The following is a 57671-nucleotide window of genomic DNA, read 5'->3' as shown; positions in this document are numbered from 1 at the left end:
CGGGAATTGCTCTTTTGTGGGAGCGGGCTTGCTCGCGGATGCGGTGTGTCAGGTTCATTCTGTTCGACTGACACGACGCCTTCGCGAGCAAGCCCGCTCCCACATGAAGCAGTCCCCAGACATACGGGTCTCAGGGTCGGAAAATTAAAAAAAAGGGCTTGGGGACTGATCCCCAAGCCCTCAAAAGGTGAGAGGTGTCTAGTCCCTCGACCTGGTGAGCGGTGCTACAAGTAACGCGTCGGCTCAGGCTTTGAGCGGAACCAGACGCGGGGCAATCATGTTTTCCGGGCGCAGGATGTCGGCGAGCATCGCTTCGTCGAGCAGGCCTTCTTCGCGCACCAGTTCCAGCACGCCGCGGCCGCTTTCAAGGGCGATACGGGCGATGCGGGTGGCGTTTTTGTAGCCGATGTACGGGTTCAGCGCGGTGACCAGACCGATCGAGTGCTCGACCAGTTCGCGGCAGCGCGCTTCGTTGGCGGTGATGCCGACGATGCAGTGCTCGCGCAGCATGTCCATGGCGCGTTGCAGCAGGCGGATCGAGTCGAGGATCTTGAACGCGATCAGCGGCTCCATCACGTTCAGCTGCAGTTGGCCGCCTTCGGCTGCCATGGTCAGCGCCAGATCGTTACCGATGACCTGGAAGGCCACCTGGTTAACGGCTTCCGGAATCACCGGGTTGACCTTGCCGGGCATGATCGAGCTGCCTGGCTGACGCGCTGGCAGGTTGATCTCGTTGATGCCGGTGCGCGGGCCGCTGGACAGCAGGCGCAGGTCATTGCAGATCTTCGACAGCTTGACCGCGGTGCGCTTGAGCATGCCGGAGAACAGCACGAAGGCGCCCATGTCGGAGGTGGCTTCGATCAGGTCGGCGGCGGGCACCAGCGGCTGACCGCTGATCAGTGCCAGGCGTTGTACGGCCAGAGCCTGATAACGCGGGTCGGCGTTGATGCCGGTGCCGATCGCGGTGCCGCCCAGGTTCACTTCAGTCAGCAGTTCCGGGGCCAGCGTCTTCAGACGGGCCAGGTCTTCGCCCATGGTAGTGGCGAAAGCACGGAACTCTTGACCCAAAGTCATCGGCACGGCGTCTTGCAGCTGGGTACGACCCATCTTCAGGACGTGGTTGAATTCTTCACCCTTGGCCGCGAATGCCTGAATCAGGCTGTCGAGGCTGGCCAGCAGCGCGTCGTGACCCAGCAGCAGACCCAGGCGGATCGCGGTCGGGTAGGCGTCGTTGGTCGACTGCGCCATGTTGACGTCGTCGTTCGGGTGCAGGTACTGGTACTCGCCTTTCTGGTGACCCATTGCTTCGAGTGCAATGTTGGCGATCACTTCGTTGGCGTTCATGTTGGTGGAGGTACCGGCGCCACCTTGAATCATGTCGACCACGAACTCTTCGTGGAAATCACCGCGGATCAATCGGGCACAGGCTTCGCTGATGGCAGCGTGCTTGGCTTCGCTCAGATGACCCAGCTCACGGTTGGCGTCAGCGGCGGCCTGTTTGACCATGGCCAGACCGACAACCAGTTTCGGGTAATGCGAAATCGGAACGCCGGAGAGACGGAAGTTGTTCACCGCTCGCAGGGTCTGGATGCCGTAATACGCTTGAGCCGGTACTTCGAGGGCGCCAAGCAGGTCATTTTCTGTGCGGAAAGATGCAGCGGAGGACATGATAGAAATCATCTCGATATGGACCCGGTCTATGCCGGAACGCTGCGAATGCTAGGCTTCCGGGATTTTTTGGGCCAATGCTGTTAAACACTGGCCTATGCACATTCGGCATAATGCCGGTGTGACGCCGCGTGCGCGGCAGACGTGTGACCTGTTTTGGTGCGTGTCCGGGAGGACGTGATGAATCTGGAAAGCAAATGGCTCGAGGACTTCAGTGCCCTGGCCGCCACCCGCAGTTTCTCGCAGGCGGCCGAACGGCGCTTCGTGACCCAGCCGGCCTTCAGTCGGCGAATCCGCAGCCTCGAGGCCGCTCTGGGGCTGACGCTGGTCAACCGCTCGCGCACGCCGATCGAGCTGACGGCGGCCGGGCAACTGTTTCTGGTGACCGCGCGCACCGTGGTCGAACAGCTCGGCGAAGTGCTGCGTCATCTGCATCATCTGGAAGGCGGGCAGGGCGAGGTGATCCAGGTCGCGGCGGCGCACTCGCTGGCGCTGGGCTTCTTCCCGCGCTGGATCGCGCAATTGCGCAACGAAGGCTTGAACATCGCCACGCGGCTGGTGGCGACCAACGTCGGCGACGCGGTGCACGCGCTGCGCGAGGGTGGCTGCGACCTGATGCTGGCGTTCTACGACCCGGACGCGGCAATGCAGATGGACCCGGAAATCTTCCCGTCGCTGCACCTGGGCCAGACCGAAATGCTGCCGGTGTGTGCAGCGGACGCCGATGGCAAACCGCTGTTCGATCTGGAAGGCGAAGCCAGTGTGCCGCTGCTGGCCTATAGCGCCGGGGCGTTTCTCGGGCGTTCGGTGAATGGTCTGCTGCGCCAGCGTCAGTTGCGCTTTACCACCATTTACGAAACCGCCATGGCCGACAGCCTCAAGAGCATGGCGCTGGAAGGCCTCGGCATCGCCTGGGTGCCGCAGTTGAGCGTGCGCGCCGAACTTGGCCGAGGTGAACTCGTTGTTTGCGGAGGCCCGCAATGGCATGTGCCGCTGGAGATTCGTCTGTATCGCTGCGCACTGGTGCGCAAGGCCAACGTGCGCTTGTTGTGGCGCAAGCTTGAGGGCGGGGCAGCCGGCCCGGCGACTTGAGGGGCCCAGGCGTGAAAGTCTCAATGGGCTTTCACGCTGTTGTTCATGACTTAAAGCGTTTCAAGCATTTTCTTCGAGATACTTGCGGATTCTTTCCCGGTTTTTATCACTGAAGCGTTTGGCATTGCCTCTGAGAGAGGATTCAAGCGATCCGGAGGCCATGATGGTTTCATCCCACCAACCGTTGTAATAAACCTCGAAGTCTTCATGGCGTGCGCCGAACATATGCCCCACTTCATGCGCGGGTGTCTGGTCACCGTTAATGGATGCAATGGCAACAAACCCCGTTTGACTTGCAATCCCTGCAACCGTGCTGCTGAGATTGTCGCGTGTCAGCAGAAGGTACTTGCGCGTGTGGTTGGTATAAGTGTCGGCGGGTTGGGTCTGTTTATGCTGTTCGACTTTTTTAGACCAGGAAAGAAGTGTCTGTTCCGGGCTGTCAATCTTGTAGCTCAGGTCTGTGAGGGCCGGCGCGTCTGAAGGTGACTTGAAAAGGATCGCGAGCGGCCGTCCGGAAAGTGTTTCGAATTCCTTGGCCAACCATTTGAATTGTTTTTCGTAAATATCATCAGCGTCATGATCTGCCAGATCCTTATGAACAAACACTAATAACAACAATGGGTGTGGCATTTAAATGCTCCGATGGTTTCTGGAATCGGCGGTGGGTGCCGAAAATATTGATAATTGAATAAGGGCGAAATATTTTATTAAGTTGAAGTTCGCAAGTTGCCGGAACTTCACGTTGTTTATATAACATTGGTAGCGTGTGACGCGGCTGGTTAGTGTTTTAGCGTTTATTTCCTGATGCTCTTACTTGGCGTTTATCGGGTGCAGTTCAGGGGCGATGTTCTTGATTCTCGAGTCAATAAAACCGCTGTATTGCCTCGGCTGACAGATGGTCGAATCGGGGGCTGTTTATTGCTTTCTTTGCGGTATACTGCGCGGCCTTCGGCCGGCACGTCCGGCCATTTTTCGTACAATCAAGCCACGCAATCCTGCGTGGCTTGTTGTTTTTGACGCGCCTGCGGGCGCCCAGAGAGAAGAGGCGCGACGATGAGTGCACTGGTTGGCGTGATCATGGGCTCCAAGTCCGATTGGTCCACCCTTAGCCACACCGCCGATATGCTGGAAAAGCTCGGCATCCCGTACGAGGTCAAGGTGGTTTCTGCCCACCGCACCCCGGATCTGCTGTTCCAGTACGCCGAAGAGGCTGAGGGCCGCGGCATCGAGGTGATCATCGCCGGTGCCGGTGGCGCAGCCCACCTGCCAGGCATGTGTGCGGCCAAGACCCACCTGCCGGTGCTGGGCGTTCCGGTGCAGTCGTCGATGCTCTCGGGCGTCGATTCGCTGCTGTCGATCGTGCAGATGCCGGCGGGCATTCCGGTTGCCACCCTGGCCATCGGCAAGGCCGGCGCGATCAACGCTGCGCTGCTCTCAGCGAGCATTCTCGGCGCCAAGCATCCACAGTTCCACGCGGTACTGAAAACCTTCCGTGCCGAGCAGACAGACAGCGTCCTGGACAATCCAGACCCACGTATTGCCTGAGGTTGTTGAGATGAAGATCGGTGTAATCGGTGGCGGCCAGTTGGGCCGCATGTTGGCGCTGGCGGGCACTCCGCTGGGCATGAACTTCGCTTTCCTCGACCCTGCGCCGGACGCTTGCGCCGCGGCACTGGGCGAACACCTGCGGGCCGATTACGGCGATCAGGATCACCTGCGCCAGTTGGCCGATGAAGTCGATCTGGTGACCTTCGAGTTCGAAAGCGTCCCGGCCGAAACCGTGGCGTTCCTCTCGCAATTCGTGCCGGTCTACCCGAGCGCCGAAGCCCTGCGCATCGCTCGCGACCGCTGGTTCGAGAAGAGCATGTTCAAGGACCTGGGCATCCCGACCCCGGCCTTCGCCGACATTCAGTCGCAAGCCGACCTGGATGCCGCCGTGGCTGCCATCGGTCTGCCGGCCGTGCTGAAAACCCGCACCCTGGGTTACGACGGCAAGGGCCAGAAAGTCCTGCGCAAGCCGGAAGACGTGGTTGGTACGTTCGCTGAACTGGGCAGCGTTGCCTGCCTGCTGGAAGGCTTCGTGCCGTTCACTGGCGAAGTCTCGCTGATCGCCGTGCGTGCCCGCGACGGTGAAACCAGGTTCTATCCGCTGGTACACAACACCCACGACAGCGGCATCCTCAAGCTGTCGGTGGCCAGCACCGATCACCCGCTACAGGCGCTGGCTGAAGACTATTCCAGCCGCGTGCTCAAGCACCTGGATTACGTCGGCGTGATGGCGTTCGAGTTCTTTGAAGTCGACGGTGGCCTGAAGGCCAACGAAATCGCCCCGCGCGTGCACAACTCCGGGCACTGGACCACCGAAGGCGCCGAGTGCAGCCAGTTCGAAAACCACCTGCGCGCCGTTGCCGGCCTGCCGCTGGGTTCGACGGCCAAAGTCGGCGAGAGCGCGATGCTCAACTTCATCGGCGTGGTTCCGCCGGTGGAGAAAGTCATCGCCATCGAAGATTGCCATCTGCACCACTACGGCAAAGCCTTCAAGGCCGGGCGCAAGGTCGGTCACGCCAACCTGCGCTGCGCCGACATGGCCACGCTGCAGGCGCAGATCGTCAAGGTCGAAGCGCTGATCGCCGAGTAAAAGCAGTTTCATCTGGCCGCGGCGGAACCATTGCGGGGCCGCCGTTCTCTGATGGCAGGATGCGAAAGTCTGACTAGGCTTTCGCATATCTACTATTCAGAGGGAAATGCCATGGGAATTATCGGAACCATCTTTATCGGCTTGATCGTCGGCCTGCTGGCACGCTTCCTGAAACCGGGCGATGACAGCATGGGCTGGATCATGACCATCCTGCTCGGTATCGGCGGTTCGCTGGCAGCCACCTACGGCGGCCAGGCCTTGGGCATCTATCAGGCAGGTCAGGGCGCAGGCTTCATTGGCGCACTGGTCGGCGCGATCATCCTGCTGGTGATCTACGGTCTGATCAAAAAGAACTGATCCAAAGCGACAAAGCCCTCTCTGCCAAACCGGTGGGGAGGGCTAGAATGCGCGGCGACTGTTCGTCCCTTCTTTTTTACCGAGCTCCTCCATGCGCCGCATTTTGTTGACTCTCCTTTTTCTGGGCAGCGGTTTGGCCCACGCCGGCGAACTGCCGGAAACCGACTGGCTGGAATTGATGCCCAAGTCGGACCAGAAAGCCCTCGAGGCCATGCCTGAAATCGATCACAACTCCCCGGAAGCCACCGGCACTTTCACCCAGAAGGGTGGCATGAAGCAGGCCAAGGGTTTGCCGGCGGTGATGTATTCGACCAAAACCGTGGCGGCGATGAACGACAAGCACATTCGTATCGGTGGTTATCCGGTGCCGCTGGAGTCCGATGCCAAGGGCCGCAGCACGGTGTTCTTCCTCGTGCCGTACCCGGGCGCTTGCATCCACGTGCCGCCACCGCCGCCGAACCAACTGGTGCTGGTGCGTTATCCCAAAGGCTTGAAGCTGGATGACATCTACACGCCGCTGTGGGTGACCGGTACGCTGAAGATCGAGAAGGTCAACAACGATCTGGCGGACGCGGCGTACGCGCTGGATGCGGACAAGGTGCGGGTGGTGCAGGAGTCCGATCTCTAAACACCTGGCGCAGAACCCAATGTGGGAGCGGGCTTGCTCGCGAATGCGGTGTATCAGACAGATTAATGTATCTGACACACCGCATTCGCGAGCAAGCCCGCTCCCACAGTTTGTTTTGCACCAGGGTTTAAAGCGGTTTGCTGCCGACGCTGACACCCATCGTATGGCTCACACCCGAGCCCAGCGTGACCACGTCATCCATCACATTCGCCGTCTCGATGCACAGCATGCGCTGCCAGCCATCGTTGTCCATGTCGCTGAACGCCGCTGCGCGGTCGATCCACGGGTTCCAGATCACCGCCGTGCGTGAGCCAGTGGCGGTCAGCACGATGCGCCGTTTCCAGGTCGGATCGACGATGCTCAGTTGCGGCGGAGCGTCGAGGTAGATGCGGTCGGTTTCCCCGGCGAAGCGCAGCTCGCCCTGCTGTTTGTGGGTATTCCAGTTGTCCAGAGTCTCGATGTAGTCCAGGCCGTCCACACCGTCGACGTGCACGTTGCGCACATCGCTGACCGCGAAGTAACTGTGCAGCGCCTGGCTGATGCTGACGCTTTCGGCGCCCCGGTTGTGGCTGGTCAGGCTGATGTGCAACTGATCATTCAGGTGCAGGGTCAGGGTCAGATCGACCTGGTGCGGCCAACCCGGGAAGCCACCTTCGGGGTAGGGCAGCTTGAACTCGACCTTGATGCCATCGTCCTCGGCTTCGATGCCGCCCAGTTGCCAATCCATCGCCCGGACGAAACCGTGGGACGCTGCCGGTTCTTCGCTGACGCGCATGGCTTGCACGCTTTGCGGGTTGCGATCAAACACACCGAACCACGGCCAGCACACCGGCACACCGGCGCGGATGCTCTTGCCGGTCTTGAACAGCGCCTTGTCGTTGAGCCAGATGATCGGCGGCTGACCGTCAACCTGATAACTGAGGATGTGCGCGCCTTGCTGGGCCACCAGCACTTCGGCCTGACCGTGGCGGATGCGCCAGCAGTTCAGTTCATCCAGTTTCACGGCTTCAACGTTGGGCGTGTTCATGGGACAGCTCTCGATCAGACACTTGGGACGACTATCGACCGCAAAACCGCGGCGAGGTTTAACGCGCGCGTGGCGGTACCGAACGGGTACGACCGCTGCCGTCGATGGCGACGAAGACGAACACCGCTTCGGTCACTTTACGCCACTCGCTGGACAGCGGATCGTCGCTCCACACCTCGACCATCATCTGGATCGAGCTGCGGCCGATTTCCAGGGTCTGGGTGTAAAAGGACAATTGCGCGCCCACCGCCACGGGCACCAGGAACGCCATGCGGTCGATGGCCACGGTCGCCACACGGCCACCGGCAACCCGGCTGGCCATCGCAGTGCCGGCCAGATCCATCTGCGCCACCAGCCAGCCGCCGAAAATATCGCCAAAGCCGTTGGTTTCGCGGGGGAGTGCGGTAATTTGCAGGGCCAGGTCGCCTTGCGGGATCGGATCTTCTTGTTCGAGCTCTATCATGCCGGGGGTGCCTCTGACCCGTGACTCTTCTTTGGTATTGCTGGTGGTAGCCGTCTTCGGGAAAAACGATTCAGCACCGAACATACTGCGTTCGTCACGTTTTCCATAAGGCAACTAAAGGGGAAACTCTGCGAAACCGGCTGATCCCGTTCAAAGGCCGGGCCAACGACGTTTTCGCACAGCAACCCCCTACAAACCGGAGCAAGGTTGCGAGTATATCGGTCGGTAGACTCCGCGACGACCATCGGGTTCTGATTTTGACCGTCAAATACGCGCCTCTATGTGCTTTTTCGAACAATTTGCTATGGTGCCGAACCTGCCGAAGCCACAGCCAGCGTTGTTGTGGCGGCGGATCCGACTATAAGAGAAGCCCTTGCCATGACCACAGCGCCTTCGAGCCTCGCGCAGCCCGAGCAACCTGCACGCCCCCTGACCCGCAATGACTACAAGACTCTGTCGCTATCGGCCCTGGGCGGTGCGCTGGAGTTTTACGACTTCATCATCTTCGTGTTCTTCGCCACCGTGGTCGGCAAGCTGTTTTTCCCGGCCGACATGCCCGAGTGGCTGCGCCTGATGCAGACCTTCGGCATTTTCGCCGCCGGTTACCTGGCGCGGCCGCTGGGCGGCATCGTCATGGCGCACTTCGGCGACCTGCTGGGACGCAAGAAGATGTTCACCCTGAGCATTTTCATGATGGCCGTGCCGACCCTGATCATGGGCCTGCTGCCAACCTACGCGCAGATCGGTATGTGGGCGCCGATCCTGCTGCTGTTGATGCGGGTGATCCAGGGCGCGGCGATTGGTGGTGAGGTGCCGGGGGCGTGGGTCTTCGTTTCCGAACACGTGCCGCAAAAGCACATCGGCTACGCCTGCGGCACCCTGACCAGCGGCCTGACGGCGGGCATCCTGCTCGGCTCTCTGGTCGCTACGGCAATCAACAGCATTTATACGCCGGGGGAAGTCGCGGATTACGCCTGGCGCATCCCGTTCCTGCTCGGTGGTGTATTCGGTCTGTTCTCGGTGTATCTGCGTCGCTGGCTGCACGAGACCCCGGTGTTCGCCGAGCTGCAACTGCGCAAGGCGCTGGCCGAAGAAGTGCCGCTGCGCGCGGTGCTGCGTGACCATCGCGGGGCGATTGCGATCTCGATGCTGCTGACCTGGCTGCTGTCCGCCGGGATCGTCGTGGTGATCCTGATGACCCCGACCGTGCTGCAGACGGTCTATCACTTTTCGCCGACGATTGCGTTGCAATCGAACAGCCTGGCGATCGTGTTCCTCAGCGTCGGCTGCATCATCTCCGGTGCCCTGGCGGATCGTTTCGGCGCCGGCCGGGTGTTTGTCTTCGGTTCGCTGGGCTTGCTGATCAGTTCCTGGACCTTCTATCACAGCCTCGCTGATCACCCGAACTGGCTGTTCCCGCTGTATGCGCTGACCGGTCTGCTGGTCGGCACCATCGGTGCGGTGCCATACGTGATGGTCAAGGCGTTCCCGCCGGTAGTGCGCTTCAGTGGGCTGTCGTTCTCGTACAACGTGGCATACGCGATCTTCGGTGGCCTGACGCCAATGGTGGTCAGCCTGCTGCTTAAAGAAAGTGCGATGGGCCCGGCTTACTATGTGGCTGTCCTTTGCACGATGGGGATTCTGGTGGGGGCGTGGCTCTGGAAGAAGGGGCGCTGAAAATCTTCACCTGTGGGAGCGGGCTTGCTCGCGAATGCGTTGTGTCAGTCTGCATATGAATAGGCTGACACGGCCTCTTCGCGAGCAAGCCCGCTCCCACATTAGTTCTGTGTTGTTCTCTGAGATCTTCGAATCATCCTGCAAAACCCCGATACTGGCCTTTCATCCAATTGTCATATTTCAGCCATAGAGTGTTCACACGGCCTGCTGATACTTGGCCCCGACTTAACACCCCCTATCTGCTAGGAGTAAGGCATGAAACTGAAGCGTTTGATGGCGGCAATGACTTTTGTCGCTGCTGGCGTTGCGACTGCCCACGCGGTAGCCGCTGGCGTTGACCCGTCAATTCCGGCTTACACCAAAGTCACCGGTGTCTCGGGCAACCTGTCCAGCGTTGGTTCCGACACTCTGGCCAACCTCATGACCCTGTGGGCTGAGAACTACAAGAAAGAATACCCGAACGTAAACATCCAGATTCAGGCCGCTGGCTCCGCCACCGCGCCACCTGCGCTGACTGAAGGCACCTCCAACCTGGGCCCGATGAGCCGCAAGATGAAGGACACCGAACTGGCGGCCTTCGAGCAGAAATACGGCTACAAGCCAACCGCAATCCCGGTTGCCGTGGACGCCCTGGCGGTGTTCGTGCACAAGGACAACCCGATCCAGCACCTGACCATGGAACAGGTTGACGCGATCTTCTCGTCCACCCGTCTGTGCGGCGCCAAAGCCGACGTGAAAACCTGGGGCGACCTGGGCGTAACCGGCGACCTGGCCAACAAGCCAGTGCAACTGTTCGGCCGTAACTCGGTATCCGGTACCTACGGCTACTTCAAGGAAGAAGCCCTGTGCAAAGGCGACTACAAGCCTAACGTCAACGAACAGCCAGGTTCGGCGTCGGTCGTGCAGTCGATCAGCTCCTCGCTGAACGGCATCGGTTACTCGGGCATCGGCTACAAGACCGCCAGCGTGAAAACCGTTGCTCTGTCGAAGAAAGGCAGCACTGACTTCATCGAAGACACCGAAGAAAACGCCCTGAACGGCAAGTACCCGCTGTCGCGCTTCCTCTACGTTTACGTGAACAAGGCCCCGAACAAGCCTCTGGCCCCGCTGGAAGCCGAGTTCGTGAAACTGGTTCTGTCCAAGCAGGGCCAGGAAGTTGTGGTGAAAGACGGCTACATCCCACTGCCGGCCAAGGTTGCTGCAAAAGCACTGGCTGACCTGGGTCTGCAGGAAGGCGGCGCTGAAGTCGCAAAGAAGTAACAAATTGAGTCAGGGGTGAACCCCGCCTGACTCAAGTGTGGGGCCCGGCCCGCAAGCGGCCGGCTCCCACACCCTCCGAATTTTTCTATCCACTGCCAGTACCCCGCTGGCGGCGGATTTGGTGCGTCACTGCATTGTCATCTTTCTGTCATACAGGATCGCTAGGGTGTGCGCATGAATGATCTGGCCAATTCCCCAATGACTACGACTTCCCCTCCCAAGCGCATTGATTTCAATACGCCTGAGCTGCAACGCAAGCGCCGCATTCGCGCGCTCAAGGATCGCTTCACCCGCTGGTACGTCCTCGTCGGCGGCCTCGCCGTGCTGGCAGCCATCACCCTGATCTTCTTCTTTCTCGCCTACGTCGTTGCACCGTTGTTCCACGGCGCCAGCCTGACCGCGAAGGATGCCATTACCCCGGCCTGGATGCAGGACGCCGGCAAGCCGCTGATGATTTCGCTCGAAGAGCAGAATCAGGTGGCGATGCGCGTTTCCGACAAGGGCCAGGCGCTGTTTTTCGACATCGACAGTGGCGCTGAATTGAAGCGCGTCGATCTGCCGGTTCCTGCCGGCGCCAGCGTAACCTCCATCGGTGAAGACCAGCCAGGTCATCCACTGGTCGCCGTGGGCCTGTCCAACGGTCAGGCGCTGGTGTTCCGTCACACCTATAAAGTCAGCTACCCCGATGGCAAGAAAACCATCACTCCGGCCATCGAATACCCGTATGGCGAAGCGCCGATCGCGGTGAACGAGGGCGGCGGGGCGCTGGAGCACGTCAGCCTCAACGCGACCGATTCGACCCTGATGCTGGTGGGTTCGACCGGTTCGCAGCTCAATGTGCTGGCGCTGACCAGCGAAGAAAACATGATGACCGGCGAAGTCACCAACGAGCAGAAGCGTATCGAGCTGCCGCAGATGACCGAGCCGGTGAAGAACATCTTCGTCGACCCGCGCCAGCAATGGCTGTACGTGGTCAACGGGCGGGCGCAGGCCGACGTGTTCAGCCTGCGCGACAAGAGCCTCAACGGTCGCTACAAACTGCTGGAAAACGCCGACGCCCAAGTCACGGCGTCGACCCAACTGGTGGGCGGTATCTCGCTGATCATCGGTGATTCCACGGGTGGTCTGGCCCAATGGTTCATGGCTCGCGATACCGATGGCGAGTTGCGTCTGAAGCAGATCCGCACCTTCCAGATGGGCACTGCGCCGATCGTTGAAATCACTGCCGAAGAGCGTCGCAAGGGCTTCGTTGCCCTTGATGCCAGCGGCAAGCTCGGCGTGTTCCACAGCACCGCGCACCGCACCCTGCTGGTCGATCCGGTGGTCGAGGGTCAGGGCCTGTTCGGTCTGTCGCCGCGTGCCAACCGGGTGATCGTCGAGGCCGGCGGCAAGCTGCAACCGCTGCTGCTCGACAACCCGCACCCGGAAGTATCGTGGAGCGCGTTGTGGAGCAAGGTCTGGTACGAAAACTACGACGAGCCTAAATACGTCTGGCAATCGACTGCGGCCAATACCGATTTCGAACCGAAACTGAGCCTCTCGCCACTGACCTTCGGCACCCTGAAAGCCGCTTTCTACGCAATGTTGCTGGCCGCACCGCTGGCGGTTGCCGCAGCGATCTACACCGCGTACTTCATGGCCCCGGGCATGCGCCGCAAGGTCAAACCGGTGATCGAGCTGATGGAGGCGATGCCGACGGTGATCCTCGGTTTCTTCGCCGGTCTGTTCCTCGCGCCGTATGTGGAAGGGCATCTGCCGGGCATCTTCAGCCTGCTGATGCTGCTGCCGATCGGCATTCTGGTCGCCGGTTTTACCTTCAGTCGTCTGCCTGAGTCGATCCGCCTGAAAGTCCCGGATGGCTGGGAAAGTGCGCTGCTGATTCCGGTGATCCTGTTTGTCGGTTGGTTGTCGCTGTACATGAGCCCGTACATGGAGAACTGGTTCTTTGGCGGTGACATGCGCATGTGGATCTCCCACGACCTGGGCATCACCTACGACCAGCGCAACGCTCTGGTGGTTGGTCTGGCGATGGGTTTTGCGGTGATCCCGAACATCTACTCGATCGCCGAAGACGCCGTGTTCAGCGTGCCGCGTGGTTTGACCCTCGGCTCCCTGGCACTTGGTGCCACACCGTGGCAGACCATGACCCGCGTGGTGATCCTCACCGCCAGCCCGGGCATTTTCTCGGCACTGATGATCGGCATGGGCCGTGCGGTCGGGGAAACCATGATCGTGCTGATGGCTACGGGTAACACCCCGGTCATGGAAATGAACCTGTTCGAAGGCCTGCGCACCCTGGCCGCCAACGTCGCGGTGGAAATGCCCGAGTCGGAAGTCGGCGGCAGCCACTACCGCGTGCTGTTCCTCTCGGCGCTGGTGCTGCTGTTGTTCACCTTCGTCATGAACACCCTGGCAGAACTGATTCGTCAGCGTCTGCGCAAGAAATACTCGTCGCTTTAAGAAAGGTAGAAGTCTGTGAAACAGAACTCCCTGAATGGATGGTTCAAGAGCGGCGCCCCGGGCGTCTGGATCAGCGGTGGCGCGGTGTCCATCGCGGTCATCATGACCATTGGCCTGCTGGCGGTGATTGCCGTGCGCGGTCTGGGTCACTTCTGGCCGGCGGACCTGATCCATGCCAGCTACGACGTACCGGGCCAGGCCAATCACCTGGTCATCGGCGAAGTGGTACAGAAAGAAGAAGTGCCGCGTGCACGCCTGAAAAGCGCCGGCCTGCCGGTGCCTGATCAGGGCCCGGAATTCATGACCCGCGAGCTGATCAAGGTCGGCAACCGTGACCTGAACGGCAACGACTTCACCTGGGTGGTCGGCGAGTGGCTGACCAACCAGACCACGCCGCCGGAACTGATGGCGATCGAGCGTCGCGAGTGGGGCAACTTCTACGGCTACCTGGTCAACGTCAAACAGGACGGCAAGGTGATCGCCGAAGGCGAAGCGGCCTGGCCTGAGCTGCAAGCGCGGATCGACCGCGTGAACAAGCTCGCCGCGCAGCTCAAGTCGCTGGAAAAGACTGATATCGGGGCGATCAACGCAGGCCTGGAACGCATCCGTCTGCACGGTCGCAAACTGGAACTCGACGGCAAGCTCGACGCCACCGCGCAAGCGGACATGGACGCCGAGCGTGCCGAGCTGAACGCGCGTTATCAGGACATCGAAGCGCGTCTGGCGGATCTGCATGCGCAGTTCAACCGCGACGCTTTGACCGCTCGCGATGCCAACGGCAAAGAGATCGAAATCGGCCTGGGCAAAGTCGTTCACGCCTATCAGCCGAACGCGATGAGCACCTTCACCAAGGTCGGTTTCTACTTCAGCAAGATCTGGGAATTCCTCTCGGATGACCCGCGTGAAGCGAACACCGAAGGCGGCATCTTCCCGGCGATTTTCGGCACCGTGATGATGACCCTGATCATGGCAATGATCGTGACTCCGTTCGGCGTACTGGCGGCGGTGTACCTGCGCGAATACGCCAAGCAGAACACCCTGACCCGGATCATCCGGATCGCGGTGAACAACCTCGCCGGTGTTCCGGCGATTGTCTACGGCGTGTTCGGTCTGGGCTTCTTTGTTTATGTGTTGGGTGGTTCGGTCGACCGTCTGTTCTTCCCGGAAGCACTGCCGGCACCGACCTTCGGTACACCGGGCCTGCTCTGGGCGTCGCTGACTCTGGCGCTGCTGGCGGTGCCGGTGGTGATCGTGGCGACCGAGGAAGGTCTGGCGCGTATTCCGCGTACCGTCCGTGAGGGCTCGCTGGCCCTTGGTGCGACCAAGGCGGAAACCCTGTGGAAGATCGTTATTCCGATGGCCAGCCCGGCGATGATGACCGGCATGATCCTCGCCGTGGCCCGTGCCGCCGGTGAAGTGGCGCCGCTGATGCTGGTGGGTGTGGTGAAACTGGCGCCGTCGCTGCCAGTGGACGGCAACTACCCGTACCTGCACCTGGACCAGAAGATCATGCACCTGGGCTTCCACATCTATGACGTCGGCTTCCAGAGCCCGAACGTCGAAGCGGCACGGCCACTGGTGTACGCCACGGCGCTGCTGCTGGTGCTGGTGATCGCGATCCTCAACCTGTCGGCGGTGTGGATTCGTAACCACCTGCGCGAGAAGTACAAGGCTTTGGACAGTTGATATCCCTGTGGGAGCGGGCTTGCTCGCGAAAGCGGTGGGTCAGGCGACATTGATGTTGAGTGTGCCGGCCTCTTCGCGAGCAAGCCCGCTCCCACCCTAGATTGAGTACAGCCGCACCAAGCGGCTAACCGAACCGAATTTGTTAGCACAGGGAGCCTCCCATGCAGCACGAAACACCTACCCACGGCATCAACATGTCGGCCCTGGGGCGCGACAAGCAGAGCCTGAATCTCGAGCAGGAAACCGTGGCCATCGAAGTACCGGGCCTGAGCCTGTACTACGGCGACAAGCAAGCCCTGTTCGACGTCAGCATGAACATCCCGAAACAGCGCGTGACCGCGTTCATCGGCCCGTCCGGCTGCGGCAAGTCCACGCTGCTGCGCACCTTCAACCGCATGAACGATCTGGTTGACGGCTGCCGTGTCGAAGGCGCGATCAACCTGTACGGCAACAACATCTACCGCAAGGGCGAAGACGTCGCCGAACTGCGTCGTCGCGTCGGCATGGTGTTCCAGAAGCCCAACCCGTTCCCCAAGACCATCTACGAAAACGTGGTCTACGGTCTGCGCATCCAGGGCATCAACAAGAAGCGCATCCTCGACGAAGCGGTCGAGTGGGCGTTGAAAGGCGCGGCGCTGTGGGACGAAGTCAAAGACCGTCTGCACGACTCGGCACTTGGCCTGTCCGGCGGTCAGCAGCAGCGTCTGGTGATTGCCCGCACCATCGCCGTTGAACCGGAAGTGTTGCTGCTCGACGAACCGTGCTCGGCCCTCGACCCGATCTCGACCCTGAAAGTCGAAGAGCTGATCTACGAGCTGAAGTCCAAGTTCACCATCGTCATCGTCACCCACAACATGCAGCAGGCCGCGCGGGTTTCCGACTACACGGCGTTCATGTACATGGGCAAACTGGTGGAATTCGGCGACACCGACACCCTGTTTACCAATCCGGCGAAGAAGCAGACCGAAGACTACATCACCGGTCGTTACGGCTAGCAGACGCTGGTTGTCGCTCACTGAATTGACTGCGGCCCGCCGCACCTTACCGGACGCTCCAAGGACGCCAACATGATTAGTAAAGAAGGCCTTACCCACCACATTTCCGCGCAGTTCAACGCTGAACTGGAAGAAGTGCGCAGCCACCTGCTGGCCATGGGCGGGCTGGTCGAGAAGCAGGTCAACGACGCGGTCACCGCGCTGATCGAGGCCGACTCCGGTCTGGCCCAGCAGGTGCGCGAGATCGACGACCAGATCAATCAGATGGAACGCAACATCGACGAAGAATGCCTGCGCATTCTCGCCCGTCGTCAGCCAGCGGCGTCCGACCTGCGTCTGATCATCAGCATCTCCAAGTCGGTGATCGACCTGGAGCGCATCGGCGACGAAGCGACCAAAATCGCCCGTCGCGCCATTCAGCTGTGCGAAGAAGGCGAAGCGCCGCGCGGTTACGTCGAAGTGCGTCACATCGGCGACCAAGTGCGCAACATGGTCCGTGATGCGCTGGACGCGTTTGCACGTTTCGACGCCGATCTGGCCCTGTCGGTGGCGCAGTACGACAAAGTCATCGACCGCGAATACAAGACCGCGCTGCGTGAACTGGCCACCTACATGATGGAAGACCCGCGCTCTATCTCGCGGGTTCTGAGCATTATCTGGGTCCTGCGTTCGCTGGAGCGGATCGGCGACCACGCGCGCAACATCTCGGAACTGGTGATCTACCTGGTGCGCGGCACCGACGTGCGTCATCTGGGCCTCAAGCGCATGAAGGAAGAAGTTGAGGGCACAAGCGGCGAAACCGCTAATGTTCCGGGCAATGCTGACGATAAGTAAGATTGCCTGAGAAAAGCGCCCGGCCCTTTGGCCGGGCGTTTTTGTTTGGGCGCTTGAATCAGGAAACCGAATTAAAAAGCAGCACCCGCGAACGAAAAGTCCCGGCGTGACTGAAGATTGTTGGCAATGTGCCATCAGCAAAGCGGTATGCTTGCCGGGATTTTTATAGGGGTGTTGGATGAGCAAGATCAGTGTGTTGGTCGTGGACGACGCTTCGTTCATTCGCGACCTGGTGAAAAAGTGCCTGCGTAACTACTTCCCGGGGATTCGTACCGAGGACGCCATCAACGGCAAAAAGGCCCAGGCGATGCTGGCCAGGGAAGCGTTCGACCTGGTGCTGTGCGACTGGGAAATGCCGGAAATGTCCGGCCTGGAACTGCTGACCTGGTGCCGCGAGCAGGACAACCTCAAGACCATGCCGTTCATCATGGTCACCAGCCGTGGCGACAAGGAAAACGTGGTGCAGGCGATTCAGGCTGGCGTTACCGGCTACGTCAGCAAGCCATTCACCAACGAACAGCTGCTGACCAAGGTCAAGCAGGCGCTGAACAAGGTTGGCAAGCTCGATACCCTGATGAACAGCGCGCCGACCAAGATGAACTCGGCGTTCGGCAACGACTCCCTGAGCGCGTTGACCGGCGGCAAGCCTGCCGTGGTCGGTACTGCGCCGGCGGCCGCTGCTGCGGTGAATCCGTTCGCCAAGCCTGCTGTTGTCGCGCCAGCGCCAGCCGCTGCGCCGTCCCGTGGTTTGCTCAACAGCCCGCCGGTGCAGGCACCGGCTGCCTCGAAAGCGCCGGCCGGTGGTCGTGGCCAGGGCCAGTTGCGCCTGCCGAGCGGCACCCAGCAATGTGTGATCAAGGCCCTGAGCATCAAGGAAGCGCTGTTGGTGGTGAAACGCACCGACACCCTGCCACAGATCCTCGACAGCGCCGTGCTCGACCTGGAGCAGGGCGACAACGCCGAAATCGCCCGCCTCAATGGCTACCTGCACGCTGTCGTCGCACACGAGCCGAAGCCGGACAGCGAATGGCTGCAACTGACTTTCCGCTTCGTCGATCAGGACGCGCAGAAGCTCGATTACATCTCCCGCCTGATCGCCCGCGGCACGGCGCAGAAGCACTTCGTTCCGGGCGCTTGATCCTCGTCGCCTGACACACCGCCTTCGCGAGCAAGCCCGCTCCCACTTTGAGATGCATTCCAAGGTGGGAGCGGGCTTGCTCGCGAAGGGGTCATCACTGACGACGTCCATTTTCCAGACGGCCCAATTTGAAACATCTGTCGACTAGCCTGGTCTGTCTCAGCTGCTAGGCTCTTTTCCAGGCCTTACTCGACAGAACCTTTGCCCATGCTCGCGCGCCTGCTGTTTTTCTGTGGTCTTTTCCTGGCCTCCACCTCGACTGTGGCCATGACCATCTACAAATCCACCGATGCCAACGGCGTGGTCTCGTACAGCGACCGGCCGAGCAAAGGCTCGCAGGTGTTCGTGTTTCAGGACCGCATGGTCGAGCACCTCGAGCGGCAGGTGTACCTCGATATCAAGAAGCAGAAGGGCACCGACGTGGTATTCGTGCGCAATGACCTGTATGCGCCGGTCGAGGTGGCGCTGGCGTTCACCGGCATGAGCAATGTGCGTGGTGCCCCGGCGCAAACGATCCGCCGGGTGCTGCCGGCGCGCAGCAATACCCGGTTGGCACTGCTGACGGCGATTAGCGGCAGCCAGCCGCTGGTGTATACGCCGCAGTTCCAGTACTCGCTGGGCGACCCCGCTGGCGCCGCGCAGAGCTATCGCTATCCGTTGCCTTGGCGGGGCGGGCCGTTCCGTCTGAGTCAGGGCGCCAACGGCCAGTACAGCCACTACGGGCCGAAGAACAAGTACGCGATGGACATCGCCATGCCGGTGGGTACACCGATCATTGCCGCGCGGGCCGGGGTGGTGGTGAAAACCGAAAACTCACAGAGCGGACGCGGCAATGATGCGTCCGGCAATTTCGTCCGGGTGCTGCATGACGACGGCACCATGGGCGTGTACCTGCATCTCAAGCAAGGTTCGGTGAGCGTACGTGAGGGGCAGCGAGTGGCGGTCGGCAGCCCGCTGGCGCTGTCCGGCAACACCGGCAACAGCAGCGGCCCGCACCTGCACTTTGTGGTGCAGCGCAATACGGGGCAGGGGCTGGTGTCGATTCCGTATCAGTTCAACCAGCCGCTGGGGGCGCTGCCCAACTTTGCGTTGGGCAAACAGTAAAGGCAGTGGAGCTCAACTGTGGCGAGGGAGCTTGCTCCCGCTGGGCTGAGAAGCGGCCCCAAAACCCTGAAACCGCGTTCGATCAGACACACCTTGCACACGGTTCTGCGACTGCTGCGCAGCCGAGCGGGAGCAAGCTCCCTCGCCACAAAAGCTGTCCTGCAATCGCGATCAATCCAGCATCAACACCTTCGCCAGCACAATCTTCGGCCCTTTCATCTTCTTGATGATGATTCGCAGGCCTTCGACTTCCAGCACTTCTTCCTCTTCCGGCACCCGTTTCAGGGTTTCGTAAACGAGGCCAGCCAGGGTTTCGGCTTCGATGTGGTCCAGGTCGATCCCCAACAGGCGCTCAACCTTGAACAGCGGCGTATCGCCACGCACCAGCAGCTTGCCCGGCTGATACGCGAGGATCCCGCGCTCGGCCTTGCGGTGTTCGTCCTGAATGTCGCCGACCAGCACTTCCAGCACGTCTTCCATGGTCAGGTAGCCGATGATGTTGCCGTCGGCCTCTTCAACCACGGCGAAGTGCGAGCCGCCCTTGCGGAACTGCTCCAGCAGCTGCGACAGCGGCATGTGCCGCGACACGCGCTCCAGCGGACGGGTCAGTTCAGCCAGGTTGAACGACTCCGGAATGTGGTCCAGCGCCGCCAGTTCCAGCAGCAGGTCCTTGATGTGCAGCAGGCCGACGAACTCCTGGCGCTCGCTGTCGTACACCGGGTACCGGCTGAACTTGTGGCGACGGAACATCGCCAGAATTTCTTTCAGCGGCGCGTTGAATTCGAGGGTGATCAGGTCTTCGCGGGAGTTGGCCCAGTCGACCACTTCCAGTTCGCCCATCTCCACCGCCGAGGCCAGCACGCGCATGCCTTGGTCGCTCGGATCCTGACCACGGCTGGAGTGCAGGATCAGTTTCAGTTCTTCGCGGCTGTAATGGTGTTCGTGGTGCGGGCCGGGTTCGCCCTGGCCGGCAATCCGCAGAATCGCGTTGGCGCTGGCATTGAGCAGGTAGATCGCCGGGTACATCGCCCAGTAGAACAGGTACAGCGGCACCGCCGTCCACAGCGACAGCAGCTCGGGTTTGCGGATCGCCCACGACTTGGGCGCCAGCTCACCGACGACGATGTGCAGGTAGGAAATGATGAAGAACGCGGTGAAGAACGAAATGCCCTTGACCACTTCCGGTGACTGCACGCCGACCGCGCTCAGCAGCGGTTCGAGAATGTGCGCGAACGCCGGCTCACCGACCCAGCCGAGGCCGAGGGAGGCGAGGGTGATACCGAGCTGACACGCCGAGAGGTACGCATCGAGCTGACTGTGCACGGTGCGCAGGATGTGCCCGCGCCAGCCGTTCTTGTCAGCGATGGCCTCGACCCGGGTCGAGCGCAGTTTGACCATGGCAAATTCCGCCGCAACGAAAAAGCCGTTGAGCAAAACCAGGATCAGAGCGAAAAGAATCATGCCGAAATCGGCGAAAATCGTAGCGAGGGACAAGCCAGGGGAAGGGTCCATGATGGAGTTTTGCAGGTTCCGTGTGATTCGTAAGAGAGAAGAAATCGCGCCTGAAAGGCAGACGCAAGTCAGCCAATGTAGCGGCTGACATGGCGATTGCCTAGTGGCGCGTGCTGGCCGGTATCACTCGGCGGCGCTGATGGCCCGTGCCTGGGCCACCTGGGCCGGGGCGAAATGGCAGGTGAACGTGCTGCCATGACCGGGCACGCTGCTGATCTCCATTCGCGCGCGGTGGCGCAGCAACACGTGTTTGACGATCGCCAGGCCCAGCCCGGTGCCGCCAGTGTTGGAGTTGCGGCTGGAATCGACGCGGTAGAAGCGTTCGGTCAGGCGCGGCAGGTGTTTGCTGTCGATACCGATCCCGGAATCCTGCACGCTCAGGTGCGCGCCTTGCTCGTCGCCCCACCAGCGAATGCGGATGTTGCCCTCGGCCGGGGTGTACTTCACCGCGTTGAACACCAGGTTGGAGAAGGCGCTGCGCAGTTCCGCCTCGCTGCCCTTGAGCAGGATGCGCGCATCGGCTTCGAGGGTGATTTTCTGGTTCTTCTGCCCGGACAACTGCTGGGCGTCGCTCTTGATTGACTGCAGCAGGGCGTCGATCTGCACTGGCTGGTTGTCCGACGGGTAATCGGTGGCTTCCAGTTTCGCCAACAGCAGCAGGTCGTTGAGCAGCGTCTGCATGCGTCCGCCCTGTTGCTGCATCTGCTGCAGGGCGCGGCTCCAGCGCGGGTTCACTTCCTCGACGTTGTCGAGCAGGGTTTCCAGGTAGCCGCAGATCACTGTCAGCGGTGTGCGCAGTTCGTGGGAGACGTTGGCGATGAAGTCTTTGCGCATCTGTTCCAACTGATGGATGCGCGTAACGTCGCGCACCAGCATCAAGTGTTCGTTGTTGCCGTAGCGCGTCAGGTACAGCTGAATGCGCACGCGATCATTGGTCGGCGAAGGGATTTCCAGCGGCTCGGCGTAGCTTTCCTGCTCGAAGTATTCCTTGAAACGCGGATGCCGTACCAGGTTGGTCACCGGTTGGCCGCTGTCCTGCGGGGTCTTGAGGCCGAGCAGGGTTTCCGCGGCGCGGTTCCACCATTCCAGGTTGCCGTCGCTGTCGAGCATGATCACTGCGTCTTTGAGCGCGGCGGTGGACTCCTGCACCCGGTCGATCACCGCTTGCAGGCGCCCGCGTACCCGTTGATCGCGGCGTTGCAGGTGGTAGATGCTGTCGAACACCTCGCCCCACAGGCCATAGCCGTCGGGCGGTGCTTCGTCGGGTTGGTGCAGGCGCAACCATTCGTGCAGACGCAGCAGTTGCTTGAGCGTCCAGGCCAGGTAAATCCCCAGGCCTGCTGCGAGGCTCCAGCCGTAGTAGCCGGTGATCAGGCCGATCACCAGACACGCTGTGACCAGCAACAGCATGTGGCGAATCAGGGTGCCATGCCAGTTTTGATTCACGGAAAATACGGTCCTTGTCAGCGAGTCTGGCGGTCGGATCAGGCCTTGGTGGAAAACCGGTAGCCGGTGCCGCGCACGGTTTGTACCAGATTTTCGTAGGCGTCGCCGAGGGCCTTGCGCAGGCGGCGGATGTGCACGTCGACGGTGCGCTCTTCAACATAGACGTTGCCGCCCCAGACCTGATCCAGCAACTGTCCGCGCGTGTAGGCGCGTTCCTGGTGGGTCATGAAGAATTGCAGCAGACGGTATTCGGTCGGGCCCATCTCGGCCGGACGGCCGTCGATGGTCACGCGGTGGCTGATCGGGTCGAGCAGCAGGCCGCCGACTTCGATCGGCGCTTCGCCATCGGTCGGACCGGCGCGGCGCAGTACAGCCTTGAGGCGGGCGACCAGTTCGCGTGGGGAAAACGGTTTGGTGATGTAGTCGTCGGCGCCGACTTCAAGACCCTGGATCTTGTTGTCCTCTTCGCCCTTGGCGGTGAGCATGATGATCGGGATGTCCCCGGTCAGCTCGTCACGCTTGAGGCGGCGGGCCAGTTCGATGCCGGAGGTGCCTGGCAGCATCCAGTCGAGCAGGATCAGGTCCGGTTTGCGGTCAACGATGATGGCGTGTGCCTGCTGCGAGTTCTCCGCCTCGAGGCAGTCATAGCCGGCCATTTCCAACGCAACGGCGATCATTTCGCGAATGGGCGCTTCGTCGTCGACGATCAGAATGCTCCTGCCAACCATGCCTTAATCCTCTTGTCATTTAACTGTCTTGCGCCGCATTAGATAACGGAATTATTGCAGTCGTGTGACAGTATTTTAGTCGCCCGGCGGTTGGCGCGATCCTGGACTAAGCTCTAAGTCCGAATCCTGACAACCACAAAAGAAGGTTTCCATGACACAAATGACTGCTTCTTTCAAAGCTCTGCTGCTGGCTGCTGCCGTTGCTTTACCGACCATGGCGTTTGCTGCTGAGCCAGCGATGGAGAAGGACGGCATGTTTACCGATCACAAGGGCATGACCCTGTACACGTTCGCCAAAGACTCGGCGGGCAAGTCCATGTGCAACGACAAGTGCGCAGCGAACTGGCCACCGCTGATGGCTACGTCCGGCGACAAGTCCATGGGCGACTGGACCGTGATCAAGCGTGACGACGGCAAGATGCAATGGGCCTACGAGGGCAAACCGCTGTACACCTTCGTGATGGACAAGAAGGCCGGTGACATGACCGGTGAGGGCAAAATGGACGGCGCCTGGCACGTCGCCAAAGCCAAGTAAACGCAGACCCCTTGTAGGAGTGAGCCTGCTCGCGATGACGGTGTATCAGTTAACAGCAATGTGGCTGATACACCGTCATCGCGAGCAGGCTCACTCCTACAGGTTGTGTTTAGCGCAATGCATAATCCAGCACGATCCCGACAAAAATCGCCAACCCGGCCCAGTGGTTGTGCAAAAACGCCTTGAAGCAACGCATGCGGTCGCGATCACGGGTGTACCAGAACTCCCACGCATAGCATCCAGCGGCCACCAACAGGCCGAGATGGAACCAGATGCCCAGCTCGAACTTCGACCCGGCCAGCAACAGGCAACCCAGCGACAGCGCCTGCAACGTCAGGATGATCACCCGATCCGCATCGCCGAACAGAATCGCCGTGGATTTCACGCCGATCTTCAGGTCGTCGTCACGATCAGTCATCGCGTAATACGTGTCATAACCCACCGTCCACAGCAGGTTCGCTATCCACAGCAGCCACGCGGCGGCGGGCACCGCGCCGGTCTCGGCGGTGAACGCCATCGGCATGCCCCAGGAAAACGCCGCGCCCAGCACCACTTGCGGGTAATAGGTGTAGCGCTTCATGAATGGGTAGGTGAACGCCAGTGCCAGACCGCCCAGCGACAGCCAGATCGTCGGCGCGTTGGTGCACAGCACCAGCAGGAAGCTCACGCCCATCAGCAGCGCGAAGAACACCAGCGCCTCTTTCGAACTGATCTTGCCGCTGGCCAGAGGGCGTTGCGCGGTACGTTTGACGTGGCCATCGACCTTGCGGTCGGCCCAGTCGTTGATCACGCAGCCACCAGCACGGGTCAGCACCACGCCGAGGACAAAAATCGCGATGTTGGCCAGCGATGGCGAACCCTTGCCGGCAATCCACAGTGCCCACAGCGTCGGCCACAGCAGCAGGTAAATGCCGATCGGCTTGTCCATGCGCGTCAGTTGAATGAAATCCCAGGCGCGCGGGTTCAAGCGGTTCAAGGACTTGAGCAGGCTCTGGTACATCAGCAGTTCTCCGGATGGGCGCGGGCGGCGTTCCACAGGGTCGGCAGGAAAATCTCCGCCACCAGTACGCTCAAGGCGCCACGGTCGAAACGCGAGCGCCGGCCCCACAGCTCGGGGGCGCGGCAGGCTGGCGGCAACCAGTCCTGCGGGTAGTGACAGACCTCAATGGCGCGGCGCTGGAAGGCGTGGTCGCAAAACAGCAGTTCGCCCAGCGAGCGGCTGCCGAGTTCGTCCATGTGCAAGCCGTCGCCTTGCAGGGCGGCGCGTGAAGCCACGCTGCGGGCGAACACCCAGGCTTCGCCGTGACCGCGCAAATACACCTCGCGCACCCAGCCTTCGCTGCCTTCGGCCAGATCCAGTGCTGCGCATTCGTCGCTGCGCAGGGTGTCCCAGCCTTCGAACAACGGCGTGACGCTGAAGCCGTCATTCGACAGCCGCGTCAGACGGCGGGTCAGTGAGCCTTCGTCGAACAACCAGTCCAGGGTCAACGAATCGGGAAGGGGCGTCAGTCGGCTTTGAGTCAGCCAGAGCGGGGCCGGGCAGGCATTTGAATGTTGCACAATGAGTCATTATTGGCCGCAAATGAGGCGGCGAGCTTAACATGGCGTGCTGCGAATTTGATGGATCCGGGTCGCCGTTGCGCCGAACAGGCTTGCATCTGCCCGGCACCCTCAGTACAAAACGCCCTGAGCCGGATGGCAGCGCTCCCACCATCGACCGTCCGCGCCGACAAAAGCCTGAATCCTGAGGAAGTACCTGAATGAAAAAGTGGCAATGCATCGTCTGCGGCCTGATCTACAACGAAGCTGACGGTTGGCCGGATGACGGCATCGCGCCGGGCACCCTGTGGCAGGACGTGCCGGAAGACTGGCTGTGCCCGGACTGCGGCGTGGGCAAGTCGGACTTCGAAATGATCGAAATCAACTGAGAAAAACCAAGGAGTAAGGCATGAACGCACCTGTCGTAATCGTCGGCACCGGGCTTGCGGGTTATAACCTGGCCCGGGAGTTTCGCAAACTCGATGGCGAAACTCCGCTGCTGCTGATTACCGCCGATGACGGGCGCTCTTACTCCAAGCCGATGCTTTCCACCGGTTTCGGCAAGAACAAGGACGCCGATGGCCTGAGCATGGCCGAACCCGGCGCCATAGCCGAGCAGTTGAAGGCCGAAGTGCGCACCCACACGCGCATCAGCGGCATCGACGCCGGCCACAAGCGCCTGTGGATCGGAGAAGAAGCGGTGTACTACCGCGACCTGATCCTCGCCTGGGGCGCAGAAACCGTGCGTGTGCCGATCGAGGGTGATGGCTCCGAGCTGGTATTCCCGATCAACGATCTCGAAGACTATGCGCGCTTTCGTGCCGCCGCTGCGGGCAAACGCCGCGTATTGCTGCTGGGGGCGGGCCTGATCGGCTGCGAATTCGCCAATGACCTGATCCTCGGTGGTTACGAGGTGCAACTGGTGGCGCCGTGCGAGCAAGTGATGCCGATGCTGCTGCACCCGGCTGCTGCGGCCGCCGTGCAGGCCGGGCTGGTAAGCCTGGGCGCGCGTTTTCACCTCGGCCCGGTGCTGACCCGCCTGCAAAAAGTCGCAGACGGGCTGGAAGCGCATCTGTCCGACGGGCAGGTGATTGCCTGCGATGTGGTGGTGTCGGCCATTGGCCTGCGCCCGCGCATCGATCTGGCCGCGGCGGCCGGAGTGCAGGTAAATCGCGGTGTCGTAGTCGACCGCTACCTGAAGACTTCCCACGCCAATATCTACGCCTTGGGCGACTGCGCCGAGGTCGATGGGCTGAATCTGTTGTACGTGATGCCCCTCATGAGCTGTGCGCGTGCGCTGGCACAAACCCTGGCGGGCAATCCGACGGCCGTGAGTTACGGCCCGATGCCGATCACGGTGAAAACTCCGGTGTGCCCGTTGGTCGTTTCGCCACCGCCACGGGGCAGCGAAGGCGTCTGGACCGTCGAAGGGCAGGGGGCCGACATCAAGGCCCTGTGCCACAGTGCCAATGGTCAGTTGCTCGGTTACGCGCTGACCGGCGCGGCAGTGATGGAAAAACTTGCTCTGAACAAACAGCTTCCGGCCCTGCTGGCGTAAATACCGGTCGTTCTGTCGGAATCACCCCGCTTTTGCCCCTACAAAGGTCGCGGGGAGACTGGCGCCGCCGGTATCCGCGTGCCATTCTCACTCCCGTCTGCCGCAGAGTAGAGCCTGCGGCGCCTTGGGCGCTGTTCCAACGAGAACAGCACGGACATAACAACAAAAAACCGTCAAAGGGGCTTCACTAATGCGTAAACCAGAACTCGCCGCTGCAATCGCTGAAAAAGCGGATCTGACCAAAGAACAGGCCAACCGCGTTCTCAACGCCGTCCTCGAAGAAATCACCGGCGCTCTGCACCGCAAGGACAGCGTCACGCTGGTGGGCTTCGGCACCTTCCTGCAACGCCACCGCGGCGCCCGCACCGGCAAGAACCCGCAAACCGGTGAGCCGGTGAAGATCAAGGCCAGCAACACCGTGGCATTCAAGCCAGGCAAGTCGTTGAAAGACAGCGTCAATCCTTAAATTGCGGCGAACTCCCTGAGTAGCGGGGAGAACTGCAATAAAAAATGGGCACACCGATTGCGGTCGGGTGCCCATTTTTTGTGGCCGTAAATCGGCTTATTGACGCCGGAAGCAGGCCTTGCCGTTGCCGAAATCCACGGCCAGACAGTTCGGTTCGATCGCCAGTTGCAGATCCTGAAACAGGCCGGACAAATCGCTGTCCGACGCCTGTTTGGTATCGCTCTTCAGCGTCACGGTGTTGTTTTGCATCTGCCAGGTGCCTTTGGCAAAGCCGTCTGCGCTGCCATACGACACGCCGGCGTGAAACGTGCCGTCCTTGCGCAGCAGCAATTCGGCGCCCATTTCCATTGCACCGGTCAGATAGTAATGACCGTCCAGTGGCGGGGTGTCTGCAGAGGCTTGAGTGACGGGAAGCCATAGCAGTGCTGCGAACAACAGGGGGTTCAATTCCATGAGGTAAAGCTCCTTGGCGGCTCCGGGTTCAGGAGCCGAATGAGATGCAGGCTCCGGACCGTGGCTCAACAGTCGGCCGGCCTGGTTGACATTGCCGGGCGAAAAGAATTTACCAAGGCAAGCTGGCAACGTGGGAAATAAAACGATGTAAGAATTATCCCTGACATTTGTCAGAGTATTTTCGGCGTGGAAGTGTTGCGTAAGTGGTGGAAAATGACTGTTGGACCGCACTTCGATAATTATTGAGTTGGCACTGAAGTACAGCATTCACGAGATGAATAAAGTTTCAGAAAAATGAATTGCCATCAAATTGATGGCACTTTTTTTGTTGAGCGTTGTCGCCGCTGAATTGTTTGTAATTCCAGCGGGTTTTCGGAAAAATCCTACTTCTATTTTTTTCGAGAGTTGTCATGCTGGCCCCCGTGTAATAGGACGGATGTTCGACGCGATTCGCGCAGGCTGGACCGGGCCGCTCTGGATCAAGGGTTCTGAGGGCGCAGGGCAAATGTTCTCAATATAATTCGCCATCAGGGAATCCCCTGCCACATATAGGGCGATCTCCTACACGGCCCAATGAACACTTCGTCTTGTTGTTTAACCAGATGCTTGCTAGTGGCCATCATAGTGATTACGATGCGCCCACTTGAAAGAGCACATCTCAATTGGATGAGTCGCTTCACCGCTCTTCGATACTGTCCCGCGCCGTGGCAACTCCAATAGGCGCATGACTGTAATCCTAATTAAAGGCCATGGATGTCCTACTCAAGCAAACTTTCCGCCCATTACCTCGAACTCGCAAAAGTCTCTGTTTCCAAAGAGAATTTCGCGGGCGAAGACGTTCGTTTTTCGAGCGAATTCGAGGCGCTGGAAAGCGAGCTGGCCAAGGCTTCGTCGATGCACGAAAGCGGGCAGATCGACTGGCTGAAAATCCGTGAAAACAGCGAAAATCTGCTGCGTACCCAATCCAAGGATTTGCGCGTCGGCGCCTGGCTGACCTGGTCGTTGTACCAGCGTGAATCCTTCCCCGGGCTGCTGGCCGGCCTCGGTCTGCTGCACCATCTGTCGGAAAATCACTGGGCCGACGTTCACCCGCTCAAACCACGCACCCGTGCCGCCGCCATCGGCTGGCTGGTGCCGCGTCTGGAGCAGGTGCTCACCGAAAACATCGCGATCAAGGAACAGCTGCCGATGTTCCGGCAGTTGTCCGAGCATCTAGCCGGCCTCGATGCCGCGTGCACCGAGCACTTGGGCGATGACGCGCCGCTGTTGCTGCCGCTCTCGCGTCGCTTGAAAACCATGATCCAGCGCGCCGCCGACAACCAGCCGGCCCCCGGTGTGGTGGGCGCAGCGGTGGCGCAGGTCAAGCAGGCCGCGAGCCAGTTGCTGACCCCCGGCGCACCGATCGACAACGAAAAAGACGCTTACAAGGCCCTGCGCGCCCAGCAGGAAAGCGCGCGTCCGTTGTGTGCCTGGTGGCTCAAGCAGAAGGCCACCGACCTGCGCGCCCTGCGTCTGAACCGCACTTTGCTCTGGCTGCCGATCGACGCGGTGCCTGAGCGCAATGCCGAGCAGATCACCGTGCTGCGCGGTCTGCCTGTCGACAAGCTCAAGCAGTATCAGGATCGCTTCGATCAGGGCAAATACGCCGACCTGCTGGTGGAACTGGAGGCGAGCCTGGCGAAGGCGCCGTTCTGGTTCGATGGTCAGAGGATGGTCTGGGAATGTCTCCAGAACCTCAACGCCGAGATGGCAATGCGCGAAGTGGAAATCCACTTCGCGCTTTTGGTTCAGCGCCTGCCCGGCATCATCGAATGTCGTTTCCATGACGGCGCGCCGTTTGCCGATCCGTCCACCCGGGCGTGGATCGCCGGCAATGTCATGCCGCACCTGCAAAGCGCCAGTGCGCCGCGCAAGGTCGAAACCGACGCCGTCGAAACCCAGCCGGCCTGGGAAAAGGCCCTGCAGGAAGTGCTGCCGCTGCTGCGCAAGGAAGGCTTGAAGCCTGCCGTGCAAATCCTCAAGCAGGGGCTGCAATCGGCCCACGGTGGCCGCGAGCGGTTTTTCTGGCAGTTCGCCCTCGCGCGACTGTGCTTCATGGCCAAGAAGTACGAACTGGCCAAGAACCAGCTGGAAACCCTCGATCAGACATTACAGGACTCAGGCCTGCACGCCTGGGAGCCCGATCTTGCATTGGAAGTGCTGCACCTGCTGCACAGTTGCTGCGAGTTGTTGCCGCAGAACCATGCAGTGCGTGAACGCAAGGAAGAGATTTATCGCAGGCTGTGCCACCTCGATCTTGAAGTGGTACTCGAATAGGCCCCAGGGCCACAACCGCAAGGAGAAAAGCCATGGCCAAAGAAGGCTCGGTAGCCCCCAAGGAACGCATCAACGTCACCTTCAAACCCGCCACCGGCGGTGCTCAGGAAGAGATTGAACTGCCGCTGAAGCTGCTGGCAATCGGTGACTACACCCACCGCAAGGACGATCGCAAAATCGAAGATCGCAAGCCGATCAGCATCGACAAGATGACCTTCGACGAAGTGTTGGCCAAGCAAGAACTGGGTCTGACGCTGAGCGTGCCGAACCGTCTGCAGGAAGATGGCGAGGCCGACGAGCTGGCTGTGCAACTGCGCGTCAATTCGATGAAGGACTTCAACCCGGCCAGCCTGGTCGAGCAAGTGCCTGAGCTGAAAAAACTGATGGAACTGCGCGATGCGCTGGTGGCCCTCAAAGGCCCGCTGGGTAACGCACCTGCGTTCCGTAAAGCGATCGAAGGCGTGCTCGCCGACGACGAATCCCGCGGTCGCGTACTCGGTGAGCTGGGCCTGAACGCCGCAGCCCCGGACGCCTGAGACTCCAGCCAAGGAAGCCAACACAATGAGCACTAGCGCAGCACAAGAGAAGAGCGCCGAAAGCGGCGAGTACAGCATTCTCGACAGCATCATCGCCGAAACCCGTCTGACTCCGGACGACGAAGCCTACGACATCGCCAAGCGTGGCGTGTCGGCGTTCATCGAAGAACTGCTCAAGCCGCAGAACAACGGTGAGCCGGTCAAGAAGGCCATGGTTGACCGCATGATCGCCGAGATCGATGCCAAGCTCAGCCGTCAGATGGACGAGATCCTGCACCACCCGGACTTCCAGGCTCTGGAATCGTCGTGGCGTGGCCTGCAGTTGCTGGTCGACCGCACCAACTTCCGCGAAAACATCAAGATCGAAATCCTCAACGTCTCCAAAGAAGACCTGCTGGACGATTTCGAAGACTCGCCGGAAGTCATGCAGTCGGGCCTGTACAAGCACATCTACACCGCTGAATACGGCCAGTTCGGTGGTCAGCCGGTGGGCGCGATCATCGCCAACTACTTCATGTCCCCAAGCTCGCCGGACGTGAAACTGATGCAGTACGTGGCCAGCGTTTCGTGCATGTCCCACGCGCCGTTCATCGCTGCGGCCGGCCCGAAATTCTTCGGTCTGGAAAGCTTCACCGGCCTGCCGGATCTGAAAGATCTGAAAGACCACTTCGAAGGCCCGCAATTCGCCAAATGGCAGAGCTTCCGTACTTCGGAAGACTCCCGTTACGTCGGTCTGACCGTGCCGCGTTTCCTGCTGCGTAACCCGTACGATCCGGAAGAAAACCCGGTGAAATCGTTCGTGTACAAGGAAACCGTCGCCAACAGCCACGAGCACTACCTGTGGGGCAACACCGCGTTCGCGTTCGGCACCAAGCTGACCGACAGCTTCGCCAAATTCCGCTGGTGCCCGAACATCATCGGCCCACAGAGCGGTGGCGCAGTTGAAGACCTGCCGTTGCACCACTTCGAAAGCATGGGCGAAATCGAAACCAAGATCCCTACCGAGGTTCTGGTCTCCGACCGTCGTGAATACGAACTGGCCGAGGAAGGCTTCATCTCCCTGACCATGCGCAAAGGCTCCGACAACGCGGCGTTCTTCTCCGCCAGCTCGGTGCAGAAGCCGAAGTTCTTCGGCATCAGCGCAGAAGGCAAGGCGGCAGAGCTGAACTACAAGCTCGGCACCCAACTGCCGTACATGATGATCGTCAACCGCCTGGCTCACTACTTGAAAGTGCTGCAGCGCGAGCAACTCGGTTCGTGGAAAGAACGTACCGACCTCGAGCTGGAACTGAACAAGTGGATCCGCCAGTACGTGGCCGACCAGGAAAACCCGAGCGCCGAAGTGCGTGGCCGTCGTCCGCTGCGCGCTGCGCAAGTGATCGTCAGCGACGTTGAAGGCGAGCCGGGCTGGTACCGCGTCAGCTTGAACGTGCGTCCGCACTTCAAGTACATGGGTGCCGATTTCACCCTGTCGCTGGTTGGCAAGCTGGATAAAGAGTAAGAGCAGCTCATGGACGGATACGGCAGCCTTTTCGAACGCCTCAACGGCGATGCGGAACTACGCAAGGGCAGGAGCCTCGAGGCTTCTGCCATGGCGTCGGTGGCTGCCCACCTGGCCAAAATGCTCAGCACCCGGGCGGGCAGCGTGCAAACGCTGTCCGACTACGGGTTGCCCGATCTCAATGACATGCGCCTGAGCCTGCACGACTCCCTGAGTCAGGCCCGCCTGGCCATCGAAAGCTTCATCGAAGCCTACGAACCGCGCCTGAGCAACGTGCGTGTCATTTCCCTGCCGCGTGACCACGACCAGCTGCGGCTGGCCTTCAGCATCGAAGGCCTGCTGGAAGTCGAGGGTTTCAAGCGTCAGGTCAGTTTTTCCGCGCGCCTGGATGGCAGCGGTCAAGTGAAGGTCACCTAAGGAGATTCCCGATGTCTGGCAAACCCGCAGCACGCGTATCCGACCCCACCGCTTGCCCACTTCCAGGCCACGGTACCAACCCGATCGCCGCCGGTTCCGGCGACGTGTTCTTCGACGGCCTCGCGGCCGCCCGCCAAGGCGATGCCTCGGCGTGTGGTGGTGCGTTGGTTGGCGATCTGGCGACCACGGTTTTGATCAATGGCAAGCCGGCTGCGACCGTAGGTTCGGTTGGTACTCACGGCAATAAAGTCACGGCAGGTTCCGGCACGGTGATTATCGGTAATTCGCATTCGCCGGCGCCGTTTGTGCCACCAATTCCGTTGAACATATTTGGCTTTGATGTACGTGTTCAGTTAATGGACCCAGTATCGGGAGCCCCACTTAAAAATATTGCATACACCGCTACGCTTGAGGATGGTTCGGAAATTCGAGGCGTAACAGACGATACCGGACTATCCAAGTCGCTGGGCTCAAAAGCTCAAATCCAAAATATACAAATTTCGGCTATACCAAATTGGTTGGTTAGGGGAGAGTGAAATGCCTCAAGCCGTAAAAGTCGCAACTGTAGCGACCACTCCTGCTAAGGATAAGACCCCAGTACAAATTTACTTGGTAAGTGATCATGATTTTGTGATTCCTGTTGTGTTTCCGGACTACAAAATTCATGTGGAGGCTTTGGGTATTAGTCATAAGTTCTCTGACCTAGGTCACGCAGGTGTACTAATTGTCAACGGTAAAACGGGGCTGACGAAGTACGGAGAGTACGGGCGCTATGAAGGAGCAGGTCCACCGGGAATTGTGAGGTTACGCCCCGTTCCTAATGTGACGATCAAAGGCGGAGCGATTACTGAGTCATCACTCAAAAAAACGTTGAGAAGTATGTCTTTAGCTTATGGTCAGTCGAGCAATGTGTCTGGGGTTGTGCTCAGGGGGGCCGCTTTTTCTCAGGCCGAAGCGTGGCTTAAAAATAAAGAAAAAGACAACGACAACATGAATAGAGAACCGTACAGCATAAGAAGCCACAACTGCATGACGTTTGTGGCTGATTTAGTTGATAGTCTGGATCTCGGTGCGCCTAAAAGATCCTATTTTGCAGTGATACCAAAAGATTATATGGAGGATTTCCAAGAAACAAAGCCAGATCTGGATTACACATTCAGCAGCGATACGTTGGAGATAAAAGATTGATCTGGTTGAAGCGTTTTCTGATGGCCGTTGGTGCACTGTCTCTGTTGATAGCATTCGGGGTAATGTTTTTTATGGATTTTTCAGAAGATAAGCCGCATGTACTCAGCGAATATCCAAATGCTCATTGGAGAGGTGGTGCTGATGGAGGTCAATACATTGAAGTGACTAAGTCAGAACCTCCATATTATTTCGTTCAAGTCAGGCATGAAAGTGGTGAGTTGTGGGATGAAGGATGGCTCAAGTTTGGAGACGAGAATAGCGAGCCACTCACATCTAACAGTGTAATTGCCTTTTCAGGAGAAGGTGTTATTTATCTTCAGCAACGCAAAGTCCTAAGTTCTGAAAAAGCTAAAGCGAAATAGCTATGAGCAAATATTGAAAGGCATTCTTGGGTATACGTTGGAAGCTGATGAAAATATCTGAAGCAGGTGAAATTCAAGGCTACCTCGCCTTTGTTGCCGACAGCGACCTGTTCGGCTGGCTGGCCCTGTTGAGCTTTTTTTTACTCGCGGCAGCAATTTTTCCCGCTGCTCGGAAATCGCGCCTGCATCGTGTGATGACGTTTTCGGTTCTGGTAGCCATTGTTGCTATCCATGGCTTTGGTTCGTGGTATGGGAATTTGAGGCTTGCATGAGTAGCTACGTTCGTCTCGCCCTATGCCTATTAATCCACGCCCTCGGATGCGTGGCTTATGCATTTTTGAATGACGCGGTTGTGCATGCTTACAGGCTTTTTAACGGCGGATTTACCTCCCATGGTGTCGCCATCGGCATTGCGAGTTACGCACTGTTTTACATTTTTCTGGGCGTCAACCTGATCGTTGCGCTGATTCCAGGTCTGGTCGCCAAGCTGGCCATCCTTTTTCTGATGGTGGGCTTCATCCTGCTCTGGATGCTACCCGACAATCCGTTAAGAGCCCTGTTTTACGGCGTGGCCCAAGGCTGCGTCACGTTGCTGGCGATCCTCACCACTCAAGTCATCGAGTTGCGTTGGGCTTTGCGAAACATCGCAGGTCGCATTCAGCCAAGTCAGCCTGCAGGTGCAATCCAATGACCAGGTCGGACATCCAGCGTAATCCGCAGGACAGTTATTCCATGAGTTCCACTACCAGGCAGGTAACCCGTGTCCTTTAACCACTACTACCAAAGCGAACTCACCGCACTGCGCCAACTGGGCCGCCGTTTCGCCGAGCGTAGTCCGGCGTTGGCGCCGTTCCTGGGCCAGGCCGGGCGGGATCCGGATGTGGAGCGGTTGCTGGAAGGCTTTGCGTTCCTCACCGGGCGGCTGCGGCAGAAGCTCGATGACGAGCTGCCGGAGCTCAGCCATTCGCTGATGCAGTTGTTGTGGCCGAACTACATGCGCCCGCTGCCGGCGTTCAGCATTTTGCAGTTCGATCCGTTGAAGCGTTCCGGGCCGGCGCTGTTGGTCGAGCGCGATACGCCGATTGAAAGCAAACCGATCGAAGACGTGCGTTGCCGCTTCCGCACCTGCTACCCGACTGAAGTCCTGCCGCTGGATCTGGCCGCGCTGAACTACTCGGTGAAGGGCGACGGTTCGCTGCTCAGCCTGCGTCTGGAGATGAGCGCCGACGGTCACCTCGGTGAGCTGGAGTTGAGCAAACTGCGCCTGCACTTTGCCGGCGAACGCTACATCAGCCAGATGCTCTACCTGAGCCTGCTGCGCAACCTGGAAGGCATTGAGCTGATCCCGCTCGACGGCGCTGGCAAGCCAATCGATGGCGTGGCCGGCAAGCCGATGGCGTTCAAGATTCCGGGTGACCGGGTCAAGCCAGTGGGCTTTGCCGAAGAAGAAGCGTTGATCCCGTATCCGCTGAACACTTTCCGTGGCTATCGCTACCTGCAGGAATACTTCGCCTTCCAGGACAAGTTCCTGTTCGTCGACGTCAACGGTCTGGACATCCTCAAGGCGCTGCCGGAAGACACTCTCAAGCAGATGCGCGGCCTGGAGTTGCGCTTCGATATCCGCAAGAGCGGGATCATGCGCATGCGTCCGACGCTGGATAACGTGAAGCTGTTCTGCACGCCAATTGCCAACCTGTTCGCGCACGACGCCTTGCCGATCCGCCTCGACGGCAAGCAGGATGAATACCTGCTGCTGCCGGCGGAATACGATCTGGAAAACTGCGGTGTGTTCTCGGTGGAAACCGTCACCGGCTGGAAGCCCGGCGGCCTCGGTTATCAGGAGTACGTACCGTTCGAATCCTTCGAGCATGACCCGAGTTTCGACGTACCCAACAGCCGTCCGCATTACAGCATCCGCCAGCGTTCGTCGTTGCTGCATGACGGCCTCGACACCTACCTGAGCTTCGGCATCCGCCACACCGAAGCCCACGAAACCCTGTCGATCGAGCTGATGTGCACCAACCAGAACCTGCCGCGCAAGCTCAAGCTCGGCGACATCTGCATGGCCTGCGAAGAGACCCCGGAGTTCTTGAGTTTCCGCAACATCACCCCGGCCACTTCGAGTTTCGCGCCGCCGCTGAACCGTGACTTCCTGTGGAAGCTGATCAGCAACATGTCGCTCAACTATCTGTCGCTGGCCGACGTCAACGCGTTGAAGGTGATTCTCGAAACCTACGACCTGCCGCGCTACTACGACCAGCACGCGGAGAAGGTCAGCAAACGCCTGCTCGGCGGCCTCAAGCACATCAAGCACCACCACGTCGACCGGCTGCACCGTGGCTTGCCGGTACGTGGTCTGCGCACCGAACTGACCATCGACCCGGAAGGGTATATCGGCGAAGGCGACCTGTTCGTTTTCGCTTCGGTTCTTAACGAGTTTTTCGCGCTTTACGCCAGTCTCAATTCGTACCACGAGCTGCGGGTAAAAAGCACACAGGGAGAGGTGTACCAATGGACACCACGTATGGGCCTGCAGCCCCTGCTTTAAGCGGGCTGACCAAGGTAATACGCGAGTACTCGCTGTTTCAGGCCGTGCTGCTGGTGATCGACCGGCTGCGCGAGGCGCACCCGTACCTCAGCGAAGACGATTTGTACGATCAGGTGGAGTTCCAGGCCAACCCGAGCCTGGGCTTTCCGCGCAGCGACGTCGATCGCGTGGAGTTTTTCGAAGAGCACGGGCAGATGCGCGCGCGCATGCGTTTCAACCTGATCGGGCTGGTCGGCTCCGGTTCGCCGCTGCCGGCGTTCTACGGCGAACAGGCCTTGGGCGACAGCGAGGACGGCAACCCGACGCGCAACTTCCTCGACCTGTTCCACCATCGCCTGCAACGACTGATGCTGCCGATCTGGCGCAAGTACCGCTATCGCGCCAGCTTCCAGAGTGGCGCGATCGACCCGTTCTCCTCGCAGCTGTTCGCGCTGATCGGTCTGGGTGGCGACGAGATCCGCAAGGCCAAGGAACTGAACTGGAAACGCCTGCTGCCGTACCTCGGTTTGCTCAGCTTGCGCGCGCACTCCGCGGCGCTGATCGAAGCCGTGCTGCGTTACTACTTCAAGCACGAAGACCTGGTCATCGAGCAGTGCATCGAGCGTCGCGTGGAGATCCTCGACGAGCAGCGCAACCGCCTCGGTCGCGCCAACAGCCTGCTCGGTGAAGACCTGGTGCTGGGCGAGCAGGTGCGCGACCGCAGCGGCAAATTCCGCATTCACATCACCGAACTCGACTGGGAGCGATTCCACGAATTCCTGCCGATCGGTTTCGGTTACCAGCCGCTGTGTGCGCTGGTGCGGTTCACCTTGCGTGACCCGCTCGATTACGACATTCGCCTGGTGCTGCGCCCGGAAGAAATCCGCGAACTGCGCATTGGTGAGAAGAACGACTGTCGCCTGGGGTGGACCAGTTGGCTGGGCTGCGAAAAGGCAGACGGCGTGGTCACCCTGGGCAGCAAAATTCATTAAGGACGTGAGCCATGATCAACGTAGACCTGCAACAACTCATCCAGGCGCTGGACGCCGAAACCCGTCGCGATCTGGAGCGTTCCGCTGAACGTTGCGTGGCCCGTGGCGGCAGCAAGATCCTCGTCGAAGACCTGCTGCTGGGTCTGCTGGAACGTCAGAATGGCTTGCTGTCCCGCGCTTTGCAGGATGCCGATGTCGACGCCGGTGAACTGAGCGCCGCGCTGCAATCTCGCGTTGAACACAGCGCCTCGCGCAACCCGGTGTTTGCCCCGGAACTGGTGCAGTGGCTGCAAGACGCGCTGCTGGTGGCCAACCTCGAACTGGGCCAGACCCAGGTCGAAGACGCCGCGTTGATCCTCGCGCTGCTGCGCAACCCGATGCGTTACGCTGGCAGCCGTTACCAGCCGCTGCTCGCCAAGCTAAACATCGATCGCCTGAAGGAATTTGCCCTGTCGCAACAGGAGCAACCGGCCGCCAACGGCAAGCCGGCGGCGCAGGGCGAATCGCTGCTGCAGCGCTTCACGCACAACCTTACCCAACAGGCCCGCGACGGCAAACTCGACCCGGTGCTGTGCCGCGATGGCGCAATCCGGCAGATGGTCGACATCCTCGCCCGTCGCCGCAAGAACAACCCAATCGTGGTCGGTGAGGCCGGTGTCGGTAAAACCGCCATCGTCGAAGGCCTGGCCTCGCGCATCGCTGCCGGTGAAGTGCCGCAGGTGCTCAAGGGCGTTGAACTGCTGTCGCTGGACATGGGCCTGCTGCAGGCCGGCGCCAGCGTCAAAGGTGAGTTCGAGCGGCGTCTCAAAGGCGTGATCGACGAGGTCAAAGCCTCGCCGAAACCGATCGTCCTGTTCATCGACGAAGCCCACACCCTGATCGGCGCTGGCGGCAATGCCGGCGGTTCCGACGCGGCCAACCTGCTGAAGCCGGCACTGGCCCGTGGCGAACTGCGCACCATCGCCGCCACCACCTGGGCCGAGTACAAGAAATACTTCGAGAAGGACCCGGCGCTGGCCCGTCGTTTCCAGCCGGTGCAGTTGCATGAGCCGACCGTCAGCGAAGCGGTGACCATTCTCCGTGGTCTGGCGCAGGTCTACGAGAAGAGCCACGGCATCTACCTGCGGGATGACGCGGTGGTCTCCGCTGCCGAGTTGTCCGCCCGCTATCTGGCCGGTCGCCAACTGCCGGACAAAGCCGTCGACGTCCTCGACACCGCGTGTGCCCGCGTGCGCATCAGCCTCGCCGCCGCTCCGGAAAGCCTCGAACGCCTGCGTGGCGAACTGGCCGAAGGTGGCCGTCAACGTCAGGCTCTGCGCCGCGATGCCGAGGCCGGTTTGCTGATTGACCACGAAGCGCTGGATGCGCTGGAAGCGCGACTGGACGAAGCCGAAAGCGAAATGGTCGCGCTGGAAAGCCTGTGGACCGAACAGAAGCAGCTGGCCGAGCGCCTGCTGGAACTGCGTCAGCAACTGGCCAAGGCTCGTGAAGCTGCTGCCGTCGAGCCGACCGTCAGCGTTGAAGAAGACGCCGAAGGCACGGTGATCGAAACCCTCGCCGCCGAGGTCGAGGAAGGCCAGAGCGTCGAAGCGCTGGAAGCCGAGCTGCACCAGACCCACAGCGCCCTGACCGCTGCGCAGGTCAAGGAGCGTCTGGTCAGCTTCGAAGTCTGCCCGCGTCTGGTGGCCGAAGTGATCAGCGCCTGGACCGGCGTGCCCCTGGCGCAACTGGCCCGCGAACACAACGCCAAGGTCGCGAGTTTCGCCACCGACCTGCGCACGCGTATCCGTGGTCAGGAACAAGCCGTGCACGCTCTGGATCGCTCGATGCGCGCCACCGCCGCGGGCCTGAACAAACCGGATGCGCCGGTCGGCGTGTTCCTGCTGGTCGGCCCGAGCGGCGTCGGCAAGACCGAAACCGCGCTGGCCCTCGCTGACCTGCTGTACGGCGGTGACCGTTTCATCACCACCATCAACATGTCCGAGTTCCAGGAGAAGCACACCGTCTCGCGTCTGATCGGTGCGCCACCGGGCTACGTCGGTTACGGCGAGGGCGGCATGCTCACCGAAGCGGTGCGGCAGAAGCCGTATTCGGTGGTGCTGCTCGATGAGGTCGAGAAGGCCGATCCGGACGTGCTCAACCTGTTCTACCAAATCTTCGACAAGGGCGTGGCTAACGACGGCGAAGGTCGCGAAATCGATTTCCGCAACACCTTGATCCTGATGACCTCGAACCTGGGCAGCGACAAGATCAGCGACCTCTGCGAAGACGGCGCCCGCCCGACCGCCGAGCTGCTGGAAGAGACCATTCGCCCGGTGCTGAGCAAACACTTCAAACCGGCGCTGCTGGCGCGGATGAAAGTGGTGCCGTACTACCCGGTCGGCGGCCCGGTGCTGCGCGAGCTGATCGAGATCAAGCTCGGTCGTCTCGGCGAGCGCCTCAACCGTCGTCAGCTGGATTTCAGCTGGTGCCAGAACCTCGTCGATCACCTGTCCGAGCGCTGCACGCAAAGCGAAAGCGGCGCGCGCCTGATCGACCATCTGCTCGACCAGCACGTGCTGCCGCTGGTAGCCGATCGTTTGCTCGATGCGATGGCCACCGGTGAAAGTCTCAAGCGTGTGCATGCCACGCTCGACGGCAACGCCAGCGTGACGTGCGAGTTCGCCTGAGGTGGGTGTGATGTTCACTCAAGTGCCGCAGCCACTGGTCTATGCCGAAGCCTTGCTGGCGCAGTTCGCCAGCCTGTCGCGCGCGGCGGACGGTGCTGCGCTGCTGGGTGACTTCGTGCGTGGTCTGGCCGAGCTGAGCGGTTGCGAATTGACCCAGCTGTACCTGCTCGACGCCACCCACACCTGCCTGGGGATGAACGCCGAATGCCTCGACGGCGCGCTGCAACCGCGCGCCGCCACCAGCCTGCCGGCGGACTACAACGGTGAGCAACTGCTGCAGTTCGCTCTGTGCCAGAACCGCGTGGTGTGCCTGGATGATCTGGGTGCCAGCCTGCACGAAACCAGTTTCCTGCCGGCCACCGCCGGAGCTTGGCAATCGCTGCTGTGCGTGCCGCTGGTCAATCAGCAGAAGGCAGTAGAAGGCCTGTTGCTGTGCGCCAGTCGCCGTCACGTCGATCTGCAGGGTTTTGCCGATTCCCTCGGCCAGCTCGGCTCGTTCGTCCTTGGTCAGTTGCACTTGCTGCAACGCCTGCGTCAGCCGGTCGGGGTCGAGACGCCAGTGAGTCGTAGCATGCCGAGTCTCAACGGCTATGGCCTGATCGGCAAGAGCGCGGCGATGCGCCAGACCCACTCGCTGATCAGCAAAGTCCTGCACAGCCCGTACACCGTGCTGTTGCGCGGCGAGACCGGTACCGGCAAGGAAGTGGTGGCGCGGGCAATTCACGATTGCGGTCCCCGTCGCTCCCAGGCGTTCATCGTGCAGAACTGCGCGGCGTTCCCGGAAAACCTGCTGGAAAGCGAGCTGTTCGGCTACCGCAAGGGCGCCTTCACTGGCGCTGATCGCGACCGTACCGGACTGTTCGATGCGGCCAACGGCGGCACCTTGTTGCTCGATGAAATCGGTGACATGCCGCTGTCGCTGCAGGCGAAGATTCTGCGGGTGTTGCAGGAAGGCGAGATCCGCCCGCTGGGTTCCAACGACACGCACAAGATCGACGTGCGCATCATCGCCGCGACGCACCGCGACCTGGCGGTGCTGGTCAGCGAAGGCAAATTCCGCGAGGACTTGTACTACCGCCTGGCACAGTTCCCGATCGAACTGCCGGCCCTGCGTCAGCGCGAAGGCGACATCCTCGATCTGGCCCGGCACTTCGCCGACAAGGCCTGCGCTTACCTGCAGCGCGACCCGGTGCGTTGGTCCGACGCGGCGCTTGAACACCTGTCCGGTTACACCTTCCCCGGCAACGTGCGGGAACTCAAGGCACTGGTCGAGCGCGCGGTGCTGTTGTGCGAGGGCGGCGAATTGCTGGCCGAGCATTTCTCCCTGCGCATGGAGCCGATGCCCGAAGACCATAGCGGCCTGAACCTGCGCGAACGCCTGGAGAAAGTCGAACGGACTTTGTTGCTCGACTGCCTGCGCAAGAACGACGGCAACCAGACCCTCGCTGCCCGCGAACTGGGCCTGCCGCGCCGCACGCTGCTCTACCGCCTCGGGCGCCTGAATATCAACCTGGGTGACTTCGATGGTTGATCTGAAATTGATCGCTGCGTCGAGCCGTATTCCTGTGGCCAATGATTTGCTTGGGGCTTGCAGATTACCTGTGGCGAGGGAGCTTGCTCCCGCTCGGCTGCGCAGCAGTCGCAACCCGATGAACTCGGTTTCCCTGAGGCACCGCAGTGTCTGGTTTTGGGGCTGCTGCGCACCCCGGCGGGAGCAAGCTCCCTCGCCACAAATTGCTCATTTGCCACAAGAGGTACTTGTACCTCGCTGGTCTGGCTCAAGGCCCCGATGTAGAGCCTTCGAGACCACCCAAAGAATTAATTTCAGCGCCGCCCGCAAGGGTCGGCGCTTTGTGCTTTGTCTACCCCTGGAGACCCTCTGATGTCTGTTCGTCACTGGCACGCTGTCCTGCTGACCCTCGTCGTTCTATGCGGCCTTGGCGGCTGTAGCGGCAATTACAAATTCAACGACAACGACTATCGCCCGTTGGGTGATCCGCAAGCGGTCAATCGCGGCAAGTGACCGCAAGGAGCATCAAACATGGAATTGGTTTTCGAAATGCTGAACACCAAGCAGTTCGTGCCCACCGAGTTGTGCCAGAAGACCTTCAAACAGGCTGGTGGCGTGATCGGGCGGGGCGAGGACTGCGACTGGATCATTCCTGACCGCAAGCGTCATCTGTCCAATCACCACGCGATTGTCAGCTACCGCGAGGGCACGTTTTTCCTCACCGACACCAGCAGCAACGGCGTCCAGGACGGCGGCAGCGGCGCACGCCTGCACAAGGGCGAACCGGTGCGCATCGAGCACGGCAGCACCTACGTGCTGGGTGACTTCGAGATTCGTGCGCGGCTGGTGCGTGACCCGGCGACCTTCGATGGTGAAGTCGGCCGTCCGCGTGCCGCTGGCAGCATCATTCCGGACGACGCCTTCCTCGACCTTGATCCGCTGAACGCGATTGAACAGCAAGAGCGTGTCTATTCGGAAATCGACGAACTGTTGGCCCCGACCGCCAAGCCCGAGGACTCCCGTCAGCGCGCCGACTATGCACGCATCGACATGGAAAGCCTGATGGTGCCGGAGCTGATCGCCCCGGTTGAGCCCGAGCCAGCTCCGGCCCCGAAGGTCGTCGAGCGGCAGAGCGAGGGTTTCTGGGAGCATTTCGGCGCGGCGCTGGGCGTTGACGTCAAAGGCCTGGATCACGACGCCCGCGAAGCGCTGGCACTCAACGCCGCACGTCTGCTGCGGCAGAGCATCGGCGGTTTGCAGCAGAGCCTGCGCACCCGTTCGGAGCTGAAAAACGAACTGCGTCTGGCCCAGACCACCGTGCAAGGCACCAACAAGAACCCGCTGAAATTCGCCGTCGATCCGAGCGAAGCGCTGGAGATTCTGTTGCAGCCGCACAAGCCTGGTCATCTCCCTGCCGAGCAGGCGATTTCCCGTGCGTTCCGCGATCTGCAAGCGCATCAGGTCGCGCTGCTTACCGCCAGCCGCGCCGCCGTGCGCGGCACCCTGGAGCACTTCTCGCCGGAGCAACTGACCCTGCGTTTCGAGCGCGACAACAAGCCGTTGATCGCCACGTCGGGCGGGCGCTGGAGAGCGTTCGGCCGTTACCACCAGGCACTGCGTCAGGACGATGACTGGAGCGAGCGCCTGCTGGCCCGCGATTTCGCCCAGGCCTACGAAGAACAGATCCGCCTGATCTCCACCCTCCACACCGACCACCAAGGATGATGCGCATGTCTCGCCGCTCGACCGCTTTTTTCAAGACGCTGACTGCGCTCACCGTACTGGTGCTGCTCGCCGGTTGCTCGTCGCTGTCGCCGTACTCGAAAGTGACCAAAGTCAATCTGAAGCTGACCGGCAGCGATCAGCTCAACCCGGACCTCAACGGTCGTCCGTCGCCGATCGTCGTGCGCCTGTTCGAACTCAAGCACCCGGTGACTTTCGAGAACGCTGATTTCTTCAGCCTCTACGAGCGCGCCAAGGAATCCCTCAACCCGGATCTGGTGGCCAGCGAAGAACTCGAACTGCGCCCGGGTGAGACCGTGGAAATGAAGCTCAGCGTGGAGGAGGGCAGCCGCTACGTCGGCGTTCTTGCCGCCTACCGCGATCTGCCGGAAACCAAGTGGCGCTACACCGTGCAGGTCACGCCGCTGGAACTGACCGATGCCGATCTGACCCTGGATCAGGCCGGTATCCGCAACACCCATGAAGCGCTCGCCAAGGCGGATGACTGATCATGAATACCCATAAAGTCATTTGGCAGGAAGGCATGCTGCTGCGGCCGCAGCACTTCCAGCACAACGATCGCTACTACGATCACCAGATGAAAACCCGCACCCAGTTGCTGGGTGGCTACACCTGGGGTTTCCTCAATCTGGAGATCGACCTGCAGTTCCTCAACATGGGCAAACTGGTGATCAGTGCCGCGTCGGGAATCCTGCCGGACGGCAGCCTGTTCGAACTCGGCGGCAACACCGAGCCGCTGGCGCTGGACGTGCCGCCGAACACCGGCAACACGCCGATTTACCTGGCGCTGCCGTTGGTCACCGGTAACCACATCGAAGCGCGCCGTCCGGAGCAATCCGACGTGCTGGCGCGGTACACCGCGTATGACGCCGAAGTGGCTGACTCCAACGCCGGCGACGATTCCGCCAGCCAGGTCAGCTGTGGCCGCCCGGACTTCAAACTGTTGCTCGGCGAGCAGCAGAGCGATCAGGCCTATGTGAAGCTGAAGATCTGCGACGTGCTCGACACTACGCCGGACGGCGTGATCAGCCTCGATCCGGATTTCGTACCGACTTACATCCAGGCCCACGCTTCCAGTTATCTGCTGTCGTGCCTGAAAGAAGTCATCAGCATGCTCAACCACCGTGGCGACACGATTGCCGAGCGGATTCGCTCCAACGGCAAGGTCGGTGGCGCGGAAGTCGGCGACTTCATGATGCTGCAACTGATCAACCGTACCGAACTGCTGCTGCGCCACTACCTCGGTCTGGAGCAGGTGCACCCGGAAGAGTTGTACCGCACGCTGCTGACCATGCTCGGTGATCTGGCGACCTTCTCCAGCGACAGCAAGCGCCCGCGTCTGGACAGCCGCTATTCCCACGCCGATCAGGGCGCGAGCTTCCGCAAACTGATGGAAGCGATTCGTCAGGTGCTGTCGATGGTGCTGGAACAGCACGCTATCGAACTGATCCTGCAGGCGCGTCAGTACGGGATCATCGTTTCGCCGTTGCACGACCACAAACTGCTCGGCTCGGCGTCGTTCGTGCTGGCGGCAAGTGCCAACTGCGACTCCGAAGAACTGCGCCACCGCTTGCCGGCGCACCTCAAGGTCGGCCCGGTGGAGCGCATCCGCCAACTGGTCAACCTGCACCTGCCGGGGATCAAGGTCAAACCGTTGCCGGTGGCCCCGCGGCAGATCGCGTTCCACTCGAACAAAACCTACTTCATCCTCGAACTCAGTTCCGAAGACCTGGCGCAACTCGAGCGCTCCGGCGGCTTCGCGTTCCACGTGTCCGGCGAATTCGCCGAGCTTGAACTGAAATTCTGGGCCATCAGGAACTGACCGACATGATCAAGGAAACGGATTACAACCAGGACGACAAAACCGTCCTGCTCGATCGTCAGGGCCACGGACCGGCAGCCAGTCCGCTGACCGACTTCGCCGCGCCGCCGCGCTTCGAGCAACTGGAAGAACGGATGATCTACGCCGCGCGCCTGCGCCCGGCTGAGGCGTTCAACATCAGCCTCAATTCGCTGGTGGCGGCGTCGTCCGAACTGCTCTCGGAAGTGGTGCGCCTCAAGCACAGCGAAACCCGCGAAGACCTCTACGCGCTCAACGAGCGCCTGACCGCCGGGCTCAAGCTGTTTGAAGTGCGCGCGTTGCACAACGGCGCCGAAAGCAGCCAGGTAATGGCCGCCCGTTACGTGCTCTGCACCGTGGTCGACGAAGCTGTCGTGACCACGCCGTGGGGCAACGAAAGCGAGTGGTCGCAGATGAGCCTGCTCAGCAGCTTCCATAACGAGACGTTCGGTGGCGAGAAGTTCTTTCAGCTGCTTGATCGGCTGTCGAAGAACCCGGTCAAACACCTGCCGATGCTTGAGCTGATGTACCTGTGCCTGTCCCTCGGTTTCGAGGGCAAGTACCGCGTGCAGGCGCGTGGCATGCTCGAACTTGAAGGCATCCGCGACGCCCTGTACCGGCAGATCCGCCAGTTGCGTGGCGACGTGCCGCGCGAGTTGTCGCCGCACTGGGAAGGCCTCAACGATCAGCGCCGCAACCTGGTGCGCATCGTGCCAGCGTGGATGGTGGTGCTGTTCACTGTCGTCTGCCTGGTGGTGATGTATTCGGGCTTCGCCTGGGTTCTGGGCGAGCAGCGCGACACCGTTCTGCAACCCTATCAGCCGATCGATCCGGCCGCGGTTCAACCGCAGTCGCAGCCGTAACAGGGACGTGTGATGAAAAAGTTTTTCAAGAAAGTCGGCGCCTTCCTGCGCAAGACCTGGGTCTGGACCTTGCTGCTGGTGCTGTTCGTGGCATTGCTGGTGTGGTTCGTCGGCCCGTTGTTGGCGGTGGATGACTACAAGTTCTGGGAGAGCGCGACCTCGCGCCTGCTGACCATCAGCGTGCTGTTCCTGATCTGGGGCCTGACCATGGTCTTCGTCAGCTGGCGCGCGGGCATCCGCAAGAAAGCCGTCGAAGAAACCGAAGACGGTCAGGATCGCATTCGTCGTGACGAGCTGATCGAAGAAGAGCAGAAAGAGTTGAAGGCGCGCTTCAAGGACGCGCTGAAAACCCTGAAGACCTCGAGCCTGTATCGTGGCCGCAGCGAACGCTGGCGCAACGACTTGCCGTGGTACCTGCTGATCGGTCCGCAGGCCTCCGGCAAGACCAGCCTGCTGGACTTCTCCGGCCTGGAATTCCCGATCAACAAGATCGACCGCAAGCTGACCCGCGACACCCTCGGCACCCGTCATTGCGACTGGTACTTCGCCGACCACGGTGTGCTGATCGACACTGCCGGGCGCTATACCACGCAGCCGGACGCGGAAGTCGACGGCAGTGCCTGGACCACCTTGCTCGAGTTGCTGCGCAAGCGTCGTCGCGGGCGTCCGTTGAACGGTGTGCTGGTGACCATTCCGGTGGAATCCCTCACCGGTGGCAGCGAGCAGGACATCGACACCCTGGCGCGCCAGGTGCGCGGTCGTCTGCAAGACGTCTATCAGAAACTGCACGTCGATGTGCCGGTGTATCTGGTGCTGAGCAAGGCGGACAAGCTGCTCGGTTTCGACGAGTTCTTCGATCAACTGACCCGCGAAGAAAGCGATCAGGTGCTGGGGACCAGTTTCCGCAAGGATCAGGTCGGCACCGACGTCGCGGTACTGCGCGGCGAGTTTGAAGAGCTGCTGCGGCGCCTGAACAATCAGGTGATCATGCGCATGCACTCCGAGCGCGATACCCAGCGCCGTGGCCGCATCCTCGACTTCCCGCATCAACTGGGGCAGATCGGCGAGCGCCTGTGCCTGTTCGTCGACCTGGCGTTCACCGGCAACCGTTACCAGCGTGCGACGCTGTTGCGTGGTTTCTACCTGACCAGCGCTCCGCATCTGACGCAGGAAATGGACGCGACCACTGCCGGCATCGGCGCCAACCTGGGCATGAATGCCGGTGTGCTGCCGACCCTGCGCAGCGGCCGTTCGCGCTTCATCCATCATCTGCTCAGCCGGGTGATCTTCCCCGAGTCGGATCTGGCCGGTCTGGACAAGCGCGAGCGCAGCCGCATTCATTGGGGCCAGCGTGCGTTGTACGTCGGTGCACTGGCAGCACTGGCCCTGTTCGGCATGCTCTGGGCCGGTGGTTTCTCGGCCAACTATGAGCGTCTGGAAAACCTGCGCACCTTGGCGCAGAACTGGACTCAGCAGCGTTCAGCGCTGACCCCGCGTGATGATGCGATGGGCGTGCTGAAAACCCTCGACACCAGCTACGCCGCGACTCAGGTGTTCCCGAAGAAAGGCGACGTCTCGTACCACGAGCGTGGCGGTCTGTATCAGGGCGAAGACGTCAATCCGGTGGTCAGGCAAGCCTACGAGCATGAGCTCGAAGCGCAATTGCTGCCACGGGTCGCGACCCTGCTTGAAGGGCAGATCCGCGCCAACATGAAGGACCGCGACAAGCTGCTCAACAGCCTGCGTGCGTACCTGATGCTGAACATGAAAGACCGTCGTGACGCGGCGTGGCTCAAGGACTGGGTCGCCACTGACTGGTCGCAGCGCTACACCGGCAACACCGCGGTGCAGAACGGCTTGAACACCCACCTCGAACGCCTGCTGAAGCAGCCGTTCATCTACCCGCTGAACGATCAACTGGTGACTCAGGCACGTCAGGTACTGCGCGCCGAATCGCTGGCCACCGTGGTCTACCGCATGCTCCGCGAGCAGGCGCGCAACCTGCCGGAATACCGTTTCAGCCAACACCTCGGCCCGCAGGGCTCGCTGTTCATCGGCACCGAATACGTGATCCCGGGGTTCTACACCCAGCAGGGTTATCAGCAGTATTTCTCGGTGCAGGGCTCGGCGCTGGTCACCGACATCCTGCGTGACAACTGGGTGCTGGGCGAAGGCGCGGGCATCAGCGACATGGACTTGCGTCGCCTGATGGTCGAACTGGAGCAACTGTACTTCCGCGACTACGCCAACTACTGGAGCGAAGCCGTTGGCCAGGTGGCCTTGCCGCCGATCAGCGACGCCGGTGAAGGCGCCGAGCAACTGGCGGGCCTGACGTCGGCCAACTCGCCGGTGCTGGCATTGCTCACTGAAGTGCGCGAGAACACGCGCTTCCCGGCTGCTGCCGATCCGGTGGATGAAGCCGGTGATGCTGCCGATGCACTGGCAGGGCAGAAAGGCAAACTGGGCAAGGTCGGCAAACTGGCCCCGGCTGTCGCCGACAAGGCTTCGGCGCTGAACGTGGCGAAAAGCCTGCCGGACACCGCGAAGAAATCCCTGCAACGTCGCTTCGAGCCGCTGCATCGTTTGCTCGATGACAACAACGGCCCGGCCGCTGACCTGACCCCGGCCCTCACCGCGCTCAACGACCTGCAACTGCAACTGTCCGGTCTGGCCCGTTCCAGCACGCCGGAACAAGCCGCGTTCGAAATGGCGAAAACCCGCATGAGCGGCCAGCGTGATGCGCTGACCAACCTGCGTGCGGCCTCGGGTCGCCTGCCGCGTCCGCTGAGCGTGTGGTTCAACGTGCTGGCCGAGGACTCGTGGCGCCTGGTGCTCAACGATGCCTACCAATACCTGAACGGCCGTTATCAGAACGAGCTGTACAGCGTGTATGGCAAAACCATCAGCAAGCGTTATCCGTTCAGCGCCAGCAGCACCAGCGACGTGGCGATCAGCGACTTCCGCGAGTTCTTCCGCGCTCAAGGCACCGTCGACCGCTTCTTCGACAGCTACATGCGTCCGTTCGTCAGCGGTGATCCGGGCAACTACCGGATGCGCAGCGTCGACGGTCACAGCCTGCCGGTGTCGAAGATGTATCTCGACCAGATGGCGGCGGCGCTGACGATTCGCCAGAGCTTCTTCTCGATCAACCCGGCCGAGCCGACCGTGCAGTTCAAACTGGAACCGTACACCCTCGACCCGGCGGTGAGCCGTTCCGAGTTCAAGTTCGGCGACAAGACCATCGAATACCGTCACGGTCCGATTGTGCCGGTGTCGTTCAAGTGGCCGACCGATGCTGAAGACGGTCGCACCAGTCTGGTGATGGACAAGATGGCGGGGCGTCCGATCGGTATCGAGAAGAACTCCGGCCCATGGTCGCTGTTCCGTCTGTTCGACCTGATGCAGACCGAGTACCTGACCGGTCGCGACGTGCTGGTGCTGAAAGCCGACGTGGGTGGCCTGCGCGCCAACTACCTGCTGACCAGCCAGCGCACGCCGAACCCGTTCGACATGGGCGTGCTGCGCACCTTCCGTATGCCGGTGCAGCTCTGATGCTGGTGGCCAGTCCCTGGCGCAGCGCGGCGCGTACCGACCCGGGCAAGGTGCGGGCGCGCAACGAAGATGCCTTCCTCGATAATCCACAGCAGGGGCTGTGGGTGGTCGCGGACGGCATGGGCGGTCATCAGGGTGGCGACATCGCCAGCCAGCTGATCGTCGCCAGCCTGGCTGAACTGCCGCAGCACGAGAACTTCGACGAACGCCTCAAGGCCATCCGCCAGTGCCTGCACTGGTTGAACCGGCGCTTGGGGCAGGAGTTGACGGTCACCGCCGGACGCCACGACAGCATCATGGGCAGCACCGTCGTGGCGCTGCTGGTGGAAGGCAATCGCGCGGCCTGCATCTGGGCCGGCGACAGCCGTTGCTACATGTGGCGCGGGCAGCGGCTGTATCAGCTGTCCAAAGACCATTCGCTGCAGCAGCAACTGATCGACGAGCAACAGATGAGCGTCGAACAGGCGGCGGCGCACCCGGCGGCTCAGGCCTTGACCCGAGCCGTCGGCGCCGCCGAACAGCTGACCCTGGATGTCCTCGAACTCGAGGTCTATCCGGGCGATGCGTTTTTGCTGTGCAGCGATGGTTTGTATCAGGGCCTGAGCAGCGATGCCCTCGGCAACGCCCTCAGCCTCAGCGCGCCGCACGTGGCGCTGGAACGTCTGTTCGACGGCGCCCTGCGTGGCGCCGCCCGGGACAACCTGACTGCCGTGGTGATCCGCCAATGACTGAAATCGAATCCTCAGTCGATGACTTGCTGATGAGCGAAGAGCAGGCCAGCAACCTGACCTACTTCGCCTTCGCCAAGGCAAACAACGCCGAGCCGCTGCTGGCGCCGACCAAGGCCAGCATCGGTGCATTGCCGGACGTACTCGCCGGCCGCTACCACCTCGAGCGTCTGCTCGGGGCGGGCGGCATGGGTGCGGTTTACAGGGCGCGAGATCTGCTGCACGAGCAGTTCGGCGATCCCGACCCTTACATTGCGCTGAAAATCCTCAGCGAAGAATTTGCCGAATCGCCGGACGCCAGTGCCTTGCTCTACAGCGAGTTCGCCCTGACCCGACGCCTGCGCCACGACAACGTCGTGCGTGCACATACTTTTGAAGTCGATACCGACTGCCAGCGGGCCTTCATCACCATGGAATACATGCGTGGCCTGACCCTGGACAAATTGCTCTGCGAGCGGCCTCTGGGCCTGCCGTGGAAAGAACTGCGCGACATCGCGTTGCCGCTGCTCGATACGCTGGCCTACGCCCACCGTCGCGGCGTGCTGCACGGTGACATGAAACCGAGCAATGTCATGCTCAGCGAAGACGGCCTGCGCCTGTTCGACTTCGGTCTCGGCCAGGCAGACGAAGGCGTGTTGCCCGGCCTGCCGCACCTGAGCCGCGAGCGTTTCAACGCCTGGACCCCGGGCTACGCCGCCCCCGAACTGCTTGAGGGCCAACCGTTGTCGGCCAGCGCGGACGTGTATGGCGTGGCCTGCGTGATCTATGAACTGGCGAGCGGCAAACACCCGTTCCGCCGCTTGCCCTCGACCCAGGCCCGCGACGAGCACCTGGAGCGCGAGCTGCAAGCCCCGGCGAACTTACCGAAACACGGCTGGCCAGCGCTGCGAACCGCGCTGAGCTTCAATGCGGCAGAACGCACCATCACTGCCCAACAATTGCGTGACGCCTTGGGCGCCACTTCGTCCTGGCTGCAACGGTTGCGACTTCGGGCGTAACGGACGACATTCGAACAGGGAGCGCTTTATGTTCAACCCAGCTAACGAAACCCACTTCAGCCTCAAGGTCGAAGACTACGTGGGCGACCTGCAAGTGCTGTCGTTCACCGGCACCGAAGGCATCAGCCAGCCGTTTCGTTTCGACCTCGAACTGGTCAGCGAAAACCCCGATCTGGACCTGGAAAAACTCCTGCACAAGCAGGCGTTTCTCGCATTCGATCCACAGGGCTCGGGCATTCACGGGCAGATATACCGTGTCGCCCAGGGCGATGCCGGCAAGCGCCTGACCCGCTACAAGGTCTCGCTGGTACCGCAACTGCAATACCTGCATCACCGCACCAACCAGCGCATCTACCAGCAGATGTCGGCGCCGAAAATCATCGCGCTGATCCTCGACGAACACGGGATCAAGGGCAACGCCTACAGCTTCCAGCTGAGCCAGCCGTGCCCGGATCGCGACTACTGCGTGCAGTATGACGAAACCGACCTGCACTTCGTCCAGCGCCTGTGCGAAGAGGAGGGTATTCACTACCACTTCCAGCACAGCGAAAAAGCTCACCTGCTGGTGTTCGGCGACGACCAGACGGTGTTCCCCGACCTCGGCCAGCCGACTGCCTACATACAGGGCAGCGGCATGGTCGCCGAAGAACCGGTGATCAAAGGCTTCAAGCTGCGCCTGGAAACCCGCACCAGCCGCACCACGCGTCGCGACTACGACTTCGAAAAACCGCGCCTGCAGATGGAAGCGGCTTACAAGCCGGATGGCGAGAGCACTGAACCGGATCTGGAAGACTACGACTACCCGGGCCGCTTCATCGACCGTGCGCGCGGCAAGTTCCTCAGCCAGCGCGCCCTCGAACGCCACCGCGCCGACTACCGCCAGGCCGAAGGTCGCGGCGACCAGACCAAACTGGTCAGCGGCCACTTCATGGCCCTGTCCGACCACCCGCGCAGCGAGTGGAACGACCTGTGGCTGCTCACCGAAATCTTCCACGAAGGCAAACAGCCGCAAGTCCTCGAAGAAGGCGTGACCAGCGACACCACCGACAACAAGGACGACTTCCACCAGGGCTACCGCAACACCTTCCTCGCCACCCCCTGGGACGTGTTCTACCGCCCGGCCCTCGAACACCCGAAACCACGCGTCCTCGGCAGCCAGACCGCCATGGTCACCGGCCCCAAAGGCGAAGAAATCCACTGCGACCAATACGGTCGCATCAAAGTGCAATTCCACTGGGACCGCGAAGGCCTGGCCGACGACAAAACCAGCTGCTGGCTGCGCGTCTCCAGCTCCTGGGCCGGCGACCGCTACGGCGCCATCTCCATCCCGCGCGTCGGCATGGAAGTCCTCGTCACCTTCCTCGAAGGCGACCCCGACCAACCCCTCGTCACCGGCTGCCTGTACCACAAGGAAAACCCGGTGCCGTACGCCCTGCCGGCAAACAAAACCCGCAGCGTCTTCAAAACCCTCAGCTCCCCGGGTGGCGGCGGTTACAACGAGCTGCGCATCGAAGACAAGAAAGGCGCCGAACAAATCTACATCCACGCCCAGCGTGATTGGGATGAAAACATCGAGCACGACCAGAAGATTCGTGTCGGCAACGAACGCCACGACACCGTGGTGAAGAACACTTACACCGAGCTCAAGGCCGAAGAGCACCGCACCACCATCAGCGACCGCAAGGTTGAAGCGAAGCTGGATGATCATCTGACGGTTGGGCAGAACCAGCATGTGAAGCTGGGTACGGCGCAGCTCACCAGCGTGGGGAAAGAGATTCACCTCAAGGCTGGGGACAAGATTGTTATTGAGGCGGGGACGGAGCTGACGATTCTTGGGGGTGGGAGCTTTATCAAGCTCGATGGTGGTGGTGTGACCGTGGTTGGGCCGGTGGTGAAAATTAATGCGGGTGGCTCAGCTGGCTCCGGCACCGGGATCGGGATTAAACCGCCGGTGCTGCCGGGGGCGGCGGATAAGGATAAGGCGGGGAGTTTGATGGATCAGGCGTTGTTGAATGCGCCGCCTGAGAAGGTTAAGCCGAAGGCTTTTTTTGTGTTTTCTGAGTGATCGACATGAATGGTTTTTTGAAGAAGAGCAATGGCGTCGCGATGGCGGTTTTCACCGCGTCGCTGTTGAGCCTGTTTCATGGCAGAGCTTATGCGGATGAGTGTCCGTCTGAGGACTTTTCCCAGTTCCTGCCGGCGTTCTCTGCGAATGCTGAAATTCAGCAGCGGTTGACTGCGATGACGGTGAAATCGCTGGTTTTGAAACCTGCTGGGGAGAGCGGAAATTTTGAGCCGCAAACGACGGGAGTCAAAAGCTCGACATTGGCCTTTCCACTGATGGCGCCCGTAGCCACAGGTAAGACAGAAGGTGTCGAAGTCGAAGCGGTTGACGACAGTCACTTCAACGTTGTTGATAAGCGTGCAGGTAACAGCAACATCAAGATCTTTAACTTTTCTCGCCAGGCGTGTTGGGTTTTGGAGGGTGTTGAGGATTGGTCGATTAGTGAGAAAAATCTCGTAGTGGCGAGTACGCCGACCATGAACACCTCCGAGAATTTTTGTTATCAGCGCGCGCAAGCCTTCGCTGGGTTAGGTGGGTTAGAGCAATATCGGCTAACCGGTGAACTGTTTGTGGCTGCGCTGGAAAACTATGTGTGCGCTGCTGCTTCTGGAGACCCACAAGCAAGTTTGAGTGCTGCGGGTCTGAGTCTTTCTGGAATGGCACCACAGCTGGAAACGGAAAAAGTCGAGGCGCTTTTCAAGGCTGCCGCGACAACGCTTGCCGACGGTGCAGCCTCTCTTTCGACCTTCTATTGCTACGGGAACAACCCTGTACCCGAAGGGCCTTGCCGACATCCAGAGCAAGCCGAAAAAGAGCTTATTCGCGCTGCATCAATGGGTTCGGCAGATGCCCTAAATTACCTAGGTTATTCTTTTGAAGACGGGGTACTTGTAACCAAGGACATGACCAGAGCAGTCGCCTGCTATCGTCTCGCCGCCGACAAGGGGAATGAAATCGCGGCAAGAAACTTAAAACGATTGGATGCGCAAAAAACTGACGCCGCTAAATCCAGTTATTGCTATTAATTTGCGGGAAGCCAAAATGCCTGAGCCACTTGATTTAAGACATTCTTACATTAATAGCGGTTACGTTTACTTGATGGGCGGTGATGGTCAGAAAACCAACGCAGACGGAAAGAAAGAGATTGACTGTTCTCATATGGTGAATCTTTTGCTTACTGGCGCGGGGTACAAAATTCCATATGAAGAAACTAGAGTGATGGAGAACTCTAAGTATTACACCGAAGTGTTACCCGAAGATGTAAAGGAGGGTGATATTGCCCTTTGGATTAACAAAATGCCACTCAAGGGAACCAAGCCGCTGTTTCATACCGGTATAGTCATGGAGTTTAACTCCAAGTCCGGGGCTGGTAAGATTTTTGGTGCGCAAACTACAAATGGACCTTCTGAAGCGTATTTTGGTACTAAGCCACCAGCGTACTACTGGCCCGTACCGACAAAATTTTTAAGGGCGAAAGAAGAGTTTAGGACAGGCACAGCTGCGGCCCCAGCACCAGCCGCGACACCAAAGCCGAATATCCCTGCACCAATAATGACGTTTCAATACCCCATTAGAAAGGCGGATGGAAGTCAGTATGAAAATTCGGATGAGATCTATCCGGAACTTGCTAAAGAGGTGTCAGGGAACTATTTACTGGGCGGTCATAAGTTCTGGCATGGTGGCATTCATATAAGTGAGCTGAGTGCGCCTCAATGTATCGAAGCTCAGCCCGTTCGGTGTATAGCTGATGGAGTTGTCGTAGCCTATCGTCTGAATGAAGATTACGTAAAATCAGTATTTGAGCTGGGTGGCAATAATACGGAATTGAGATATTCAAGTTCGTTTTGTTTAGTTAGGCATGACTATAAAGTTCCTGGAAAGCGTGGAGAGAGTGGCAGTGCAGCATCAGAAGAAGTAATGACTTTTTTCAGTCTTTATATGCACCTTTTGCCTTTTTCTCAATATCCCACAGAAGCTAAAGTTGAGCGATTGAGGCCCGTATATTGGCAGGGTAAAGTTCGAGCTACAGTTACTGCGAAAGGCCTACAGCTGCGTAATCCGCCAGAGTCACAAGTCAACGGTGCAAAAGCAGGTAGTCCAATAAGTTCAGAAATGGTTTTGTGCACATCTAGTGTTGTTGAGTTTGATAGCGAAAAGGTCCTAAACCTAGATGTAAAAGGTAAACTGCTGAAGATGGCTGAGTGCACTTTTGTACCTAGTAGCTCAGGTGCTCCTACTGGTTTGAAAAAAGGTGGTGCTGTTCCACCTACATTTTGGGTTTGTGTGGAAAATGATAAGTCCAACCATCTTGTTGACTGGGCTCCGGTAGTACCGGTTAATTTCGACAGCGTGGTTCTTACGAATATTGCAGTCAAAGCCGGAGATCCGATTGGCTATCTAGGTCTGAATGAGGTGCTAGCAGGGCCGGCTGGGGGTAAATCAAGCAAGCGTCAGGTCCATATTGAGGTTTTCAGTAGTGATGATATCGCCAGTCTTATAAAGAATACCAAAGGGTTGACAAGCGGGAATCAATATCTTGTTCTTGAGAGTGGGACGGATCTATATAAAAAAAACGAGGCTGAAGGAAAAGTCTCATTTTCTCCAAAGCAAACACCTCTTGCAGAAAAAATAATTGTCCCTGTGAGTAAGGCGAAGATTACAAAAGACTCAAGCGGAAAAGAGTGGTTTGGGCTTTCAATTAATAATGAGTCTGCTTCGCTGGAAGGTTTCTTGCCAAAAGACAGTGCTACGATAATTAGCCAGCATGATTGGGAAAAGCTAGGCTTCAGTATTGTCAAGGAAAACAATGAAAGCGCTGATGGTTTTCTAGATGTTGATGCAATGCCGGATTTTTTTAAGAAAATCTACTCCGAAATTGACGGCAAGGGTGTGGCGGACGGTAATGTTACTGTTGAAGAGTTGCAGACAGCACTCCGAGATGCAGAGTTACGTAGTCGCTGGACCAAGCTCATTGCCTATCACCCAACAGAGTGGCAAGCAAAATCATCTGAGCCGAAGTGGGCACGATTGAAGGAAATCCTTTTAGAAACTCCAGAGGTACTTAAGCTTGAGCAAGAAAGAATCGATAAACTTGTTTTCTGGGACGAACTGGCGGGAGCGATGCAAATCGCTTTACCAAAGTCTATCTATCACTTCCATCCAATAGCATTTATCGACAATTTGAAAAAGATTCACGTCATGACCATTGAGGAGGCTCGGATTCGTGCGTTCCTGAGAATGCTCAAAATTGGTGAGGGAACGATCGGCCTTGAAGGGTATGAGCATCTGTTTGGCGGAGAGTCCTTTATTAAGGACTACGGAAAAACATTTGCAGACCATCCACGTCTTCTTATGGAAAAGACGGTCAAAAAAACCGGTAAGGTTATTTCTTCGACCGCTGCCGGTGCCTATCAGGTTATGAGATATGTTTGGGATGACCCTGGTATCATTAAACTACGAGAAGAGCACGGTATTACTGATTTTACACCTGCAATGCAGGATCGATACTGTGTGGTAATTTTGAAGTATCGTAGAGATGCACTTCCCGAGATTATGCGGGGGGATATAAAGTCAGCTATTAAAAAGTGTAATAAAGAGTGGGCAAGTCTTCCTGGATCCCCATATGGCCAGCCCACAGTGAAGCTGGAAGATGTTATTGCAGAGTACAATGCTATGGTAAGTCAAGAGTTGGCTGGTGAAAGTGATCTGCCGATGAAGGTCGGCTTTATTGCAGACTTGATGGAGTAATGTGGTGAATTTCAATAAAAAATATCTTGTTGGTGTAGCAGCATTTTTTTGTGCCTCGGCAATGGCTGCCTCTGCTCAAAACTCCAGCTTGCCTGAAAAAATAGATATCTTGGAATGTGATGGATCGAAGGTGGAGCTTGTATCTATTTGTCAGAATGACACCGTCGCAAAGTCGGAGGATCACAGTGGCCTCCCTGTATGTACAGATCAAATAATCAAGATAAATGGACAAGAGAACCGTCGGAAGATTGATAAAATATCACAGCTGACCAGCAGCGGATCGACCGTGAAAATACTTTCTAATGTGGTCGTTTCGATGGCTTGTATTAAGGGGAGCCAGGGAAGTTTAATTTCCATCGGCGGTTACGGCGGCTGTGGTGCGTGCCCTGAGTGGCATGGTTATTATTCGTTAGATGGAAAGTTGGTAAATTACGTTTATAGTAATTCGTTTCGCTCTTTTGGGTCGTTAGGTTCGCGTGATGATTTAATTAATAAGTATGGTGTTAGTAAGAGAGATTTGGTAGATGAAAGTTCTTTTGCCAAAAAAATAACATATCCCGGTCTTTGAAGCCTTGGGGCCGCAGGGCGAGTACTACTGAAAGGTGTCTCTCCCTTGGTGACGTTATATTAGATTTGCAGATGAAACATCATCCCCACGAAATGGAGGCGGATTATAGTTTGGTTTAAATCGTCAATTGCTCACTTTTATAGTTGGGGGCGGATGATTTTTGCGCGCAGCCGCTTTGGCCTTAGTTGTGGTAAGCGGGACGGATTTATTTGTTACGCTCGACCGATTTGAATTTGGTTGAGAACTTAAATAGATCTGGCCCGTTTGTCGGTTCTGACTCTATCT

General features: G+C 59.7%; 52 protein-coding genes. 42 read left to right on the top strand and 10 right to left on the bottom strand.

Annotated elements, in window-relative coordinates; genetic code table 11:
• Window positions 1–243: 243 nt before the first annotated feature.
• A complete protein-coding gene (gene aspA, locus AC27VU_RS02245; RefSeq protein ID WP_003229645.1) occupies window positions 244–1668 on the bottom strand; it encodes an aspartate ammonia-lyase in 1425 nt (474 codons plus the stop codon).
• A gap of 180 nt (window positions 1669–1848) precedes the next feature.
• Between aspA and AC27VU_RS02240 the strand changes: the two genes are divergently transcribed.
• Window positions 1849–2760, top strand: coding sequence for a LysR substrate-binding domain-containing protein (locus AC27VU_RS02240; protein WP_201136219.1), 912 nt, complete (start codon window positions 1849–1851; stop codon window positions 2758–2760).
• A 60-nt stretch (window positions 2761–2820) separates the two neighbouring features.
• Here AC27VU_RS02240 and AC27VU_RS02235 read toward each other — a convergent pair whose 3' ends face one another.
• Window positions 2821–3390 (bottom strand): zinc metalloprotease, encoded by a 570-nt coding sequence (locus tag AC27VU_RS02235; protein WP_003229643.1) that lies wholly within the window; start codon window positions 3388–3390, stop codon window positions 2821–2823.
• A 423-nt stretch (window positions 3391–3813) separates the two neighbouring features.
• Between AC27VU_RS02235 and purE the strand changes: the two genes are divergently transcribed.
• From purE to AC27VU_RS02215, 4 genes are all read left to right on the top strand, one after another.
• Entirely contained in the window at window positions 3814–4305 is a 492-nt protein-coding gene (gene purE, locus AC27VU_RS02230; RefSeq protein WP_003229641.1) for a 5-(carboxyamino)imidazole ribonucleotide mutase, read from the top strand.
• A gap of 10 nt (window positions 4306–4315) precedes the next feature.
• Window positions 4316–5398 (top strand): 5-(carboxyamino)imidazole ribonucleotide synthase, encoded by a 1083-nt coding sequence (locus AC27VU_RS02225; RefSeq protein WP_003229637.1) that lies wholly within the window; start codon window positions 4316–4318, stop codon window positions 5396–5398.
• A 111-nt stretch (window positions 5399–5509) separates the two neighbouring features.
• Window positions 5510–5755 carry a GlsB/YeaQ/YmgE family stress response membrane protein gene (locus AC27VU_RS02220; protein WP_085696742.1) on the top strand — a complete coding sequence of 82 codons (246 nt, stop codon included), beginning with the start codon at window positions 5510–5512 and terminating at the stop codon, window positions 5753–5755.
• A 91-nt stretch (window positions 5756–5846) separates the two neighbouring features.
• A complete protein-coding gene (locus AC27VU_RS02215) occupies window positions 5847–6383 on the top strand; it encodes a DUF3299 domain-containing protein (protein ID WP_103484631.1) in 537 nt (178 codons plus the stop codon).
• 127 nt (window positions 6384–6510) lie between these two features.
• Here AC27VU_RS02215 and AC27VU_RS02210 read toward each other — a convergent pair whose 3' ends face one another.
• Together AC27VU_RS02210 and AC27VU_RS02205 are read right to left on the bottom strand one after the other, a co-directional pair.
• Entirely contained in the window at window positions 6511–7410 is a 900-nt protein-coding gene (locus tag AC27VU_RS02210; protein ID WP_003229630.1) for a D-hexose-6-phosphate mutarotase, read from the bottom strand.
• A gap of 58 nt (window positions 7411–7468) precedes the next feature.
• Entirely contained in the window at window positions 7469–7873 is a 405-nt protein-coding gene (locus AC27VU_RS02205; protein WP_003229628.1) for an acyl-CoA thioesterase, read from the bottom strand.
• A 378-nt stretch (window positions 7874–8251) separates the two neighbouring features.
• Between AC27VU_RS02205 and AC27VU_RS02200 the strand changes: the two genes are divergently transcribed.
• From AC27VU_RS02200 to AC27VU_RS02165, 8 genes are all read left to right on the top strand, one after another.
• A complete protein-coding gene (locus AC27VU_RS02200; RefSeq protein WP_262141226.1) occupies window positions 8252–9550 on the top strand; it encodes an MFS transporter in 1299 nt (432 codons plus the stop codon).
• Between the two features lie 255 nt (window positions 9551–9805).
• A complete protein-coding gene (locus tag AC27VU_RS02195) occupies window positions 9806–10810 on the top strand; it encodes a phosphate ABC transporter substrate-binding protein PstS (protein ID WP_003229623.1) in 1005 nt (334 codons plus the stop codon).
• Between the two features lie 426 nt (window positions 10811–11236).
• Complete coding sequence (locus AC27VU_RS02190; protein ID WP_488723369.1) at window positions 11237–13270, top strand: ABC transporter permease subunit; 2034 nt, start codon at window positions 11237–11239, stop codon at window positions 13268–13270.
• Window positions 13271–13285: 15 nt separating this feature from the next.
• Complete coding sequence (pstA, locus tag AC27VU_RS02185) at window positions 13286–14956, top strand: phosphate ABC transporter permease PstA (protein WP_003229620.1); 1671 nt, start codon at window positions 13286–13288, stop codon at window positions 14954–14956.
• Between the two features lie 161 nt (window positions 14957–15117).
• Complete coding sequence (gene pstB, locus AC27VU_RS02180; protein ID WP_103484627.1) at window positions 15118–15951, top strand: phosphate ABC transporter ATP-binding protein PstB; 834 nt, start codon at window positions 15118–15120, stop codon at window positions 15949–15951.
• A 72-nt stretch (window positions 15952–16023) separates the two neighbouring features.
• On the top strand, window positions 16024–16785 hold the full coding sequence (gene phoU, locus AC27VU_RS02175; protein WP_003229617.1) for a phosphate signaling complex protein PhoU: 762 nt from the start codon (window positions 16024–16026) through the stop codon (window positions 16783–16785).
• A 178-nt stretch (window positions 16786–16963) separates the two neighbouring features.
• The gene (locus tag AC27VU_RS02170; protein WP_400499165.1) at window positions 16964–17923 is read left to right on the top strand and encodes a response regulator; all 960 of its coding nucleotides are present in this window, start codon (window positions 16964–16966) and stop codon (window positions 17921–17923) included.
• Between the two features lie 207 nt (window positions 17924–18130).
• Complete coding sequence (locus AC27VU_RS02165) at window positions 18131–19027, top strand: peptidoglycan DD-metalloendopeptidase family protein (protein ID WP_488723312.1); 897 nt, start codon at window positions 18131–18133, stop codon at window positions 19025–19027.
• A gap of 171 nt (window positions 19028–19198) precedes the next feature.
• Here the strand turns inward: AC27VU_RS02165 and AC27VU_RS02160 are convergent, their stop codons facing one another.
• The 3 genes from AC27VU_RS02160 to phoB all read right to left on the bottom strand — a co-directional run bounded on the left by AC27VU_RS02160 (window position 19199) and on the right by phoB (window position 22713).
• A complete protein-coding gene (locus AC27VU_RS02160) occupies window positions 19199–20539 on the bottom strand; it encodes a hemolysin family protein (RefSeq protein ID WP_003229612.1) in 1341 nt (446 codons plus the stop codon).
• A gap of 123 nt (window positions 20540–20662) precedes the next feature.
• Window positions 20663–21949 (bottom strand): phosphate regulon sensor histidine kinase PhoR, encoded by a 1287-nt coding sequence (gene phoR, locus AC27VU_RS02155; protein ID WP_207199136.1) that lies wholly within the window; start codon window positions 21947–21949, stop codon window positions 20663–20665.
• Window positions 21950–22023: 74 nt separating this feature from the next.
• The gene (gene phoB, locus AC27VU_RS02150) at window positions 22024–22713 is read right to left on the bottom strand and encodes a phosphate regulon transcriptional regulator PhoB (RefSeq protein WP_003229608.1); all 690 of its coding nucleotides are present in this window, start codon (window positions 22711–22713) and stop codon (window positions 22024–22026) included.
• Window positions 22714–22864: 151 nt separating this feature from the next.
• Here phoB and AC27VU_RS02145 point away from each other — a divergent pair, with 151 nt between their 5' ends.
• Window positions 22865–23248 (top strand): COG4315 family predicted lipoprotein, encoded by a 384-nt coding sequence (locus AC27VU_RS02145; protein WP_201136221.1) that lies wholly within the window; start codon window positions 22865–22867, stop codon window positions 23246–23248.
• Window positions 23249–23357: 109 nt separating this feature from the next.
• On the opposite strand, the gene ubiA is transcribed toward AC27VU_RS02145, so the two are convergent.
• Window positions 23358–24248 carry a 4-hydroxybenzoate octaprenyltransferase gene (gene ubiA / locus AC27VU_RS02140; protein WP_103483754.1) on the bottom strand — a complete coding sequence of 297 codons (891 nt, stop codon included), beginning with the start codon at window positions 24246–24248 and terminating at the stop codon, window positions 23358–23360.
• Entirely contained in the window at window positions 24248–24808 is a 561-nt protein-coding gene (locus tag AC27VU_RS02135) for a chorismate--pyruvate lyase family protein (RefSeq protein ID WP_488723311.1), read from the bottom strand. The genes ubiA and AC27VU_RS02135 overlap by 1 nt, the downstream gene beginning before the upstream one ends.
• A 200-nt stretch (window positions 24809–25008) precedes the next feature.
• Between AC27VU_RS02135 and AC27VU_RS02130 the strand changes: the two genes are divergently transcribed.
• The 3 genes from AC27VU_RS02130 to AC27VU_RS02120 all read left to right on the top strand — a co-directional run bounded on the left by AC27VU_RS02130 (window position 25009) and on the right by AC27VU_RS02120 (window position 26811).
• Window positions 25009–25176, top strand: coding sequence for a rubredoxin (locus AC27VU_RS02130; RefSeq protein WP_003229600.1), 168 nt, complete (start codon window positions 25009–25011; stop codon window positions 25174–25176).
• Window positions 25177–25196: 20 nt separating this feature from the next.
• Window positions 25197–26345, top strand: coding sequence for an NAD(P)/FAD-dependent oxidoreductase (locus AC27VU_RS02125; RefSeq protein ID WP_488723310.1), 1149 nt, complete (start codon window positions 25197–25199; stop codon window positions 26343–26345).
• Window positions 26346–26535: 190 nt separating this feature from the next.
• The gene (locus AC27VU_RS02120) at window positions 26536–26811 is read left to right on the top strand and encodes an HU family DNA-binding protein (RefSeq protein ID WP_003213368.1); all 276 of its coding nucleotides are present in this window, start codon (window positions 26536–26538) and stop codon (window positions 26809–26811) included.
• 96 nt (window positions 26812–26907) lie between these two features.
• Here AC27VU_RS02120 and AC27VU_RS02115 read toward each other — a convergent pair whose 3' ends face one another.
• Entirely contained in the window at window positions 26908–27264 is a 357-nt protein-coding gene (locus AC27VU_RS02115) for a hypothetical protein (RefSeq protein ID WP_488723309.1), read from the bottom strand.
• A 753-nt stretch (window positions 27265–28017) separates the two neighbouring features.
• Here AC27VU_RS02115 and tssA point away from each other — a divergent pair.
• The 25 genes from tssA (at window position 28018) to AC27VU_RS01990 (ending at window position 57386) form a co-directional block, all read left to right on the top strand.
• Window positions 28018–29580, top strand: coding sequence for a type VI secretion system protein TssA (tssA, locus tag AC27VU_RS02110; RefSeq protein ID WP_226500761.1), 1563 nt, complete (start codon window positions 28018–28020; stop codon window positions 29578–29580).
• 32 nt (window positions 29581–29612) lie between these two features.
• A complete protein-coding gene (tssB, locus tag AC27VU_RS02105; RefSeq protein WP_003229587.1) occupies window positions 29613–30116 on the top strand; it encodes a type VI secretion system contractile sheath small subunit in 504 nt (167 codons plus the stop codon).
• A gap of 25 nt (window positions 30117–30141) precedes the next feature.
• Window positions 30142–31617, top strand: coding sequence for a type VI secretion system contractile sheath large subunit (gene tssC / locus AC27VU_RS02100; RefSeq protein WP_003229584.1), 1476 nt, complete (start codon window positions 30142–30144; stop codon window positions 31615–31617).
• 9 nt (window positions 31618–31626) lie between these two features.
• Window positions 31627–32034, top strand: coding sequence for a type VI secretion system baseplate subunit TssE (gene tssE / locus AC27VU_RS02095; RefSeq protein ID WP_003229582.1), 408 nt, complete (start codon window positions 31627–31629; stop codon window positions 32032–32034).
• Window positions 32035–32045: 11 nt separating this feature from the next.
• Window positions 32046–32570: a PAAR domain-containing protein gene (locus AC27VU_RS02090; protein ID WP_488723308.1), complete on the top strand. Its 525-nt coding sequence runs from the start codon at window positions 32046–32048 to the stop codon at window positions 32568–32570.
• A gap of 1 nt (window position 32571) precedes the next feature.
• The gene (locus AC27VU_RS02085; protein ID WP_098966309.1) at window positions 32572–33222 is read left to right on the top strand and encodes a hypothetical protein; all 651 of its coding nucleotides are present in this window, start codon (window positions 32572–32574) and stop codon (window positions 33220–33222) included.
• 5 nt (window positions 33223–33227) lie between these two features.
• Window positions 33228–33584 carry a hypothetical protein gene (locus AC27VU_RS02080; protein ID WP_225136803.1) on the top strand — a complete coding sequence of 119 codons (357 nt, stop codon included), beginning with the start codon at window positions 33228–33230 and terminating at the stop codon, window positions 33582–33584.
• A 47-nt stretch (window positions 33585–33631) separates the two neighbouring features.
• Complete coding sequence (locus AC27VU_RS02075; RefSeq protein WP_098966306.1) at window positions 33632–33856, top strand: hypothetical protein; 225 nt, start codon at window positions 33632–33634, stop codon at window positions 33854–33856.
• Window positions 33853–34275 carry a hypothetical protein gene (locus AC27VU_RS02070; RefSeq protein WP_027610383.1) on the top strand — a complete coding sequence of 141 codons (423 nt, stop codon included), beginning with the start codon at window positions 33853–33855 and terminating at the stop codon, window positions 34273–34275. The genes AC27VU_RS02075 and AC27VU_RS02070 overlap by 4 nt, the downstream gene beginning before the upstream one ends.
• Before the next feature lie 69 nt (window positions 34276–34344).
• Window positions 34345–36132 carry a type VI secretion system baseplate subunit TssF gene (gene tssF, locus AC27VU_RS02065; protein ID WP_003229572.1) on the top strand — a complete coding sequence of 596 codons (1788 nt, stop codon included), beginning with the start codon at window positions 34345–34347 and terminating at the stop codon, window positions 36130–36132.
• Entirely contained in the window at window positions 36096–37103 is a 1008-nt protein-coding gene (gene tssG / locus AC27VU_RS02060; RefSeq protein ID WP_003229570.1) for a type VI secretion system baseplate subunit TssG, read from the top strand. Before tssF ends, tssG begins: the two co-directional genes overlap by 37 nt.
• A gap of 11 nt (window positions 37104–37114) precedes the next feature.
• The gene (tssH, locus tag AC27VU_RS02055) at window positions 37115–39772 is read left to right on the top strand and encodes a type VI secretion system ATPase TssH (RefSeq protein WP_488723307.1); all 2658 of its coding nucleotides are present in this window, start codon (window positions 37115–37117) and stop codon (window positions 39770–39772) included.
• Window positions 39773–39782: 10 nt separating this feature from the next.
• Window positions 39783–41303 (top strand): sigma-54 interaction domain-containing protein, encoded by a 1521-nt coding sequence (locus AC27VU_RS02050; RefSeq protein WP_488723306.1) that lies wholly within the window; start codon window positions 39783–39785, stop codon window positions 41301–41303.
• 351 nt (window positions 41304–41654) lie between these two features.
• Entirely contained in the window at window positions 41655–41795 is a 141-nt protein-coding gene (locus AC27VU_RS02045) for a hypothetical protein (protein WP_003229566.1), read from the top strand.
• A gap of 18 nt (window positions 41796–41813) precedes the next feature.
• On the top strand, window positions 41814–43007 hold the full coding sequence (gene tagH, locus AC27VU_RS02040) for a type VI secretion system-associated FHA domain protein TagH (protein ID WP_096795407.1): 1194 nt from the start codon (window positions 41814–41816) through the stop codon (window positions 43005–43007).
• Window positions 43008–43012: 5 nt separating this feature from the next.
• A complete protein-coding gene (gene tssJ / locus AC27VU_RS02035; protein ID WP_003229563.1) occupies window positions 43013–43513 on the top strand; it encodes a type VI secretion system lipoprotein TssJ in 501 nt (166 codons plus the stop codon).
• A gap of 2 nt (window positions 43514–43515) precedes the next feature.
• Complete coding sequence (tssK, locus tag AC27VU_RS02030) at window positions 43516–44847, top strand: type VI secretion system baseplate subunit TssK (protein ID WP_007962327.1); 1332 nt, start codon at window positions 43516–43518, stop codon at window positions 44845–44847.
• Between the two features lie 5 nt (window positions 44848–44852).
• Entirely contained in the window at window positions 44853–45728 is an 876-nt protein-coding gene (gene icmH, locus AC27VU_RS02025) for a type IVB secretion system protein IcmH/DotU (RefSeq protein WP_103483741.1), read from the top strand.
• Between the two features lie 12 nt (window positions 45729–45740).
• Window positions 45741–49280 carry a type VI secretion system membrane subunit TssM gene (tssM, locus tag AC27VU_RS02020; RefSeq protein ID WP_488723305.1) on the top strand — a complete coding sequence of 1180 codons (3540 nt, stop codon included), beginning with the start codon at window positions 45741–45743 and terminating at the stop codon, window positions 49278–49280.
• Complete coding sequence (locus AC27VU_RS02015) at window positions 49280–50008, top strand: PP2C family protein-serine/threonine phosphatase (RefSeq protein ID WP_488723304.1); 729 nt, start codon at window positions 49280–49282, stop codon at window positions 50006–50008. The genes tssM and AC27VU_RS02015 overlap by 1 nt, the downstream gene beginning before the upstream one ends.
• Window positions 50005–51006, top strand: coding sequence for a serine/threonine-protein kinase (locus AC27VU_RS02010; RefSeq protein WP_488723303.1), 1002 nt, complete (start codon window positions 50005–50007; stop codon window positions 51004–51006). The genes AC27VU_RS02015 and AC27VU_RS02010 overlap by 4 nt, the downstream gene beginning before the upstream one ends.
• Window positions 51007–51034: 28 nt before the next feature.
• A complete protein-coding gene (locus tag AC27VU_RS02005) occupies window positions 51035–53071 on the top strand; it encodes a type VI secretion system Vgr family protein (RefSeq protein WP_488723302.1) in 2037 nt (678 codons plus the stop codon).
• Between the two features lie 5 nt (window positions 53072–53076).
• Window positions 53077–54096, top strand: coding sequence for a tetratricopeptide repeat protein (locus AC27VU_RS02000; protein WP_488723301.1), 1020 nt, complete (start codon window positions 53077–53079; stop codon window positions 54094–54096).
• Entirely contained in the window at window positions 54053–56818 is a 2766-nt protein-coding gene (locus AC27VU_RS01995) for a glycoside hydrolase family 24 protein (RefSeq protein ID WP_488723300.1), read from the top strand. Before AC27VU_RS02000 ends, AC27VU_RS01995 begins: the two co-directional genes overlap by 44 nt.
• A gap of 4 nt (window positions 56819–56822) precedes the next feature.
• The gene (locus tag AC27VU_RS01990) at window positions 56823–57386 is read left to right on the top strand and encodes a hypothetical protein (RefSeq protein ID WP_488723299.1); all 564 of its coding nucleotides are present in this window, start codon (window positions 56823–56825) and stop codon (window positions 57384–57386) included.
• Window positions 57387–57671: the final 285 nt, after the last annotated feature.

The organism is Pseudomonas sp. 14P5.3.2 (genome assembly GCF_057799175.1).
The sequence above is the reverse complement of the archived record's forward strand: the minus strand, read 5'-3'. Positions and strand labels throughout refer to the sequence as shown.

Excerpts from the sequence above, each read along its gene's own strand:
- aspA (WP_003229645.1), bottom strand. The coding sequence starts at position 1,668 with ATGTCCTCCGCTGCATCTTTCCGCACAGAAAATGACCTGCTTGGCGCC.
- AC27VU_RS02165 (WP_488723312.1), top strand. The coding sequence starts at position 18,131 with ATGCTCGCGCGCCTGCTGTTTTTCTGTGGTCTTTTCCTGGCCTCCACC.
- AC27VU_RS02145 (WP_201136221.1), top strand. The coding sequence starts at position 22,865 with ATGACACAAATGACTGCTTCTTTCAAAGCTCTGCTGCTGGCTGCTGCC.
- ubiA (WP_103483754.1), bottom strand. The coding sequence starts at position 24,248 with ATGTACCAGAGCCTGCTCAAGTCCTTGAACCGCTTGAACCCGCGCGCC.
- AC27VU_RS02215 (WP_103484631.1), top strand. The coding sequence starts at position 5,847 with ATGCGCCGCATTTTGTTGACTCTCCTTTTTCTGGGCAGCGGTTTGGCC.
- AC27VU_RS02015 (WP_488723304.1), top strand. The coding sequence starts at position 49,280 with ATGCTGGTGGCCAGTCCCTGGCGCAGCGCGGCGCGTACCGACCCGGGC.
- purE (WP_003229641.1), top strand. The coding sequence starts at position 3,814 with ATGAGTGCACTGGTTGGCGTGATCATGGGCTCCAAGTCCGATTGGTCC.
- AC27VU_RS01995 (WP_488723300.1), top strand. The coding sequence starts at position 54,053 with ATGCGCAAAAAACTGACGCCGCTAAATCCAGTTATTGCTATTAATTTG.
- AC27VU_RS02070 (WP_027610383.1), top strand. The coding sequence starts at position 33,853 with ATGAGTAGCTACGTTCGTCTCGCCCTATGCCTATTAATCCACGCCCTC.
- tagH (WP_096795407.1), top strand. The coding sequence starts at position 41,814 with ATGGAATTGGTTTTCGAAATGCTGAACACCAAGCAGTTCGTGCCCACC.
- tssC (WP_003229584.1), top strand. The coding sequence starts at position 30,142 with ATGAGCACTAGCGCAGCACAAGAGAAGAGCGCCGAAAGCGGCGAGTAC.
- phoR (WP_207199136.1), bottom strand. The coding sequence starts at position 21,949 with ATGCTGTTGCTGGTCACAGCGTGTCTGGTGATCGGCCTGATCACCGGC.
- tssJ (WP_003229563.1), top strand. The coding sequence starts at position 43,013 with ATGTCTCGCCGCTCGACCGCTTTTTTCAAGACGCTGACTGCGCTCACC.
- tssG (WP_003229570.1), top strand. The coding sequence starts at position 36,096 with ATGGACACCACGTATGGGCCTGCAGCCCCTGCTTTAAGCGGGCTGACC.
- tssK (WP_007962327.1), top strand. The coding sequence starts at position 43,516 with ATGAATACCCATAAAGTCATTTGGCAGGAAGGCATGCTGCTGCGGCCG.
- AC27VU_RS02195 (WP_003229623.1), top strand. The coding sequence starts at position 9,806 with ATGAAACTGAAGCGTTTGATGGCGGCAATGACTTTTGTCGCTGCTGGC.
- AC27VU_RS02090 (WP_488723308.1), top strand. The coding sequence starts at position 32,046 with ATGTCTGGCAAACCCGCAGCACGCGTATCCGACCCCACCGCTTGCCCA.
- AC27VU_RS02125 (WP_488723310.1), top strand. The coding sequence starts at position 25,197 with ATGAACGCACCTGTCGTAATCGTCGGCACCGGGCTTGCGGGTTATAAC.
- AC27VU_RS02085 (WP_098966309.1), top strand. The coding sequence starts at position 32,572 with ATGCCTCAAGCCGTAAAAGTCGCAACTGTAGCGACCACTCCTGCTAAG.
- phoB (WP_003229608.1), bottom strand. The coding sequence starts at position 22,713 with ATGGTTGGCAGGAGCATTCTGATCGTCGACGACGAAGCGCCCATTCGC.
- AC27VU_RS02045 (WP_003229566.1), top strand. The coding sequence starts at position 41,655 with ATGTCTGTTCGTCACTGGCACGCTGTCCTGCTGACCCTCGTCGTTCTA.
- tssE (WP_003229582.1), top strand. The coding sequence starts at position 31,627 with ATGGACGGATACGGCAGCCTTTTCGAACGCCTCAACGGCGATGCGGAA.
- AC27VU_RS02210 (WP_003229630.1), bottom strand. The coding sequence starts at position 7,410 with ATGAACACGCCCAACGTTGAAGCCGTGAAACTGGATGAACTGAACTGC.
- AC27VU_RS02005 (WP_488723302.1), top strand. The coding sequence starts at position 51,035 with ATGTTCAACCCAGCTAACGAAACCCACTTCAGCCTCAAGGTCGAAGAC.
- icmH (WP_103483741.1), top strand. The coding sequence starts at position 44,853 with ATGATCAAGGAAACGGATTACAACCAGGACGACAAAACCGTCCTGCTC.
- AC27VU_RS02170 (WP_400499165.1), top strand. The coding sequence starts at position 16,964 with ATGAGCAAGATCAGTGTGTTGGTCGTGGACGACGCTTCGTTCATTCGC.
- tssA (WP_226500761.1), top strand. The coding sequence starts at position 28,018 with ATGTCCTACTCAAGCAAACTTTCCGCCCATTACCTCGAACTCGCAAAA.
- AC27VU_RS02010 (WP_488723303.1), top strand. The coding sequence starts at position 50,005 with ATGACTGAAATCGAATCCTCAGTCGATGACTTGCTGATGAGCGAAGAG.
- AC27VU_RS02130 (WP_003229600.1), top strand. The coding sequence starts at position 25,009 with ATGAAAAAGTGGCAATGCATCGTCTGCGGCCTGATCTACAACGAAGCT.
- pstB (WP_103484627.1), top strand. The coding sequence starts at position 15,118 with ATGCAGCACGAAACACCTACCCACGGCATCAACATGTCGGCCCTGGGG.
- tssM (WP_488723305.1), top strand. The coding sequence starts at position 45,741 with ATGAAAAAGTTTTTCAAGAAAGTCGGCGCCTTCCTGCGCAAGACCTGG.
- AC27VU_RS02050 (WP_488723306.1), top strand. The coding sequence starts at position 39,783 with ATGTTCACTCAAGTGCCGCAGCCACTGGTCTATGCCGAAGCCTTGCTG.
- AC27VU_RS02115 (WP_488723309.1), bottom strand. The coding sequence starts at position 27,264 with ATGGAATTGAACCCCCTGTTGTTCGCAGCACTGCTATGGCTTCCCGTC.
- AC27VU_RS02160 (WP_003229612.1), bottom strand. The coding sequence starts at position 20,539 with ATGGACCCTTCCCCTGGCTTGTCCCTCGCTACGATTTTCGCCGATTTC.
- phoU (WP_003229617.1), top strand. The coding sequence starts at position 16,024 with ATGATTAGTAAAGAAGGCCTTACCCACCACATTTCCGCGCAGTTCAAC.
- tssH (WP_488723307.1), top strand. The coding sequence starts at position 37,115 with ATGATCAACGTAGACCTGCAACAACTCATCCAGGCGCTGGACGCCGAA.
- AC27VU_RS02235 (WP_003229643.1), bottom strand. The coding sequence starts at position 3,390 with ATGCCACACCCATTGTTGTTATTAGTGTTTGTTCATAAGGATCTGGCA.
- tssB (WP_003229587.1), top strand. The coding sequence starts at position 29,613 with ATGGCCAAAGAAGGCTCGGTAGCCCCCAAGGAACGCATCAACGTCACC.
- AC27VU_RS02075 (WP_098966306.1), top strand. The coding sequence starts at position 33,632 with ATGAAAATATCTGAAGCAGGTGAAATTCAAGGCTACCTCGCCTTTGTT.
- AC27VU_RS02000 (WP_488723301.1), top strand. The coding sequence starts at position 53,077 with ATGAATGGTTTTTTGAAGAAGAGCAATGGCGTCGCGATGGCGGTTTTC.
- AC27VU_RS02220 (WP_085696742.1), top strand. The coding sequence starts at position 5,510 with ATGGGAATTATCGGAACCATCTTTATCGGCTTGATCGTCGGCCTGCTG.
- AC27VU_RS02225 (WP_003229637.1), top strand. The coding sequence starts at position 4,316 with ATGAAGATCGGTGTAATCGGTGGCGGCCAGTTGGGCCGCATGTTGGCG.
- AC27VU_RS02240 (WP_201136219.1), top strand. The coding sequence starts at position 1,849 with ATGAATCTGGAAAGCAAATGGCTCGAGGACTTCAGTGCCCTGGCCGCC.
- AC27VU_RS02190 (WP_488723369.1), top strand. The coding sequence starts at position 11,237 with ATGCAGGACGCCGGCAAGCCGCTGATGATTTCGCTCGAAGAGCAGAAT.
- AC27VU_RS02205 (WP_003229628.1), bottom strand. The coding sequence starts at position 7,873 with ATGATAGAGCTCGAACAAGAAGATCCGATCCCGCAAGGCGACCTGGCC.
- AC27VU_RS02120 (WP_003213368.1), top strand. The coding sequence starts at position 26,536 with ATGCGTAAACCAGAACTCGCCGCTGCAATCGCTGAAAAAGCGGATCTG.
- AC27VU_RS02200 (WP_262141226.1), top strand. The coding sequence starts at position 8,252 with ATGACCACAGCGCCTTCGAGCCTCGCGCAGCCCGAGCAACCTGCACGC.